The organism is Acidobacteriota bacterium, from assembly GCA_009861545.1.
GTDB lineage: Bacteria > Acidobacteriota > Vicinamibacteria > Vicinamibacterales > UBA8438 > WTFV01.
This window is the reverse complement of record VXME01000022.1, coordinates 1-57,671: the sequence shown is the minus strand read 5'-3', so window position 1 is coordinate 57,671 and position 57,671 is coordinate 1. Positions and strand designations below refer to the sequence as shown.

The 57,671-nt window shown below is 67.2% G+C and carries 46 protein-coding genes and 1 pseudogene (1 of these 47 running past the window's edge); 24 read left to right on the top strand and 23 right to left on the bottom strand.

Features of this window, described 5'->3' with window-relative positions; all coding sequences use genetic code 11:
- Together F4X11_03365 and F4X11_03360 are read left to right on the top strand one after the other, a co-directional pair.
- Positions 1–1,057, top strand: the 3' portion of a protein-coding gene (locus F4X11_03365) for an amidohydrolase family protein (GenBank protein MYN64053.1). Its footprint begins 134 nt before the window's first position; 1,057 of the gene's 1,191 nt are visible here — the last part of the coding sequence; its start codon lies beyond the left edge, outside the window; it ends in the stop codon at positions 1,055–1,057.
- 126 nt (positions 1,058–1,183) lie between these two features.
- A complete protein-coding gene (locus F4X11_03360) occupies positions 1,184–2,482 on the top strand; it encodes an NCS2 family permease (GenBank protein MYN64052.1) in 1,299 nt (432 codons plus the stop codon).
- A gap of 12 nt (positions 2,483–2,494) precedes the next feature.
- On the opposite strand, the gene galE is transcribed toward F4X11_03360, so the two are convergent.
- On the bottom strand, positions 2,495–3,475 hold the full coding sequence (galE, locus tag F4X11_03355) for a UDP-glucose 4-epimerase GalE (protein MYN64051.1): 981 nt from the start codon (positions 3,473–3,475) through the stop codon (positions 2,495–2,497).
- On the opposite strand from galE, the gene F4X11_03350 reads away from it, so the two are divergent.
- Positions 3,365–5,005 (top strand): amidohydrolase family protein, encoded by a 1,641-nt coding sequence (locus F4X11_03350; protein ID MYN64050.1) that lies wholly within the window; start codon positions 3,365–3,367, stop codon positions 5,003–5,005. The two genes, galE and F4X11_03350, sit on opposite strands and share 111 nt — an antisense overlap.
- Before the next feature lie 105 nt (positions 5,006–5,110).
- On the opposite strand, the gene F4X11_03345 is transcribed toward F4X11_03350, so the two are convergent.
- The 7 genes from F4X11_03345 to F4X11_03315 form a co-directional block, all read right to left on the bottom strand.
- Positions 5,111–5,845 (bottom strand): response regulator transcription factor, encoded by a 735-nt coding sequence (locus tag F4X11_03345; GenBank protein ID MYN64049.1) that lies wholly within the window; start codon positions 5,843–5,845, stop codon positions 5,111–5,113.
- A gap of 17 nt (positions 5,846–5,862) precedes the next feature.
- Positions 5,863–6,945 carry a sensor histidine kinase gene (locus tag F4X11_03340; protein ID MYN64048.1) on the bottom strand — a complete coding sequence of 361 codons (1,083 nt, stop codon included), beginning with the start codon at positions 6,943–6,945 and terminating at the stop codon, positions 5,863–5,865.
- A gap of 1 nt (position 6,946) precedes the next feature.
- Complete coding sequence (locus F4X11_03335) at positions 6,947–7,396, bottom strand: hypothetical protein (protein MYN64047.1); 450 nt, start codon at positions 7,394–7,396, stop codon at positions 6,947–6,949.
- Positions 7,397–7,435: 39 nt separating this feature from the next.
- Entirely contained in the window at positions 7,436–8,158 is a 723-nt protein-coding gene (locus tag F4X11_03330; protein MYN64046.1) for a hypothetical protein, read from the bottom strand.
- A gap of 359 nt (positions 8,159–8,517) precedes the next feature.
- Positions 8,518–9,291 carry a hypothetical protein gene (locus tag F4X11_03325; GenBank protein ID MYN64045.1) on the bottom strand — a complete coding sequence of 258 codons (774 nt, stop codon included), beginning with the start codon at positions 9,289–9,291 and terminating at the stop codon, positions 8,518–8,520.
- An 18-nt stretch (positions 9,292–9,309) separates the two neighbouring features.
- Entirely contained in the window at positions 9,310–11,358 is a 2,049-nt protein-coding gene (locus F4X11_03320) for a hypothetical protein (protein ID MYN64044.1), read from the bottom strand.
- Between the two features lie 43 nt (positions 11,359–11,401).
- Entirely contained in the window at positions 11,402–12,556 is a 1,155-nt protein-coding gene (locus F4X11_03315) for an acetamidase (GenBank protein ID MYN64043.1), read from the bottom strand.
- Between F4X11_03315 and F4X11_03310 the strand changes: the two genes are divergently transcribed.
- Together F4X11_03310 and F4X11_03305 are read left to right on the top strand one after the other, a co-directional pair.
- Positions 12,192–13,487, top strand: a complete 1,296-nt coding sequence (locus F4X11_03310) for a c-type cytochrome (protein ID MYN64042.1) — start codon at positions 12,192–12,194, stop codon at positions 13,485–13,487. The two genes, F4X11_03315 and F4X11_03310, sit on opposite strands and share 365 nt — an antisense overlap.
- Entirely contained in the window at positions 13,484–15,142 is a 1,659-nt protein-coding gene (locus F4X11_03305; GenBank protein MYN64041.1) for a PQQ-dependent dehydrogenase, methanol/ethanol family, read from the top strand. The genes F4X11_03310 and F4X11_03305 overlap by 4 nt, the downstream gene beginning before the upstream one ends.
- A gap of 4 nt (positions 15,143–15,146) precedes the next feature.
- Here the strand turns inward: F4X11_03305 and F4X11_03300 are convergent, their stop codons facing one another.
- Both F4X11_03300 and F4X11_03295 read right to left on the bottom strand, forming a co-directional pair.
- Positions 15,147–15,878: a hypothetical protein gene (locus tag F4X11_03300; GenBank protein ID MYN64040.1), complete on the bottom strand. Its 732-nt coding sequence runs from the start codon at positions 15,876–15,878 to the stop codon at positions 15,147–15,149.
- 181 nt (positions 15,879–16,059) lie between these two features.
- Positions 16,060–17,259, bottom strand: coding sequence for an aminotransferase class V-fold PLP-dependent enzyme (locus F4X11_03295; GenBank protein MYN64039.1), 1,200 nt, complete (start codon positions 17,257–17,259; stop codon positions 16,060–16,062).
- 158 nt (positions 17,260–17,417) lie between these two features.
- Between F4X11_03295 and F4X11_03290 the strand changes: the two genes are divergently transcribed.
- The 4 genes from F4X11_03290 (at position 17,418) to F4X11_03275 (ending at position 22,064) form a co-directional block, all read left to right on the top strand.
- On the top strand, positions 17,418–17,648 hold the full coding sequence (locus F4X11_03290) for a DUF4160 domain-containing protein (protein MYN64038.1): 231 nt from the start codon (positions 17,418–17,420) through the stop codon (positions 17,646–17,648).
- Between the two features lie 11 nt (positions 17,649–17,659).
- The gene (locus tag F4X11_03285; protein ID MYN64037.1) at positions 17,660–18,796 is read left to right on the top strand and encodes a DUF429 domain-containing protein; all 1,137 of its coding nucleotides are present in this window, start codon (positions 17,660–17,662) and stop codon (positions 18,794–18,796) included.
- Positions 18,789–21,710, top strand: a complete 2,922-nt coding sequence (locus F4X11_03280; GenBank protein ID MYN64036.1) for an FAD-binding protein — start codon at positions 18,789–18,791, stop codon at positions 21,708–21,710. The genes F4X11_03285 and F4X11_03280 overlap by 8 nt, the downstream gene beginning before the upstream one ends.
- 105 nt (positions 21,711–21,815) lie before the next feature.
- Complete coding sequence (locus F4X11_03275) at positions 21,816–22,064, top strand: zinc ribbon domain-containing protein (GenBank protein MYN64035.1); 249 nt, start codon at positions 21,816–21,818, stop codon at positions 22,062–22,064.
- Positions 22,065–22,186: 122 nt separating this feature from the next.
- Here F4X11_03275 and F4X11_03270 read toward each other — a convergent pair whose 3' ends face one another.
- Both F4X11_03270 and F4X11_03265 read right to left on the bottom strand, forming a co-directional pair.
- Positions 22,187–23,893, bottom strand: coding sequence for a GMC family oxidoreductase (locus tag F4X11_03270; protein ID MYN64034.1), 1,707 nt, complete (start codon positions 23,891–23,893; stop codon positions 22,187–22,189).
- Positions 23,883–24,527 carry a gluconate 2-dehydrogenase subunit 3 family protein gene (locus tag F4X11_03265; GenBank protein MYN64033.1) on the bottom strand — a complete coding sequence of 215 codons (645 nt, stop codon included), beginning with the start codon at positions 24,525–24,527 and terminating at the stop codon, positions 23,883–23,885. Before F4X11_03265 ends, F4X11_03270 begins: the two co-directional genes overlap by 11 nt.
- Here F4X11_03265 and F4X11_03260 point away from each other — a divergent pair.
- The 5 genes from F4X11_03260 (at position 24,355) to F4X11_03240 (ending at position 29,705) form a co-directional block, all read left to right on the top strand.
- A complete protein-coding gene (locus F4X11_03260; GenBank protein MYN64032.1) occupies positions 24,355–25,566 on the top strand; it encodes a hypothetical protein in 1,212 nt (403 codons plus the stop codon). The genes F4X11_03265 and F4X11_03260 overlap by 173 nt on opposite strands.
- A 419-nt stretch (positions 25,567–25,985) precedes the next feature.
- Positions 25,986–27,110 (top strand): 4Fe-4S cluster-binding domain-containing protein, encoded by a 1,125-nt coding sequence (locus tag F4X11_03255; GenBank protein ID MYN64031.1) that lies wholly within the window; start codon positions 25,986–25,988, stop codon positions 27,108–27,110.
- Between the two features lie 236 nt (positions 27,111–27,346).
- Entirely contained in the window at positions 27,347–27,586 is a 240-nt protein-coding gene (locus F4X11_03250) for an aspartyl-tRNA synthetase (protein ID MYN64030.1), read from the top strand.
- Between the two features lie 280 nt (positions 27,587–27,866).
- On the top strand, positions 27,867–29,144 hold the full coding sequence (locus F4X11_03245; GenBank protein MYN64029.1) for a hypothetical protein: 1,278 nt from the start codon (positions 27,867–27,869) through the stop codon (positions 29,142–29,144).
- Positions 29,145–29,156: 12 nt separating this feature from the next.
- Positions 29,157–29,705, top strand: coding sequence for a site-specific DNA-methyltransferase (locus F4X11_03240; GenBank protein ID MYN64028.1), 549 nt, complete (start codon positions 29,157–29,159; stop codon positions 29,703–29,705).
- A 367-nt stretch (positions 29,706–30,072) separates the two neighbouring features.
- On the opposite strand, the gene F4X11_03235 is transcribed toward F4X11_03240, so the two are convergent.
- The 8 genes and pseudogenes from F4X11_03235 to F4X11_03200 form a co-directional block, all read right to left on the bottom strand.
- Complete coding sequence (locus F4X11_03235) at positions 30,073–30,354, bottom strand: type II toxin-antitoxin system Phd/YefM family antitoxin (protein MYN64027.1); 282 nt, start codon at positions 30,352–30,354, stop codon at positions 30,073–30,075.
- A 46-nt stretch (positions 30,355–30,400) separates the two neighbouring features.
- Positions 30,401–31,285: a formate dehydrogenase accessory protein FdhE gene (fdhE, locus tag F4X11_03230; GenBank protein ID MYN64026.1), complete on the bottom strand. Its 885-nt coding sequence runs from the start codon at positions 31,283–31,285 to the stop codon at positions 30,401–30,403.
- Positions 31,282–31,695: a type II toxin-antitoxin system VapC family toxin gene (locus F4X11_03225; protein ID MYN64025.1), complete on the bottom strand. Its 414-nt coding sequence runs from the start codon at positions 31,693–31,695 to the stop codon at positions 31,282–31,284. The genes fdhE and F4X11_03225 overlap by 4 nt, the downstream gene beginning before the upstream one ends.
- Before the next feature lie 107 nt (positions 31,696–31,802).
- Positions 31,803–31,931 (bottom strand): annotated as a pseudogene (locus tag F4X11_03220) (AbrB/MazE/SpoVT family DNA-binding domain-containing protein).
- A 202-nt stretch (positions 31,932–32,133) separates the two neighbouring features.
- Positions 32,134–32,748 carry a formate dehydrogenase subunit gamma gene (locus tag F4X11_03215; GenBank protein ID MYN64024.1) on the bottom strand — a complete coding sequence of 205 codons (615 nt, stop codon included), beginning with the start codon at positions 32,746–32,748 and terminating at the stop codon, positions 32,134–32,136.
- Positions 32,749–32,773: 25 nt separating this feature from the next.
- Positions 32,774–33,676, bottom strand: a complete 903-nt coding sequence (fdxH, locus tag F4X11_03210; GenBank protein MYN64023.1) for a formate dehydrogenase subunit beta — start codon at positions 33,674–33,676, stop codon at positions 32,774–32,776.
- A 56-nt stretch (positions 33,677–33,732) separates the two neighbouring features.
- Positions 33,733–36,717, bottom strand: coding sequence for a formate dehydrogenase-N subunit alpha (gene fdnG, locus F4X11_03205; GenBank protein ID MYN64022.1), 2,985 nt, complete (start codon positions 36,715–36,717; stop codon positions 33,733–33,735).
- Between the two features lie 220 nt (positions 36,718–36,937).
- Positions 36,938–38,650: a DUF262 domain-containing protein gene (locus F4X11_03200; GenBank protein MYN64021.1), complete on the bottom strand. Its 1,713-nt coding sequence runs from the start codon at positions 38,648–38,650 to the stop codon at positions 36,938–36,940.
- Between the two features lie 121 nt (positions 38,651–38,771).
- On the opposite strand from F4X11_03200, the gene F4X11_03195 reads away from it, so the two are divergent.
- The 3 genes from F4X11_03195 to F4X11_03185 all read left to right on the top strand — a co-directional run bounded on the left by F4X11_03195 (position 38,772) and on the right by F4X11_03185 (position 40,669).
- Complete coding sequence (locus tag F4X11_03195; protein ID MYN64020.1) at positions 38,772–39,359, top strand: Uma2 family endonuclease; 588 nt, start codon at positions 38,772–38,774, stop codon at positions 39,357–39,359.
- 183 nt (positions 39,360–39,542) lie between these two features.
- Positions 39,543–40,091, top strand: coding sequence for a Uma2 family endonuclease (locus tag F4X11_03190; GenBank protein MYN64019.1), 549 nt, complete (start codon positions 39,543–39,545; stop codon positions 40,089–40,091).
- Positions 40,092–40,417: 326 nt separating this feature from the next.
- Positions 40,418–40,669, top strand: coding sequence for a type II toxin-antitoxin system HicB family antitoxin (locus tag F4X11_03185; protein ID MYN64018.1), 252 nt, complete (start codon positions 40,418–40,420; stop codon positions 40,667–40,669).
- Between the two features lie 59 nt (positions 40,670–40,728).
- Here the strand turns inward: F4X11_03185 and F4X11_03180 are convergent, their stop codons facing one another.
- Together F4X11_03180 and F4X11_03175 are read right to left on the bottom strand one after the other, a co-directional pair.
- On the bottom strand, positions 40,729–40,953 hold the full coding sequence (locus F4X11_03180) for a type II toxin-antitoxin system HicA family toxin (GenBank protein ID MYN64017.1): 225 nt from the start codon (positions 40,951–40,953) through the stop codon (positions 40,729–40,731).
- 7 nt (positions 40,954–40,960) lie between these two features.
- A complete protein-coding gene (locus F4X11_03175; protein ID MYN64016.1) occupies positions 40,961–44,965 on the bottom strand; it encodes a helix-turn-helix domain-containing protein in 4,005 nt (1,334 codons plus the stop codon).
- A gap of 273 nt (positions 44,966–45,238) precedes the next feature.
- On the opposite strand from F4X11_03175, the gene F4X11_03170 reads away from it, so the two are divergent.
- The 3 genes from F4X11_03170 (at position 45,239) to F4X11_03160 (ending at position 51,911) form a co-directional block, all read left to right on the top strand.
- Entirely contained in the window at positions 45,239–46,267 is a 1,029-nt protein-coding gene (locus F4X11_03170) for an ATP-binding protein (protein MYN64015.1), read from the top strand.
- Positions 46,215–48,824, top strand: coding sequence for a S8 family peptidase (locus F4X11_03165; GenBank protein ID MYN64014.1), 2,610 nt, complete (start codon positions 46,215–46,217; stop codon positions 48,822–48,824). Before F4X11_03170 ends, F4X11_03165 begins: the two co-directional genes overlap by 53 nt.
- 2,034 nt (positions 48,825–50,858) lie before the next feature.
- Positions 50,859–51,911 (top strand): carboxypeptidase regulatory-like domain-containing protein, encoded by a 1,053-nt coding sequence (locus tag F4X11_03160; protein ID MYN64013.1) that lies wholly within the window; start codon positions 50,859–50,861, stop codon positions 51,909–51,911.
- Positions 51,912–51,994: 83 nt separating this feature from the next.
- On the opposite strand, the gene F4X11_03155 is transcribed toward F4X11_03160, so the two are convergent.
- On the bottom strand, positions 51,995–52,414 hold the full coding sequence (locus F4X11_03155; protein ID MYN64012.1) for a hypothetical protein: 420 nt from the start codon (positions 52,412–52,414) through the stop codon (positions 51,995–51,997).
- A 387-nt stretch (positions 52,415–52,801) separates the two neighbouring features.
- Here F4X11_03155 and F4X11_03150 point away from each other — a divergent pair, with 387 nt between their 5' ends.
- The 4 genes from F4X11_03150 to F4X11_03135 all read left to right on the top strand — a co-directional run bounded on the left by F4X11_03150 (position 52,802) and on the right by F4X11_03135 (position 57,020).
- The gene (locus tag F4X11_03150) at positions 52,802–53,179 is read left to right on the top strand and encodes a hypothetical protein (GenBank protein MYN64011.1); all 378 of its coding nucleotides are present in this window, start codon (positions 52,802–52,804) and stop codon (positions 53,177–53,179) included.
- Between the two features lie 206 nt (positions 53,180–53,385).
- Entirely contained in the window at positions 53,386–54,639 is a 1,254-nt protein-coding gene (locus F4X11_03145; GenBank protein ID MYN64010.1) for a hypothetical protein, read from the top strand.
- Positions 54,640–55,246: 607 nt separating this feature from the next.
- On the top strand, positions 55,247–56,125 hold the full coding sequence (locus F4X11_03140) for a phage portal protein (protein MYN64009.1): 879 nt from the start codon (positions 55,247–55,249) through the stop codon (positions 56,123–56,125).
- Positions 56,126–56,708: 583 nt separating this feature from the next.
- Positions 56,709–57,020: a hypothetical protein gene (locus F4X11_03135; GenBank protein ID MYN64008.1), complete on the top strand. Its 312-nt coding sequence runs from the start codon at positions 56,709–56,711 to the stop codon at positions 57,018–57,020.
- The last annotated feature ends 651 nt before the right edge of the window (positions 57,021–57,671 follow it).

Sequence of the window (57,671 nt, the reverse complement as noted above, 5' to 3'; positions counted from 1 at the left end):
TGAACTTGTACAGCCCGGAGCTCCAGCCAATGCGGCCGAGTTGACGCTCGACTCCTTTCGGACTGAGAACCCGCCCTGCTACGACCGGTCCGCACAGCCCCACACCGCGGTTGTCGACACCCACGTCCACTTCCGGCCGTTCGGCGGGCCCGCCGTCCCGTTCGAGGAGATTCTGGGGTACTTCGAGGCTACCGGGGTTCTGTTCGCCAACGTCTACGGCATCGGCCAGATGCTGCCGGCGTCGTCCTCCTGCACCTACTACCTGGACTGCCCCGGCACGCCGGTGACGCCGACGCTGAAGAACGACTTCGTCAACGCCGCCAATGTCGTCACGAAGACGCCGGACAGCCTGCACCTGACGCTCGCCATGACGTTCCCGGACCTGGCGGATCCCGACTCGATTCTTGCCGGGATGGAGCTCTTCGACGCCGAGTACCCGGGCCTCTTCCGCTGGATGGGCGAGGTCAACCTGGTCAAGCAGGCGCTGTACGACAACGGCCACGAGCCGGTCCCCATGGAAGCCATCGCCGGGTGGACCGGCTTCATGGAAGCGCTGCGCGAGCGCGGCATCCCGCTCGCGATCCACTCGGATCTCGGAAGCGACGACGAGCCGACCCGCTACCTTCCGCTGATGGAGGCGGTGCTGCGCCAGTATCCCGACAACGCGATCGTATGGGTCCACATGGGGCTGTCGCGGGAGCTGACCACCATGGACCCGCATCGCCACATCGCCCTGATGACGTCGATGCTGGAGCGCCATCCCAACCTGATGCTGGACATCGCGTGGCGGGTGATCGACGATGCCTACTTCTCGACGCCGGAGGGTCGGGCGGCGTACGTGCCGTTCCTGAACGCGTTCTCGGAGCGGATCCTCCCGGGCACGGACTTCCTGGCGTCGCGCGACAAGGACCTGGACGTCTATCGGGAGGAGCTGGAGGTCACGGGCCGCATCCACCGCCACCTGGACGACGACGCCTTCCGGAACATCGCCCTGGGTGGCAGCTACTTCCGACTGCTGGGTCTGGAGTACCACGCGCCCCCGATCTGCTCCGGGTGAGTCCGGACGCGCGACTCTTCGGCAGAGCAACCGGAACCGGCCGCGCGGCGCGCAGGAGGCCGACGCGGGCGGGTACGGCGGATGCGCGTGGCACCGCGAGAACATCGGAATCCACGAGAGGAACCAATGACTGCAACTCTCGAACGCTTCTTCGGACTGGCGGAGCGCGGCACCGACGTGCGGACGGAGGTGACGGCGGGCGCGACGACGTTCCTGACGATGGCCTACATCGCCTTCGTCAACCCGCAGATCCTCTCGGACGCGGGCATGCCGTTCGACGCGGTGTTCGTCGCCACGTGTCTCGCGGCGGCGTTCAGCACGCTGGTCATGGGGTTGTACGCCAACTATCCGATCGCGCTGGCGCCGGGGATGGGGCTCAACGCGTTCTTTGCCTACGGCGTGGTGCTCGGCATGGGTCACTCTTGGGAGGTGGCGCTCGGCACGGTCTTCGTCGCCGGCGTGCTCTTCCTCGTCCTGAGCGTGCTGCCGGTGCGACGCTGGATCATCGAGGCGATCCCGCAGGGCCTGAAGCTGGCCATCGCGGCCGGAATCGGGCTGTTCCTGGGCATCATCGCGCTGCGCAACGCCGGCATCATCCAGGCCAGCGAGGCGACACTGGTCACCGCCGGCGAGCTGTTGGCGCCGGGGCCGGTGCTGTCCCTGCTCGGCTTCTGCGCCATCGTGGCCCTTGCAGCGCGACGGGTGCCGGGGGCCGCGCTCATCGGCATGCTGGGCGTCGCCGTCGCTGGCCTCGTCCTGGGCGTCTCCGAGTGGCAGGGCATCGCCTCGCTGCCGCCGGACCCGACGCCGACGCTGCTGGCCCTCGACATCGCCGGCGCGCTGCAGGCGGGCATGGTCGCGGTGATTCTCACCTTCCTGATCGTCGATCTGTTCGACACCACGGGCACGCTGATCGGCGTTGCGCACCAGGCCCGGCTTCTGGACAACCGCGGACAGCTTCCGCGCATGCAGCCGGCGCTGATCGCCGACTCCACGGGCACGGTGGGGGGTGCCCTGCTCGGCACGTCGCCGGTGACGAGCTACATCGAGAGCGCCGCCGGGGCCAGCGCGGGTGGGAGAACGGGGCTGACCGCGGTCGTCGTGTCCCTGCTGTTCCTCGCCTGCCTGTTCTTCGCGCCGCTGGCCGGATCGATCCCGCCCTACGCGACGGCGGCGGCGATCCTCTACGTGGCGTGCCTGATGGCGCGCCCGCTCGTGGACATCGACTGGAGCGACGTCACCGAGTCCGCGGCCGCGATCATGACCGTCATCGCCATCCCGTTGACGTTCTCCATCGCCGACGGCATCGGGCTCGGCTTCCTGACCTACGTGCTGATCAAGGTGATGGCGGGCCGCCGGCACGAGTGCTCGCCGACGCTCATCGCGGTGGCGCTGCTCTTCGCCATCAAGTTCGCCTGGCTGTAGACGGCCGGGGCGTCAGCCGGCGTACGGGTGCAACCGATCCTCCCGCCACGCCCAGGCGGTCGCGATCATCTCGTCGAGCGTCCGGTAGCGCGGCGACCAGTCGAGCACCTCGCGCGCCTGGTCGGCGCTCGCCACCAACCGCGCCGGATCTCCGGCCCTCCGTTCGGTTGCGACCGCGGGAATGGGGTGGCCGGTGACGCGGCGCGCCGCCTCCACCACCTCCCGGTTGGAAAAGCCGGCCCCGTTGCCGAGATTGAAAGCTCCCGATTCGATCCGGTCGATGCGGTCGAGGGCCAGCAGGTGCGCGTCCGCGATGTCGCCGACGTGCACGTAGTCGCGGATGCAGGTGCCGTCCGGCGTGTCGTAGTCGCTGCCGAATAGCCGGATCTCGGGGCGCAGGCCGAGCGCGACCTCCAGCAGGATCGCGATCAGGTGGGTCTCCGGCACGTGGTGCTCGCCCCGCTCCACCGTCGCCCCGCAGGCATTGAAGTAACGGAGAGAAACGTGGCGCAGGCCATAGGCCGACGCGTACCACGGCAGCGCCCGCTCGAACGCCAGCTTCGAGGCGCCATAGGCATTCACCGGCCGCAGCGGCGCGTCCTCGCGGATCGGAATCTCTTCTGGCTCGCCGTAGACCGCCGCGGTCGACGAAAAGACGAGACGGCGCACGCCGGCGGCGCGCATCGCGTCCAGCAGGTTGAGTCCTCCGGTGACGTTGACCTCGAAGAACTTCGCCGGCTCGGTCATCGACTCGCCGACCAGCGCCTCCGCCGCCAGGTGCGCCACGGCGTCCGGTCGCACGGCCAACATCACCTGGGCGAGCCGGGCGCGGTCGCGCAGGTCGCCCTCGAAAAACCCGGCCTCCGCGGGCACGACCGCGCGATGCCCCTGCGAGAGGTCGTCGAGCGCTGCCACCGCGTGCCCGTGCTCGAGCAGACGCTCGGCCACCACGCTACCGATGTATCCGGCCGCGCCGGTCACGAGAACCGTCATGGAATCGTCGAGGCCAATCGTTGCAAGCGTCCGCGGACGGAGCAGGCGCGGGAATCGGTATTATCCATGAGCGTGGCGGCACACCGCAACGATCCGCCACCGGGGAGATCGGTCATGCACGAGGCTCAGGTTCGAGGTCGTCGAGCGCCGCGCCACCGAATCGTCGGCCTGACCCTGCTCGCCGCCGTTGCGTGCACGGTTGCCTCGGCCGGTTGCGCGGGTGGGTCTCCGGAACCCTCGGCGGCGAGCTCCGCCGTCGTCTACGACGGCGCACGGCTCGTCGACGGCACGGGAACGCCCGCGATCGATGCGGCGCGGCTCGTGATCGACGACGGCGCCGTCGCCGCCGTCGGACCGCAGGACGAGGTCGAGTCGCCGCCCGGCGCCACGGTGGTCGACCTGACCGGCAGGACCGTGATGCCGGCGCTGGTCAACCTGCACGGCCACGTCGGGTTCCAGCGGGGGCTCACCTACGACGCCGCGAACTACACCCGGGAGAACATCGTCGACCACCTGAATCGGTATGCGTACTACGGCGTCGGAGTGATCGTCTCGCTCGGCACCGACGCCGGCGACGCGTGGAGCGAGATCCGGCGCGATCAGGAGGCAGGGACGCTCGGCGGCGCCCGCCTCTTCACCGCGGGACGCGGGCTGGCGCGGCCCAACGCCGGTCCCGGCGCGGCGGCGCTGCGGCCTTCCGCCTACGGGGTCACGAGCCAGGAAGAAGGCCGGCGCCAAGTACAGAGGCTCGCGGCCCAGGGCGTGGCGTTCGTCAAGATCTGGGTCGACGACCGGGGCGGCTCGGTCGAGAAGCTCGAGCCGGACCTCTACCGGGCGATCATCGACGAGGCGCATGGTCACGGCCTGGACGTGATCGCCCACGTCTTCTACCACGACGACGCCGAGGAGCTGGTGGCGGCCGGCGTCGACGGCTTCGCCCACCTGGTCCGCGACCGGGAGATGGACGACGCACTCGTGGCGGCCATCGTCGAGAACGACGTCTTCGTGATGCCGAACATCGGCATCTCGGAGCGCGGCCGGCATACGGCGCCGCCGCCGTGGCTCGCAACGCCGATCCTCACGGAGACGGTGGCGCCCGCCGTGCTCGCGCGCGCGACCGACACCTTCGCGAGCCGCGCCGCGGACGCGGCGGAGCGGGCCGCACGCTCGTACGAACAGATGGAACGCAGCCTCGCGAAGCTCCACGCCGCCGGCGCGGAGCTCGTCCTCGGCTCGGATTCCGGCGTCCAGGATCACTTCTACGGCTTCTCGGCGCACCGGGAGCTGGAGCTGATGGTGGTGGCCGGGTTGAACCCGATGGACGCCATCGCAACCGCGACCAGCCGCTCGGCGGACCGCCTGGGACTCGACGACTCGGGCCGCCTGACACCCGGCGCCCGCGCCGACTTCATCGTGCTCGACGCGAACCCGCTGGACGACATCACGAACACGCGACGCATCGCGGACGTCTACCTCGGCGGGTCGGCAGTGGACCGCACAGCGCTGCGGGCCGGCTGGACGGCGCCGTAGCATCGCAGCCCACGGAGACTCTCCCGAGAAAAATCGCCTGCGGCGCTTGCCGCCCAACCGGGCTTGGCGGAAGGTCTACGCCGCTTCTACGGCGCAGACTCCTACCTACCGGAGCAGCTCGTTCAGCCTGGCGTTGCCGCTCCGGCTGACAGGCAGTTGCGTGCCGTCCTTCAGCACGGCGACGGTGCTCTGCCGGGTGGCCGCCTCCAGCCGCGCCAGCCGATCGAGGTTGAGGACGCACGAGCGGTGGATACGCACGAAGCGTTCCGGATCCAGTTGACCCGCCAGGTCCGCCAACGTCTGCTGCTTCAGCAGTTCCCGTCCGCCGACGACGACCCCGACGTAGTCGTCCCGGGCCAGGATGTAGTCGATGCGTCCTACCGGAACGACCTCCACCTGCGCGCCCGAGCGGATCAGGATGCGTTCGCGGCGGGCGCCTTCCGGCCGCGCGCCGGCCACCACCCGGGAGACCGGCGCCCGCTCCGCGCGTGCGAGCCTCGCCCGGGCCTCGTCGAGCGCCTCGGCGAAGCGCGCGGCGGCGAACGGCTTCAGCAGGTAGTCGACGGCGTGTACCTCGAAGGCCCGCAGCGCGTAGGTGTCGTAAGCGGTCACGAAGATCACGTCGACGTCCGCGCCGACGAGCTCGAGCACCTCGAACCCGTCCAGCTTCGGCATCTGCACGTCGAGAAAGAGCAGGTCGGGCCCGAGTTCGGTGACCGCCCGGACCGCCTCGAACCCGTTGGCGCATTCACCGACCACTTCCACGTCCGGGTGCTCGGCGAGGTACTCCAGAATCAGGGCGCGCGACAGCGCCTCGTCGTCCACCACCACCGCCCGGATACGCCGCGGCTGGGCCGTCATGCCGTTCGCTCCCGAACCCCGTCCTCCCGCGGAATGCGGATATCCACCAGGAACAAGTCGTTCTCGAGCCGCCAGCGGGTCTCGCTCCCGCCGCCGAAAGCGGCGGCGAGCCGGCGCTTCACGTTGTCGAGTCCGACCCCCGCACCGGCCCGCGGCGCGGCTTCCGTGTCGACCGGATTCCGGACGCGCAGGTATACGAACCGCGCATCGCACCGCGCCGTCACCGCCACGACGCCGCCGTCGACCAGGGAGTGGATGCCGTGGCGCACAGCGTTCTCGACCAGCGGCTGGAGGACCAACGGCGGAATCGCGCAACCCCCGCATCCAGGTTCCAGTACGACGTCGGCGGCCAGACGCGCACCGAAACGCACCTTTTCGATGTCCAGATACGCCCGGACCATGTCCATTTCCTGTTCGAGCAGTATCCGGTCCCGCGCGCCGAGGCGTACGCTGCTCCGGAAGAAATCGGCCAACAGCAGGCACATGCGCCGCGCGCCGGCGGAATCGGTCGAGGTGAGCGCGCTGAGCGACTGGAGGCTGTTGAAGAGGAAGTGCGGATCGATCTGGGCCCGCAGCGCCTTGAGCTCGGCCTCGCGCGCCAGCACCTCGTAGCCCAGCTCGCGCGCTTCCGCCCGCCGCGCCGTTTCGAAGGCGATCAGCAGGTAGTGCAACATGCCGGAGAACCAGAACAGCAGCACGCCCGCGGCCGGCAGGACGACCGACCGGGCACGGTAGGCGTCGAGCACGCCGGCATCGAACGCCGGCGACCCGACCAGCACGCGCAACCAGCCCTCCCAGACGAACATCCACAGTGCCGTCGCCACGACGGCGGCTCCCGCGTGGGTGCCGAGAATCCGACCCGCGGACCGGGCCGCAAGGGGCGTGGCCCGGCAGACGTACCAGGCCGAGAGGCACACGAACCCGTAGAACACGCTCGGCGGCACCACGACCGCGAGCGCCCCCGGAAAGCGAGCCCCCGGGCCTGCCGCGGACCACGCGACCGCGAACAGCAGACCGAGCAGCACCCACGAAGCCAGATAGAGAAGGCGCCGCTGGCCGGAGGCGAGAATCGGGTGCACGTCAATCCCCGACGTACAGCCGGCCCATCAACACCCCCCCGCGAACGACGAGCCGCGGCGCGCCGGCGGCCGCCTCCCGCCGGGAGGTGTGGACGTCGGCCGCACCGAGAACCGCCTCCACCTCGGAGACGACTCTCCAGTCGTCCGGCACGAGGATCTCGACGCGTCCCATGACCACGTCCACCTCGATGACGACCTCCTCGCCCGCCATCGCCGCGCCGCGCAGGTCGACCTCCAGCCGCCCCATCACGGCAGCGGCCTCACCTCCGAGAAACGCCGCCGACAGATTCCGGTGTTCGACCGAGCCCAGGAACGCCCCGCTGTCGAGCCGGGACGCGTCCTCGCCCCCCGTCGAGTCCCGTGTGGCATCCGACTCGGCGATCACGACGCCAAGCACCATGATCGCCACGATTCCGAGCATTCCGCGCCCAACATAGGGACCTCTGGTCATCGTCTTCTTCCTCGTCGTCACCCGGACCCGCCACGACGTTCAGTTCCTGATCTCGACCCCGCCCATCAGGACCGTTCCCCGCAGCACGAGTCGCTTCGTCGCCGCGGCCGGTCCCCGCGTCTTGTCCTCGACCCCACCCATGATCGGCGTGACCCTGAGCTCCGTCGCCCAATCCTCCGGAATGCGAATCTCCACGCCTCCCATCAGCGCGGAAATCTGGAGCACCGCCCGATCCGCGGCCATGTCCGCCCCGGTGAGGTCGAGCTTGACGCCGCCCATGCACGCCGACGCCCAGCCGCCCCGGAAATCCAACGAGCGGTTCCGGCGCTCCACGCTGCCGAGGAACGCGGAACATCTCTCGGTCGACTCGGTCGATTCGTCCGCCGCGTCCGGAACCGACCTGGCGTGCGATAGCATCCGGAACCCGATCGCCACCAGGATGAGCGGCCAGAGGTCCCAGAGGTCGACGTCGATCACGTACAGGTTGTCCAGCAGCAGCAGGCCGCCGGCGGACGCCAGCAGCGTGCCGCTGACGGCGGCGCCGCGGTCGCGCGCCTCCCACAGATACTTCACGCCGGCCGCGATCAGGATCACCGGCCAGAACCGGAGAACCTGCCAGGGCCGGACGAAACCCAGGTTGTCCAGCAGGAACACGACGCCGAGCGTGATGACCAGCAGCCCGGGCGCGAGGGGGCCGAGCCTGCGTGGGGACTGCCGTCGGTGAACCTGGCCTTCGTCGTTGCCCGCGATGGTGTCCGTCAATCCATGCCTCCCTGAATGATCGTGGACATGCAGTCTGACGGCCGGTCGGCGCGGGCGCCAGGACCAATCGGCGAACGGCGGCTCCGCGCCGGTGAACGGCGACGCGCCGTGCTCGAACCGCAGCGAAGACCTGGTCGGGAGACTCGCGGCGCACCGGCGGATCGGCCACGTGGGTGAGCGGCTCCTACGACCCCGAGTTGAACGGGGAACCCGCCGTCAGGCTGGCGTTCGCGTTCCCCGTGCTGACGGCCGCGCGGTCGGGAACGGTCGCGGCGAGCTCCCGGTCCGCCGGAGCAAGGACCGGGGTCCGGCGGCGGGTAGTGTGCTGCGTTCGTCCGGAAGCGGGATCGGGATTCGAGTCACCTGCCGCCGAGCTTTTGCTCGACCGCCGGAGCCAGCGCTACCGCTTCGTCGATGCAGCGCAGCGCTTCGTCGAGCACGCCGTCCGCGGCCGCCGACCAGGCGCGGTTCAACGTCCGTTCCAGGCGGCTGAATGCATCCATCAGCTCCGCGTAGCGCGCCATGCCCAGCTTGCCTACGAGCGTGTCCCGGCCTTCCACCACCTGCAGCGCCAGCACGGACTGAACGTGGCCTACGCGCTCGATGATGGCGCGCGTCCGGTCGGCATCGGCCCCGAGCGCCGACAGATCGCGCTGGAGCCCGCGGGCGGCAGCGACGATTTCCGCCAGCGCCGCCTGCGGGGCGTCCTGCGGCTGCCGCTTCTCATCGACCTGGCGCGACCGCTGCGCCCGCGCCGTATCCCGCCTGACCAGCACGCTGCCCGCGACCAGCCCGGCCACCGCCAGCACGAAGAGCCAGGCGTGCTGCCAGCGTGCGAAGGCGAACTCCCGGACGCGCACGCGCTGCACGCCCGCCGCGCGCAGGCGCGCCTGCACGTCCGGCGTCAGTTCCGTGCCGGTTGGCGCCAGCGGAACGCGCGCGCCGGCGGCCGACAGCACGAACCCGCCCGCCGCGTCGCGCTGCACGCCCGCCGGTGCATTCAGATGCGCGTAGCCGCTCCCTGTGGCGAGCGCGGAATCGTCCGCGGTGAGGGGCGGGACGTACGCCGTGGTCGCCGCGACGGCGCCCAGCACGAGGCTCACGCCGATGACCAGATACCCGAACGTGCGCACTGCAGTCTCCTCAGCTCGTCAGCCGGTCGCCAGGACGATCATGTTGACGGTCATCGCGAGCAGCGACTCGCCCACAATCAGGCCCGCGGCGAACGGGACACCCCAGTCCTCCGCCCACACCCGACCCTTCCAGCGCGCCACCAGCATGTTGACGACGCAGCCGACGCCGTAGGTGGCGATGGCGGCGAACGGCAGGTACATGCTGAGGCCGACCAGCACGCCGAGACCGCTGAACGTGCTCAGGCCGAGCAGCGCCCCCAGCAGCGCGCCGAGGCCGTACAGCGCGTACGGCATCTCGCCGCCCTGCACGCCGGTGATGACCGCCTGCAGCGCCTGCGCCTGCGGCGCCGTCGTGGGGGTCTCCGGGCCGAACGCCACGCCGAAGCTCTGGCGATTCGCTTCGGCGATCAGCAGCACGACCAGCATCGACACGAGCGGCCCGATGCCCACGACCAGCAGTTCCAGCACCTGCTGCCGCCGCGGCTGCGCGCCCACCAGGTGGCCGGTGCGCAGGTCGGCCATCATGTCGGCGGCCAATGTGATGGCGACGCACAACGCGGCCCCGATCAGCACGGCGCCGACCACCGCCCCCGTGCCGCCGAGCAACATGACGAGCACCACGGTCAGCAGCGCCATGCCCGAGATCGGCGACCAGTCGGTCATGCCGGTGCACTGCGCGATGATGATGCCGGCCAGCCAGATCCACGCCACCCCGACGAGCGCGATGGCCGCCGCGCGCAGCAGCGGCGGGAATCCCGCCAGCCAGCCCGGCCGGGCGTTGTTGCTCAGCAGGTAGTCGTCCTTGCGGGCGGTCTCGTAGCCGTCCCAGGTCCGAGCCGCCTGCTCGCTCGAGAAGCGAATGACGTACCCGCCGTGGGAACGCGTGGCGGTGATCAGAGCGTCGACCTCGGCGTTGAGCACGTTTGCCGCCGCCCGGCGTTCGTCTTCCGACAGGTCGCCCGGGATGTCCGCGACGGACACGGCGCCCACCCATTGGCCGGTGACCGGACAGGTGCGGTTGAACGGCTTCTCCCCCACCACGTAGGCCGCCGCGAACAGCAGGATGCCGGCCAGGATGGCAGCCGTCACCAGCACCGGCAGGCCGAGCTCGTCGCCGCCGCCCCGCACCCTCCCGGCCGCCGCCACGCTCCTCAGCGCGGCCCGGACCGCCGGCAACGACATGACCATGCCCATCATCGCCCCGCCCAACAGCAGGCCGATGCCGAGCGGCCGGTTGAAGGCGCCGAAGCCGTAGGCGGGCGCCTCGTGGGCGGCTACGGACGCCGGCATCCAGCCCATGGCGAAGGCGAAAGGCGTCAGCACGTGATAGGCGAGAATGCCGCCCGCCAGCACGAACAGGCCGGGACGACCGGTGATGTACCCGGCGCCGAGGGCGAACGGCGCGATCCCGAAGATCAACTCGACTTGCGGCGGGAAGCTCAGCAGCCGGCCGGCGTCCAGCGCGCCGGCCGTCAGCACGTCGATGCCGAGCGAGCCGTAGCTGGGCAGCCCGAGTTGCTCGGCCGCAACGAACCAGTACACGGCCGCGCCGGCGCCGATGCCGGCAAGCAGCACGACCGCCTTGCGCGGGCCGGCGCCCGGCGACTTGAGGATGGCCGCCACCCCCGTCCCGGACGGGAATCGCAGGCGCTCGATCTCGATCATCTGCTTGCGCAACGGGATGATGAACGCCGTGCCGAGGATCGCCCCGCCGACCGCGGCCAGCGTTATCAGCCAGAAGTCGGCGCCGTCGGCCGCCAGCGGCAGCCCGAGCAGGAACAGGACCGGAACGGTGAAGATGATGCCGGAGTTGGAAACGTTGACGGCCGACGCGCAGGTCTGCGCGGTGTTGGTCTCGAGAATGGAGCCGCGCCGCAGCACGCCGCGCAGGACGCCGAAGCCGAGCACCGCGGCGATGGCGCTGCCGGTGATGGTGAAGCCGATCTTCAGTCCGGCGTACGTGATCGCCGCGTTCATGACCACGCCGATCACGATCGCGAACAGGATCGCGCTGGCCGTGGCCTCGCGGTAGCGGGTCTGGAAGACGTCCCGGAAGAAGGTCCCCATGGAGGCGTCGTGCAAGTCTAGACGATGCCGGTGGCGGTCAACGTCAACGCTCCAGGAAGATCGCCTTCGGGACGAACGCCGTCACGACCTGCGTCAGGTCGACCGCCTCGGCGACGCGAAAGTCCACCGCGATGCTGGCCAGCGAGAACGCCTGGGGGCCGGTCAGGCCCCGCTCCTCGACGAGGAAGTCGACCGTGGCGACGACCGCCTTGCGCAGGGCGCGGTCGAGATCGAGATCGATTCCCATCAGGATGTCGTGCGTCGCGTTCTCCGCGCGGGGCCCGTCGATGGTCCGGCCCTTGTGGAGCACGAAGCGGAAGTCGCCGCTCAGCGATTGCTCGATGGCCGTCCCGCTCACCTCGCCGTCGCCCTGCACCGAATGCCCATCGCCCACGTAGAAGCGCGCGCCCGGGTGGAAGACCGGCAGGTAGAGCGTGCTGCCCGCGGCCAGATCCTTGACGTCGAGGTTCCCGCCGAACGGCCCGGGCGGCCGCGATGCCTGCACGCCGGGCACGGAGACGCCCGGTTGGCCCACGGTCGGGTTCTCGGGGGCCACCGCCATGACCCCCATGAACGGCGCCAGCGGCACCTGGATGCCGTCGGCGAAGAACGCCACCGCGCGCCCGTCGACATCGCCCGTCCGGATGAAGTGCCGCACCGCCGGCATGTCCATCGGCTCGTCCTCCGGTGAGGTGCCGGGATAACCCGAGCCGAAGACGCCGCTCGTGGGGCTCGTGTTGTTGATGCCGAAGGGCGCCCGGGTGCGCAACGACAGGATCTGCACCTCGAGCATGTCTCCCGGCTCCGCCCCCTCGATGTAGACCGGGCCGGTGATGACGTGTCCGCTGCGTCCCTCGCGCGGCCGATCCGCACGCGTCCGCCAGAAGTCGACCACATCCTGCAGTACTTCGTCCGGCGCCGCACCGAACTGGCCCAGATACTCGACCGGTTCCTCCGCCTGCGTCGTGCCGGCGTGGCTGAGCGTGTCGATGCGCACCGTGTCGCCGGACTGGATCGTCAGCACCGGCGCGCGGTCGATGGGGTACCAGCCCCAGACGACATTCTCCGGGGTCGACCGCACGACGTGGTCCGGGTCGGCCTCCTGGGCGTGCAGAGGTCCCGCACCGACACAGACCATGCCGGCGGCCAGCAACGCGGCGAACAGCGAGCGCTTGTGTGCATGCATGGGCTCCAGCATAGCGCGCGCCGGCGGACCGCGGCATCCGATTCGATGCGCGCGGGCCGGGAACGGGCCGGCGCCGGTATCCCGCAACCCGAGCGGCTACAATGTCGGGACGCGACAACGTTCGGACAGCAGTTCAAGGAGGAACGGCGTGCAAAGAGGTGGACATGGTTGGGGTGCCGCGACGCTGCTGGCGGCGGCCGGACTGCTGGCCGCGAACGGCGCTGCGGCCCAGCAGACGCACGCGGGCGAGTACGCGCAGGCCGACATCAACTACGGCATGCAGGTCTACGGCGAGACCTGCGTCGCGTGCCACGGTCCCGACGGCGACGCCGTCGACGGCGTGAGCCTCCGCACGGGCCAGTTCCGTTCGGCCGGCTCCGACCAGGACCTGATGCGCATCATCAGCGACGGCATCCCCGACACGGCGATGCCGCCCGGCGACTACACCGCGTCGGAGCTCACCGGCCTGGTGGCCTATCTGCGCACGATGGGCGACTTCGAACCCAACGACGTGCTGGTGGGCGATGCCGCCGCTGGCGAGACGATCTACCGCGGCATGGGAGACTGCGCGAGCTGCCACCGCATCGGCGGCGACGGTTCGCGCATCGCCCCGGATCTGACCGACATCGGCGCCGTGCGCAGCGCCGGCTCGCTGGCCGAATCGCTCGTCGATCCGACCAGCGCCATGCTGCCCCGCAACCGCAGCATCCGCGCGGTGGGGAACGACGGCACCGTCTACTCCGGGCGGCGGCTCAACGAGGACACCTACACCGTGCAGCTCGTCGACGAGAACGAGCGGCTCGTTTCGCTCATCAAGGACGACCTGAGCGAGTACACCGTGATCACGACCTCGCCGATGCCCTCGTACGCCGAGATACTGACCGATCAGGAGCGCGCCGACGTGCTGGCGTTCCTCCTCACCCTGAAGGGGATGAACCGATGACCCGCCCGACGCTCGCGACCCTCGCGCTCGCCGCCTTCATGTTCGTCGTCCTGCTGCCGCACCCGGCGGCCGCCCAGGTCACGTTCGAACGGCTGCTCAACGCCGCCGACGAGCCGCACAACTGGCTCACCTATTCCGGCAACTACGAGAGCAACCGCCACTCGACCCTCGACCAGGTCACCGTCGACAACGTCGACCGGCTGGAGTTGCAGTGGGTCTTCCAGGCGCAGTCGCTCCAGGTCTTCCAGACGACGCCGCTCGTGGTGGACGGCATCATGTACATCACCGAGGCGCCCAACACCGTGCTGGCCCTCGACGCGGAGCTCGGCCGCGTCTTCTGGCGCTACGAGTACACCCCCTCGCCGGAATCGCGCCCCTGCTGCGGCCGCGTCAACCGCGGGGTGGCGATCCTCGGCGACACGTTGTTCATGGGCACCATCGACGCGCAGCTCATCGCCATCGACGCGGTCAGCGGCCGGCCGATCTGGCAGACCGCCGTCGCCGACCCGGGAGCGGGCTATGCGTTGACCCTCGCCCCGCTCATCGTCAAGGACAAGGTGATCGTCAGCGTCGCCGGCGGCGAGTACGGCATCCGCGGCTTCATCTCCGCCCACGACCCCGAGACCGGCGAGGAAGAGTGGCGGTTCTACACCATCCCCGGCCCGGGCGAGCCAGGCCACGACACGTGGGAGGGAGACGACTGGCGCTACGGCGGCGCCTCGGCCTGGATCACCGGCTCGTACGACCCCGACGTCGACCTCATCTACTGGGGCATCGGCAATCCCGGTCCCGACTGGAACCCGGCGCAGCGGCCCGGCGACAACCTCTACTCGGACTCGGTGGTCGCGCTCGACCCCGACACCGGCGAGCTGGAGTGGTACTTCCAGTTCACGCCCAACGACCCGTACGACTACGACTCGGTGCAGGTGCCGGTGCTCGCCGACTTCCCGGCCCAGGACGGCGGCACGTTGAAGCTGATGCTCTGGGGCAACCGCAACGGCTTCTTCTACGTGCTCGACCGCGAGACCGGACAGTTCATCAACGGCCGGGAATTCGTCGAGCAGACCTGGGCGGAGGGGCTCGACGACAACGGGCGGCCGATCTTCATCCCGCAGGAGCCGGGGGTCACCACCTATCCCGGCGTACAGGGCGGCACCAACTGGTACTCGCCGTCCTACAGCCCGTCGACGCGGCTGTTCTACCTGTCGGCCTGGGAGGGCTACGGCTCGGTCTTCGAGGCGCAGGAAGTCGAGTACGAGGAGGGACGCCTGTTCCTCGGCGGCCGGCCGGCCCCGCCCGTTCCCGGCGGCGCGCTTCCCAGCCTGGCGCGCGGCCCCATCAACACCTGGACGGAATCCGCGGGCACGGGCGCCGTCATCGCCATCGACCCGACCACCGGCGAGCAGGCCTGGAAGTACGAGATGACGGACGTCACGAGCAGCGGCATCCTGACGACCGCCACCGACGTACTCTTCACCGGGAACCGCGAAGGCTACTTCCACGCCTTCGATGCACGGGACGGCGAGTTGCTCTGGCGGAAGACGCTCGGCGGGATGATCGCCAACGGCCCGATCAGCTACGCGGTCGACGGCCGGCAGTACGTGGCGGTGGCCGCCGGCAACGGGCTGTTCGTCTACGCCCTGCGGGAGGAATAGCGGATCACTCGCAGACGACGCCGTCGCCGTCGCCGTCCCGCATGTAGCGGTACGCCGAATGGCCGCGGGGCACCGGCGCAATGCCGTGGCGCCGGGCCTCGGCGCACGTAATGCGGCCGTTACCGTTGTCGTCCCAGCGCGCGAGGGCCGCCGGGAGATCCGAAGCGGCCGGTCGCCGGGAGGGCCCCGCCGACGCTACCTGCCGCTCGGCGCCGGGCGTGGCGCCCCAGAGGCCGCGGCCAGTCTGCCGCGCCTCGCGCTCGAGTTGCCGGAACCGCTCGAGGTGCTCGAACGGGAACCGCGTGTACGCGTGGCCGTAGCCCTGCCTGATGATCTCCGCGTTCAGGAACGTGCCGTCCGGCAGGTAGACGTACGCGAGGGTCCGCCCGTACCGATCGGTGCGCTCCCAGTCGTACGCGAGCCGCACCCGCTTTCCTTCGACCAGCCTCCGCGTGAAGGCGCTGGCTTCCTTGCCGAAAAACTCGACCGGCCGCCGCGGATCCACGGACTCGGGGGTATCCACGCCAATCAGGCGCACGCGCCCCACGCCGCCGACGATGATCGTGTCGCCGTCGACGACCCGCTCGACGCGCTGCGCTGCCGCCAGTCCAGGGACGACGACGAGAAATCCGACCCCCAGCACTGCTGCAACCGTCCCTCGGGAGAAAGCACCGCTTCGGAGCCAAGCCATCGACCGCCACCCTCCGCCAGCGACCCGGATGGCAGGGATTGCCATCCGACGGCCGCCGGATGGTGGCAATTATCGCGTACTCGGGCCGAAACCCTTCCCGTCGTCGAAGCCTGGGAGATGTCCTGTCGTGTTGCCGGCGGGCTGCCCGTCGAGCGTGCTGAGATGACAACCCTCGCGGCCATCAAGAACGCTCTGGGAAGGCGACGGTAACGGAACTGCTTGCCGGCTACGCCGGTGCGGGCTCGGCCGTCGAGGTCCGCGCGCACTCGGTGAGGTGGGCCAGAGCGGCTCCGACGCCTCCGGACTCGTGCGGAATTCCGGCCAGTGTCAGGCCCATCTCGACGCCCGCCAGCGTACCGAGCAGGCTCAGGTCGTTGAAATCGCCGAGATGGCCGATGCGGAACACCTTGCCGGCGAGTATGCCGAGCCCCACGCCGAGGGCCATGTCGAAGCGGTCGAGGATGACGTCGAGCAGCCGCCCGGCGTCGTGGCCCTCGGGCGTCAGGACGGCGGTGAGCGACGAGCTGTACTCCGTGGGATTGACGCAGAGCAGCTCGAGCCCCCACGTCCGCACCGCGCGACGGGTCGCCTCGGCGTGACGGTCGTGCCGGGCGAACACGTTGTCCAGCCCCTCCGCCTGGAGCATGCGGAGCGCCTCGCGCAGTCCGAAGAGCAGGTTCGTCGCCGGCGTGTAGGGGAAGAAGCCCTTCTCGTTGGCGGCCAGAATCGGTCCCCAGTCCCAGTAGCTGCGCGGCAGCCGGGCCGTGGCATGCGCGGCGAGCGCCTTGTCCCCCACCGCGTTGAAGCTGAGGCCGGGGGGCAGCATCAACCCCTTCTGCGAAGCGCCGACGGTGACGTCGACGCCCCACTCGTCGTGCCGGTAGTCGATGGACGCCAGCGACGAGATCGTGTCGACCAGCAGGAGCGCCGGATGCCGCGCGGCGTCGATGGCGCGGCGGACCGCCGAGATGTCGCTCGCCACCCCGGTCGAAGTCTCGTTGTGGACGACGCAGACCGCCTTGACGGCATGGGCGCCGTCTTCCGCGAGACGCGCCCCGACCTGCGCCGCGTCGACGCCGCACCGCCAGTCGCCCGGCAGGAACAGCGGGTCGAGCCCTAGCCGCGTCGCGATGCCCTTCCAGAGCGTCGCGAAGTGCCCGGTCTCGACCATCAGCACGCGGTCGCCCGGAGACAGCGTGTTGGCGAGCGCCGCCTCCCATGCTCCGGTCCCCGAAGCGGGGAACAACACCACCGGGTGGCGGGTCTGCACGACGGCCGCCATGCCGGCAAGCACCTCGCGAGTCAGGTCGCGGAACGCCGGCCCACGGTGGTCGATGGTCGGCGCCGCCATTGCGCGCAGGACGCGATCGGGCACGTTGGTCGGTCCGGGGATCTGCAGGAAGTGTCGTCCGCTCGCTTGTGACATGGCGCTAATCTAGCGTACCCCGCTTGGCTGCTCCGCGAATCGGGTCGATCTGATTTATCCTCCGCCAGAGGAGCGTCGCGCGGCCACGACACCTGGGCCGTCGGGCGGATCGTGGTCGAATGCCGGAGATTTCGAGGTTTTACGGGATCATCATCAGGATGTTCGCCGAGCCGGGCGCACCGCACCATCGGCCGCACTTCCATGCGTACTACCAGGATTCGACCGCCGTCTTCGGAATCGATCCCGTCGAGTCGATCGGCGGTCACCTGCCACGGGCACAGCAGAGGCTCGTCGAAGCCTGGGCCGAGATCCATCGCGAAGAGTTGGCGACCGACTGGCAGCTCCTGCAGGCCGGCCGGGCGCCGCTCAGAATTGCACCGTTGCGATGAGTCAGGACCGGATGGACCACGCCGTCTACCGCGTCGTTTCGCTCACCGTCGCAGGTCCGTTCGTACTGGACATCCGGTTCGATGACGGGACACAACGAACAATCGATTTCCGGCCCGTATTGCGGGGGGAACTGTACGGCCCGCTTCGCGACGTCACGATGTTCAAGCGGGTCACGATCGACCCGGATACACACACCCTCGTCTGGCCGAACGGTGCGGACTTCGACCCCGCGACGCTTCACGACTGGCCCGATGCGCGAACGCGAATGATCGAGTTGGCCCAATGCTGGGAAGAGAAGGATCGAGAAGAACGCAGCCGCAGCCGGCGGAACGACCCGCGCTCCCGTTGCAGGATCATCGGTGTCGACTACTCAACGAATGATCGCGAAACTGGCATGGCCCTCGCGATCAAGGACGACGATGGTCTCAGCCTGCTGGACGCGACAGTCGGCGGGCAGGATCGACCCGTCCCGTTCGTCCTGCGGGAATGGTTGATCGACTCCGCAGACACCGCACTGATGGCCATCGACGCACCCCTTGGTTGGCCGAGACCGTTGTGGACATCGCTCGAATCGCATTCCGCCGGCTCAGCGATAGACACGCCGGCCGACGACATGTTCGGCCGAGCCACCGACCTCTTCATCAAGGACAACATCAAGAAGCCGCTCGACGTCGGCGCCGACAAGATTGCCCGAACGGCTCATGCAGCCCTTCGCCTTCTGGGCAAGTTGCGAGACGATCTTGGCGTGGCAATCCCGCTTGCCTGGAATCCTGACGACGTTACCGACCATGCGGTGATCGAGGTGTATCCGGCCGCCACCCTGATAGCGCACCGAATCCCCCCGAGCGGTCGTAAGCCGTCAGGCTTCGGATTGCCGAGTTACAAGAAGCCGGACACGCCGAACAAGATCCGGCAACGTCGCGAGATCGTGGATGCGCTGCGAGAGTGGATGACGATCCCGCAAGAACAGGTTGAAGCTCTGTGCGGCAACGACGACCTGCTGGACGCGGCCGTGTGCGTACTGGCCGCACAGGACTTTCTCACGGGACGCGCCGTCCCGCCGATTGATCGATGCCTCGCGGAACGCGAAGGCTGGATCTGGACGGCGCTGCCCGGAGGCGCGATTTATACTGCGCCGCATGGGTGACCTCCGGACCGATCTCGAAGCGCGGCTCGCCGGCGAGGTTCGCTTCGACGCGGTGTCCCGCGCGCTGTACTCGACCGACGCCAGCGTCTACCAGATCCAGCCACTCGGGGCGGCGGTCGTCCGCTCGCGCGAGGACGTGCTGGCGGCCCTCGAGTGCGCCCGCGCCCACGGCTGCTCGGTCACCGCCCGCGGGGGCGGCACGTCCCAGGCCGGACAGGCGATCGGCGCCGGCCTGCAGATCGACACCTCGAAGTACTTCAACCGGGTCCTCGAGGTGAACGTCGAGGAGCGCTGGGCGCGCGTAGAGCCGGGCATCGTGCTCGACGAGCTGAACGCGCAGCTCGCGCCGCACCGCCTGCGGTTCGCACCCGACATCTCCACGGCCAGCCGCGCGACCATCGGCGGCATGATCTCGAACAACTCGAGCGGCGCGCGGTCGGTGCGCTACGGCAAGACCATCGACCACGTGCTCGATCTGCACGTCGCGCTGGCCGACGGCTCGGTCGCCCACCTGCGGCCGCTCACGGCCGAGGAGCTGGAAGCGGCCTGCGCGGCGGACACCTTCGAGGGCGCCTGCTACCGCACCGTCCGCGAGACGGCCGCCCGGCACGTGGAAGAGATCGACCGGCGGTACCCGAAAATCCTGCGCCGGGTGGGCGGCTACAACCTCGACGCGTTCGCCCCGGCGGGCAACGGAAATGCCGCTGCGCCCTTCAACCTGGCGAAGCTGATCGTCGGCTCCGAGGGCACGCTCGGCCTCATCCTCGAAGCCCGTCTCAAGCTGGTGCCGCTGCCGAAGGCCAAGGCGGTGCTGACCATCGAGTACGACGACCTGCTCGACGCGCTCGGAGAGACCCCGGCGATCCTGGCCCACGATCCGTCCGCCGTCGAGGTGATGGACCGTTCGATCCTCGACCATGCCCGGGAGAATCCGGCCCTCGACGCGATGCGGCGCGCCGTGCTCGGCACCGATTGCGGCGCGCTGCTGTGCGTGGAGCTGTACGGCGACTCGGCGCAGGAGCTCCGCCCGCGCCTCAACCGGCTCGAGTCGAACATCCGCGCCCGCGGCATCGCGAGGCATACGGCCTGCGCCGTCGCGCCGGCCGATCAAGCCCGCATCTGGAAGCTGCGCGAGTCGTCGCTCGGCCTCTCGATGGCGATGAAGGGAGACGCCAAGAGCATCTCGTTCGTCGAGGACACCGCGGTCGCCCCGGAGAGGCTGCGCGACTTCATCGAGCGGTTCCTCGAGGTGATCCGGCGGCACGGCACGACGGCCGGCGTGTACGCGCACGCCTCGGTCGGCTGCCTGCACGTGCGGCCGGTCGTCAACCTGAAGACGGCGGCCGGCGTCCAGCAGTTCGAGGCGATTGCGAACGAGGTGGCGGACCTGGTGCTGGAGTTCGGCGGCGCCCTCTCCGGCGAGCATGGCGACGGCCTGGTGCGCGGGCCGTTCATGGAGCGCATGTTCGGCCCGGATCTGTACGAAGCCTTTCGTACCATCAAGCGCACGTTCGACCCGGACGGGCTGTTCAACCCGGGCAAGATCGTCGACGCGCCGCCTTTGACCGCCAACCTGCGCTACGGCCCGGAATACCGGACGCCGGACCCCGACGCCGTCTTCGACCACGGAGATCACGGCGGGCTCGGGCGCGCGGTGGAGATGTGCAGCGGCGTCGGCGCCTGCCGCAAGACCCTCAGCGGCACGATGTGCCCGTCCTACATGGCGACGCGCGACGAGGCGCACTCGACGCGGGGGCGGGCCAACACGCTGCGCCTCGCGATGAACGGGGCGCTCGGCAACGGCAGCGGTTCCCACGACGCCGGTCTCGGGGACCGCGAAGTCTACGACGTGCTCGACCTCTGCCTGGAATGCCGGGCGTGCAAGACCGAGTGCCCCGTCGGCGTCGATATGGCGCGCTTCAAGAGCGAGTTCCTGGCCGACTACTGGCGGCGGAACGGCACGCCGTTGCGGGCCCGCGCCCTCGGGCACATCCGCACGCTGTCGGCGCTGGCCAGTCGCGCGGCGCCGCTCGTCAACCCGTGGCTGGAACGGGACTGGGTACGGGCGCTCAACGAGAGGCTCTTCGGCATCGACCGGCGCCGTTCGCTGCCCCGCTGGGCGTCGCGCACGCTGGCCCGGGCCTGGCGGAAACGCGCGGCCGGAAACCGCGCGCGGTCCGGAGCCCCGGACGCGGTCCTGTTCAACGACACGTTCACCAACTACTACGATCCGCAGATCGGACTGGCGGCGGCGGACGTTCTGGAGGCAGCCGGGCTGTCGGTCGGCCTGGCGCCGCACGCCTGCTGCGGCCGGCCCCTCATCTCGCAGGGCCTGCTGGCCGCCGCCCGCGACCGGGCCGCGAACGTCGTGCGCCGCCTGCATCCGCTGGCCGCGGCCGGGACCCCGATCGTGCTGCTGGAGCCGAGCTGCCTTTCCGCTCTCAAGGACGACGTACCGGATCTGCTGCGCGGCGAGGCGCAGCAACGGGCGCGCGAGGTGGCCTCCGCGTGCGTGCTCTTCGAGGACTACCTGAGCCGGCGTCTCACGGATGGAGACGCCACGCTGGCGCTGCGGTCCGGGCCGGACGAGATTCTGCTGCACGGCCATTGCCACCAGAAGTCCCTGGGCCTGGTCGCCCCGGCCCAGGCGCTCCTCGAGCGCATCCCGGGGGCGCGCGTCACGGATCTCGACTCCGGGTGCTGCGGCATGGCCGGCTCGTTCGGCTACGCGCGCGAGCACTTCGACATCTCGCAGCAGATCGGAGAGAGGCGGCTGCTGCCGGCCGCCCGCGCGCTCGAATCACAGCAGGTCCTCGTGGCCGCCGGCACGTCGTGCCGCCATCAGGTCCATGACTTCACCGGCGTTGACGCCCAGCACCCGGCGGTGCTGCTGCAGTCTCTCCTCGAACGCTGACCGCCGGACTGACGACGCGCGTTCTTTCCGGGGTAGCCGGCTGCGGAGACACTGTTGCGGCGCGGCGCGATGCGCGTAGAATGAGGTGCCGGAGGAACGTCATCCATGCCGATCTACGAGTATCGCTGCCGCGCCTGCGACCACGAGTTCGAGGCCGTCGTCATCCCGAAGGGCAATCCGCCGGCGTGCCCCGCCTGCGCCAGCGGCGATCTCGAGCGCTTGATCTCGCAGTTCGCTGTCAGCTCCGACGGCACGCGGGAGATGAACCTCAAGTCGGCACGCAAGCAGGCGGCGAAGATCCGCAAGGACAAGCAGGTCGCCGAGCACGAAGCGATCCACCACCACCATCACTGACGACGCGACGGGCACGGCGGCACCGCGAACCGACCTGTACGGCTCGACGGCGCAGCCGGTTCCCGCCTCCCGGTATGGAGGTTGGCCGGCGGAAGGGATATCCCATCCTCGCAAGGCCGCTTCTATTCCGCAATCGACGACCAGTCTTCGACCAGGTGCGCCGCGGAACGCCACCCCAGCCCCTGGGCCGTCAGCGTCGGGTTGTGCGACCCGCTCGTCCCCATCACCGAGGCGCCGAGAATGCCGAGATTCGGGACCTCGTGGGAGAAACCCCAGCGGTCGACGACGTTGGTCTCCGGGTCGTCCCCCATCCGCGTACCGCCGTAGGCGTGGGTGGACGGGCCCATCGTCCCGAGGCCCTGGCGGATGATCTCGACGGCGCCGGCGGCGCGGAACCACTCCACCATCCGGTCCTGCACGAACGTCGCGATGCGGCGCTCGTTGTCCTTGAAGTCGGCGGTGATGCGGCAGACCGGATCGCCCAGCGGGTCCGTCACCGTCGGATGCAGGTCCAGATAGTTGTCCTCGTAAGGCAGCGTCGACTTCTGGATGTAGCAGTTGGTCCAGCGGTCGGCGTTGTCGGCCACGAAAGCCTTCCACGCCGAGCCCCAGCGCGGAACGCGCCCGAAGGTGGGCATGCGGGCCGCCGCGATCGGCCGGCGGTCCGAGTAGATCCACAGGTTGCCGCCGCCGATGAAGTCGAGGTCCGCGTGGTCGAAGTTGTCGGCCGCCCAGTCGTCGATCGCGACGCCCTGCGCCGGCAGCCCGTACCAGCGGTTGAGCCGGTGCGGGAAGAGCGCCAGCACACCGGCCCCGGTGGCGTGCGTCATGTAGTGGCGGCCGACCTGGCCGCCGTTGTTCGACAGGCCGTCGGGATACGCGGGCGACTTCGAGAGGAGCATCAGGCGGACGTTCTCGTAGGTGTAACCGGCCAGCAGGACGACGTCTGCCGGCTGCACGTACTCCTCGCCGTCCTTGATGTAGCTGACGCCGGTCGCGCGACCCTCGCCGTCCACCGCGACGCGCCGGACGTGCGCCTCGGTCACCACCTGCAGGCGTCCGGTTTCCTGCGCGCGGGGGATCGTCGAGACGGCGGTCGAGTTCTTCGCGTCGAGGTGGCAGCCGCCGCGGTCGCAGAAGCCGTGATAGGCGCACGCCGCGCGGTTCTGGTAACGCACGGAGTTGACCGCCGCCGGTCCGGGAAACGGATGCCAGCCGAGCCCGCGGGCCGCGTCGGCCATCTGCTCGATGAAGCCGGTCCAGCGCAACGGGGGCATCGGATACGGTCGGCGCCGCGGCCCCTCGAAGACGTTGCCCCGCTCGTCGATCTCGCCGCCGACGTTGCCGGCCTGCCCGGAGACGCCGATCGCGTGCTCGACCCGGTCGTAGTACGCCTCGAGCTCGTCGAGTCCGAAGGGCCAGTCCTCGACCGTCGACCCCACCGGCAACCTCGACGCGCCGTAGCGCCGCGAGGTGGCGCTGACGACCTCGAAGTCCCAGGGACTGAGCCGCCAGCTCTGCGCCCAGTAGTGCAGCGACGTGCCGCCGACCGCGTTCATCATCGGGTGCAGCGCGCCGCGCGGCGAATCGGGCGACGACGCGGTGCGGCGATGCACCGGGATCTCGCGGTTCGCCTTCTGTACCGACTCGGGCCAGCCGCGGTAGTTGTTGAACAACTCGTCCGGCGCATGATCGCGCGCGCGCAGCCAGGAGCCGGCCTCCAGACCCACCACGTCCATGCCGGCCTCGGCGAGCGGCAGCACCGCGACGCCGCCCACGGCCCCGAGCCCGACGACCACCACATCCCGTTTCGGAAGTTCAACGGCCACGGGTCCTCCGTTCGCGGGCGGCGCTGAACGCCGGAAAATCGTAGGCGGACACCTGCCGCTCCGGCGGCATCCGGTCGATCCGCTGCAGGTCCGGGGTGACCACCGTGCGGACGCCCGGGTAGCCGAGCATCCGCCAGCCGATGAAGTCGACGTTGCCGCCGTGGGCCGGGTCCGAAAAGGTGCCCTGGCTCGTATGGGTCAGCAGCAGGTTGAAGAAGCCGGCCGCGCCGGGTCCGAACTCGGGTGCGGCGTTGGCCTCCACGTTCCGGAGCAGTGCATCCTGATCGGCCGCGTCGAGCGCCGCGAAGTGCATCCCCCGCAACGACCGCGCGTACCGGTCGAGCGCCGCGAGGCCGCCGCGGTACGCCTCCAGCGATCCGGCGAGCGGCCCGGCCAGGGCCCGATCGATGTAGGTCGCCGCACCCGCTTCGAGCGCGCCGGGCCCGCGCTCGTCGGACGGAATGAGCCGCGCGACCACGGCCCGCAACGTCGCTCCCTCGCCGGCGGCGAGCGTCTCGAACGACTCGGCCGTCGACTGGGCCGCGACGGCCGCCGACCCCGGAGCGGGCAGGGTCGCCGCCGCACCCGCCACCACCACCCGCTTGAGCATCTCACGCCGCGACAGATCAGCCATCGTGCCTCCGCGCCCCACCGGGGCGTCGCTCTCTTATACCCGGCCGCGTCCCCGCGGAACAAGTGCGGATCGGCGGTATCATCCGTATCCGTCGACTTCGCGCACGGCTCACCCGAGCCGTATCCGCCACGTTCGCCCACGGCTCACGCAAGGAGGTCCCATGCGCATCGGAATCATCACACTCGCCGCAGCGCTGACGGCCGGCGTCGCCACCGCCCAGGAGGCCGACTCCCCCGGCGCCGGCGACGTCGCGCCGCCCGAGGGCTTCCGCGCCAACCGGTCCTCCTACAGCGCGATCATGGACGTCATCCGGTCGAAACAGGCCGCGGCGGAGGTCAGCGACGAGGATCTCTCGCGGCTCGGCGAGATGCAGCTCGAGGACATCTGGCGCTCGCTCGGCGACTACCGCACGAACTACGTGCGCGGCTTCCGGGCGACGCAGCCCGGCCACCGCGTCGCGGGTCGCGCGCTGACGATGCGCTTCCTGCCGCCGCGCCCGGACCTGGTGGCTGCCATCGATCAACTCGCGGCCGAGGGCGACTGGGACCGCCGCTACTACGCGCGCGCGGCCGAGGAGGCCCGGCCGGGCGACGTGGTGGTCGCCGAACTGGGCGGGGCGGACGGGCACGTGCTGTTCGGCGGCATGGGGGCGCTCGGCATCAGGTTGCGCGGGGCGGCCGGGGTGGTCATCGACGGCGGTAGCCGGGACCTCGCCGAGCTGGTCGGACCGGCCTTCGCCGACTTCCCGGTTTTCGCCCGCTTCTTCGACGTCACCACAACGAGTTGGCTGGGCGTCGAGTGGAACGCCCCGGTCCGCATCGGGACGGCCACGGTACTGCCGGGGGATGTCGTCGTGGCGGACGAAACCGGCGTGCTGTTCTTCCCACCGGCGCTGGTGCCCGACGTGCTGCGGGCCGCCGAGGAGCAGGCGGCGCTCGAGGAGCACGAACGGGAACTGCTGCGGTCCGGCGAGCACCGTTTCCGCGACGTCTACCCGCTGTCCCCGGCCCTCCGCCGCGAGTACGAACGCGACCGGTAGGGCCCGGCCGCGAGCCGAACGCCACCGATAGCGTCTCGGTGCGCGCCGGGCGCTACCGGTCGGGGCCGGGCCGGGGCTTGCGCCGGACCCGCATCGTGGGCCATACTGCGGATCCCCCAAGGGGCCGTCAGCCCGATGCGGGCGCCCCGGATGCGGCTCGTGGCTCGGCGTCAGCACTGTCGGCCCGGGCGATTCCGTCGGACTCGAACAGTCCGTGGAAACAGGGCTACGTTGCACCGAGGTCGGCGGGGTATCCGCATCGCCCGGCGCGGCGGGGTCGGCGCTTCGATGTGAAGCGCGGCTTCGACCGGCCCCGCGATGACCCCTCGCCGCGCGTTCGTAGCGGAGCCTCAACACGGACGACGATTGGCGTGCGCTCGTGTAGCGCCGCCGGAGGCAGGCACATGAACACGCCCACGATGTCAGCGTCGTCGGAGCGGCGACGAGTGAAGTACATCCGACGACTGGATCAGGTGCCCGAGATCCCCTCGGACGAGATCGCGCGGCTGCAGCCGGTGACCGAGGAGTACGTCTTCCGCGCCAACGACTACTACCTGCACCTGATCGACTGGGACGATCCCGACGACCCGATCAGGCAGTTGATCATTCCGCGCCAGGAGGAGCTGAACGACTGGGGCCGGCTCGACGCCAGCAACGAGAGCGCGGTGACCGTCGCGCGCGGGGTGCAGCACAAGTACGTCGACACCGTGCTGCTGCTGTGCAACGAGGTCTGCGGCGCCTACTGCCGCTACTGCTTCCGCAAGCGGCTGTTCATGGACGACAACGACGAGGTGACCAACGACGTCAGCGCGGGGCTGGCGTACATCGCCGAGCACCCGGAGGTCACCAACGTCCTGCTGACCGGCGGCGACCCGCTGCTGATGAGCACGCGGCGGCTGGTCGAGATCTTCGAGGCGTTGCGCGGCATCGAGCACGTCCGCATCATCCGCATCGGATCGAAGATGCCGGCGTTCGACCCGTGGCGCGTCCGGCGCGACGAAGAGTTGCAGGCGGCGTTCCGGAAGTACTCGACGCCGGAGAAGCGCATCTACCTGATGGCGCACTTCGATCACCCGCGCGAGCTGACCGACGACGCGATCATCGGCATCGACACCTGCCTCCGCAACGGCGTCATCTGCGTGAACCAGTGCCCGTTGATCAGGGGCATCAACGACGACCCGGACGTGCTTGCCGAGATGTACTCGAAGCTCTCCTACATCGGCTGCCCCCCGTACTATCTGTTCCAGGGACGGCCGACGGCGGGCAACGAGCCCTACGAGGTGCCGATCGTGCGCGGCTGGCACATCTTCCAGGAGGCGCTCCGGCGGGGCTCCGGGCTCGCGCGGCGGGCGAAGTACTGCATGTCGCACGAGACCGGCAAGGTAGAGATCGTCGGCGTCGACGAAGAGCGGATCTACCTGCGCTATCACCAGGCCAAGAACCCCGACGACCTGAGCCGCTTCTTCGTGCGCCGGCGCGACGACGACGCGTACTGGCTGGATCAGCTCGAGCCGGTCGAGGCCGAGCTCGCCTGCGCCAACTGAACGCCGGAATGGCGACGGAGACGGAATTCCGCAGCACGTCGAACGGGGCCGAGACCGTCATCCACCGGCGCGACTGCGTTGCCGGCATGCAGGAGCTGCTATCCAGTAGGCCCGGTGCCCGGCGACACCACTCCGGCGCAACGCCTCGGGCAACACCCGGCTGGGGCATGTTCAGGAAGAGTGCCCCGCTACGTGTCAGTACCCGGTTTCAGTTCCTTCCCACAGGAGATACTCCCGTGCCCACGATCACTCTGAACGCTGATGAGCGCGCCGCGCTGAACGACCCTCTCACTGGTCAGGGCGGCTTCCAAACGCTGCTCGAACGCCTCCATGCCGCCGTTCAGCCAAACGGAGAGCTGGAACTAACCGACGCGGATGTCGCCACGATTCGTCAGTACCGCACCGAGTACGGAAGTGGTGGCTGGCAAGAGCGTCTCGACCGCATCTTTGCGCGGACCCTCGGTCCGTTCGCGTAGGCCGACCGTCGCGGCGTCCATGGACCCGGGTCTGCCTGACCCGACCCGCTGTCCCATCTTGCGGGCGTCCCGCGCTGGACTTGTCTTGGATGGAAGAGCGGTTCCCAATTCTCCGTTGCAGCCCTGGGTGCACGACGTTCAAGATCACTGGCTCGCTGGCTGCTCGTTCCGTTGCGACCTCCATCCTGATGAGCGTCGACACGTTGATCGCCTGTCGCGGTACTTGCGCCACGTGGGCGACGACGATGATCGCGAGGTGACCGAGGACTCCTGACAGAGGATGGCCGGCGGAAGCTCTCAATTGAGGGTTGTACCGGCGCTCGTTTTTTGGTACCGTCCCGCCATGAGCAGCCTCACTCTTCCCCGGAACGTTCAGTTCATCTACGAGGAGCACCTCGCTCGCATCGAGGCGCGGTCGCTGGGCTGCGCCGATTGGACCCGCGATGAGGACAATCCGTGGCACGCACGTGTGCATGTCAACGGGACCGGCCCTGACGTCCTCAATCGTGCCGCATACGTGGCCACCCTCGACGGAGCCCCGACGGTCTACGAGCAACTCATTCGTCCCGCGTATCAGGGCGGTCACTTCAACCGCACGCGGTCCGTCAACCAGTACCTGACGCACTGGATCTACCCGTACCGTGGCAAGTTCCACCCTCAGATGGTTCGTGCGTTGCTCAACATCCTCGGCGTTCGCTCGGGCTCTCTCGTCCTCGATCCCTACGTGGGTAGCGGCACGACCGCTCTCGAGGCTTCGTTGCTCGGCATCGACTGCGTTGGCGTTGACGTCTCGCCGCTTTGCGTCCTCCTGACGCGTGTCAAGACCGCTTCGGTCCACGCTGTCGACGCCATCCGTGCCCGCGTTCTCGCTCTTCTCGACGAGGACGCTCTCGACCCTCTTGATCCGTCGATCGCTCGCGCCGATGACCCTGTCGTCGCCGATTTCTTGCAGATCGCGCGTATGGTCACTCTCAGCGACGTCTCGCGCCGCAAACGTGACGGCCGTGCGTCGCTTCGCAAGAACCTGCGGGCGATGCTTGAGTCTGTCGAGGCGCACGCTACCGCGCTCGACCGCTTTCGCATCGCCCCTGGTGCCGTTTCCGCGGTCCTTGGCGACTCCCGTGCCCTCGGCGCCGCTGGCGTCGAGGACGCCTCGGTCGACGCTGTCGTCACGTCTCCGCCGTATTCGATTGCCTTGGACTATGCGAAGAACGACGAGCACGCGCTCGACGCCCTGGGCGTCAGTCTCCAGGCGCTCCGCAGGGAGATGACCGGCGTTCGTGGCCGCGGGCCATCCAAGAAGCTCGCGCTCTACAACGCGGACCTGCAACAGATGTTCCGTGAGGTCGCTCGCGTCTTGAAGCCTGGTGCTGCGGCCGCGTTCGTCATCGGTAACGCGACGGTTGATCGCAGCGAGTGCACGACGACCGAGCACATGGGCGATTGGGCGGTCAGTGCCGGCCTGGAACGCGAGCGCGAGATCCCGAAGATCGTGTTCGGGCTCTACAACGTCATTCAGGACGAGAAGATCCTTCTCTTTCGGAAACCTTCGGCGTGAACGGGCTCGCGCATTGAGTTCGTCTCCCGGCGGCTCTCGGAGCCGTCGTTCGTCCTCTCCGTTCCAGGATGGGCCCGCTACGGCGTCGGACCCATCTGGCCTGCCAGCCGAAACTACACCGCGTCTACTGGCGATTCCGTTCGTTTTTTTGCGAACGGGTTCGTGCCCTACCGGACGATCAAGAGCCGCGACAGGGATCGTCCGCATCCGGCGACCTTCCCCGTCCGCATACCGATGATGTGCGCCCGCCTGCACGGTCTCGAGCGCGTGACAAGGATGATGGATCCCTTCCTCGGGCTCGGACACAGCGCCCTGGCGTGCAAGGTCCTCGGCGTCCGCTTCGTCGGTTTCGAGACGGACGAGGGATACCTCGCGGAGGCGCGGCGGCTGATCGAATCGTTCGAGCCTGAAGCCGTGAACGCGCGTACCGGGGCCAGCCGGCGCTGTTCTGACACGAAGCCCGAGCAGGCTCATCTGCGGCGTCCACCGCTGCCGGGATCCAGGGTGGATCACGCCAGTATCCGGAGCCCCTCCAGATCCGCGACCGACAAGAGCCGCTGATCCCGACAGGCGAACGTGAGCGGTCCGGCTAGCTGTTCCTGGACCAGGAGTGCCGCACCGAGTTGTCCCGCATCGGCGGCGCGTAGCGCGTGCCTCGCCAACAACGCATCCGCTCGAGCCCGGACCGCCAGTACTTCGGTCACTTCGTCCCAGCGACCGGCGAGGACCCTGAGCCGTTCCAGGAGTTCGCGGCGCTGCGAGCGCGAGATCGAGCCTTCGCGGGTCCGTCGCTCGATCGCGCCCGTGATCTCGGTGCGTGTCCAGACCCACGTGACGATGTGGTCGTCCTCGAACAGCCAGCCGCGAACCAGCTCGCTGTCGGCTTCGCCGACAAGCAAAGGAACGAGCGCCGAAGCATCCCAGTACCTCAAATCCGATCCGCCCGGTCCTCGGCCAGCGCTTCCGAGAGGGTGACCGGCAACGCCAGCGGCTCCGACTCCAGTATCGCTGCAGCGCCTCCCGCACCCGGCTTCAACAGGCCGCCGGCGATCAGCCGTTCGCGGATTCCCCGGCCGTCTCCGGCTTCGGGAGGCACGAGTCTCGCGACGGGCGCGCCTCGGTCGAGAATCTCCACCTCTCCACCGCGACGGACTTCTCGAAGATAGCGGGACAGGTGCGACTTCAGTTCGGATACCGATACAGTGCTCATCGTGACCAGTGTGGTCTCTATGCGCAGGTCATGCAAGTCATCCTTGCTACAGCCCGAGCAGGTTCTTCTGCAGCTTGGACAGTCCCTGCCCGCTCGCCCACAGATCGAGATCCACGGACGCCAGCTCGTCGACCACCGGCACCGCGAGCCCGAACTCGCGCAGGTCGACCGCCTTGATATACGTCCCGCATGACCCGCACTCTTCCACGCGAACGTGCGACCAGGACTCCGATACGTGATGCGGGCGCTTGTCCGCCCGGTCCTCGCCACACGCGGGACAGCGCGTCCTCGGGAACGTCCACTCGGCCAGGCACAGCGAACACAGCAGCGTCCGCCGACCCTTGATCTCCGGCTCGTCGCGCAACACCGCGGCGACCGGCAACGCGCCGCAGTACGGACATGAGGCGCTCTCGTCCTTCCCGGCGACTCCGCTGTCCCAATCGCCACTCGGAGGTCCGTTGGAGTCGCGAAACGCCTGCGTCGCGAGCGCTTCGGCGACCGGCTGGACAAAGGCACGGGGGAAGAACTCCAGCGCGGCGGCGTCACAGTCGAGCCGGGCAGCCACAGCATCGATCGAATCCCGCCCGAGCACGGCGGTCAGCAACTCCGACATCGCCGTGGGCTCCAACGCCAGCCGCGACGCCAGCGCCCTGAGCACCTCCGTCGCGGATGCCGGGAGGGCGCGTACGAAACGGGAAAAATCCCGCTCGCGAGGCCGACCCGGCAGACGCTCGAGACGGAGTCGCGGCCCGCGGCCATCATTCGCCTCCACCGCCCCCAACCAGCGGGACTTCACCGCCTTGGCGTAAAGCGGCTCCTGCAAGGCCAGTACATCGTCGTAGAACGCCAGCAGCTCCGCAGCGTGCGGACGCTCGGCGCGCAGGCGCGCGACGCGCTGCCGGCGTCGTGACCAGACTGCGAACGGGGTCATGATTCGGGAGCTTCCCGCCAGTCCTCCAGGTTCAGCCGATCTATCCGGCCGAACTCGCGGACGTTGTTCGTCACGAGCACCAGTCCGAGAGACATGGCATGCGCCGCGATGAGCATGTCGTTGGGACCGATGGGCCGGCCGCGCCGTTCGAGGTCGGTACGCACCTTTCCGTAGGACGCCGCCGCCGCGGAATCGAATGCCCGACAGGAGATCTCTGCGGTCAAGGCATCGAGCATCCGGTGGTTGCGCCGCGGCTGTGCGCTCTTGTCGGCCCCGTAGCGCAGTTCCGCCACGACCACGGACGACAGGCACACCATGGCGGGACCCAGCGTGCGCAATCGGGCGGCGACCGACGGATACCGGCCGGTCAAGTAGTCGACGCAGACATTGGTGTCGAGCAGGTATCTCATTCGTCGAAGTCCGGTCCCGGCTCGACAGGCGGCAGATCGGATGGGTAAGGGAAGTCGCTCGCCGCGCCCGCAAGCTCCAGAAACGCAGCGGTCCAGGCCGGGCGGCACGGCTCGAGGATCACTCGACGGCCCTCCCTGGAGATGACCACCTCTTCCTGTCCCTCGAAGCGGTATCCCTTCGGCAACCTCACGGCCTGGCTTCCGCCGTTCTTGAACAACTTGGCGCGATCAACCATACGCTCCCCCGGATCATCACCACATATGGCTACAAACAGTATATACAAATGGAGGTGCCGCGCGGAGCCGCCGCACCTTTCCCCGCGGCTCCACGGTCGCCGTCGGCCCGGAAGCACGATGCGGGCTCCCGGCGATGACAAGGGGCGCTCGCCCGTTGCGGGATACGCGCGCCGCCGCTACGACGGGAGCTGGTTCACAGCTCTAGGGTCGCGTCTGCTCTTCGTGCCAGCCCGGGTGGTGGTGCCGGGCCCAGCGCTCGGTGACCGTACCGTCGATCATCGCGCGGGCGGTGCCGGGATAGGCGATGGTGCCGAGGTAGACGTGGACGATCAGCAGCAGGCCGCCGCCGAGGGTCGCGAAGTAGTGCGCCAGGCGCATCCACTGCAGGAGGCCGGCGCCGAACGACTCGGGGAACCAGAGCGGCACGCCGCTGACGACGAAGACGACAGCCAGCAGCCCCTGGAACCAGAAGAACATCTTCTGGCCGGCGTTGTACTTGCCAGCCGGGGGCACGTTCGCCGCATCCCGGGTCGCGTAGGCGCGCACCGCGCGCAGCCAGCGCCAGTCGACGTCGCTGAGGAACATGTCGCGGACCCAGATGGCGATCATGAAGACCATCCCGATCCCGAACAGCACGCCGACCCACGGATGCAGCACCCGCGCCGAAGGGCCGCCGCCGAGCAGGGCGGTCAGCCAGAACAGCGCCGGGTAGGCGAACGCGAGGCCGGTCGCCAGCAGGAGGACGAACGTCACGCCCACCACCCAGTGGACGATGCGCTCGGCGAAGTCGAAGCGCTGGAGTATCCGGTCGGCCATGTCAGCAGTGATGCGGCCCGAGGGCTCAGGCGGCCGGTGCGCCGGCGTCCCCGCGCGGTTCGTGATCCTCGTGCTCCTCCAGCCGCTCGGGTCCGTAGCGCAGGAAGTGGCCGACCACCCCGAGCACGCCGAAGCCCATCAGGTACGCGCCGATCCGCTTGAGGAACCCGAGCGCGGTCATCGGCGTCGGGCTCGCGGTCGGATCCGACGGCAGGCTGTAGTCCGCCAGGCGGTCGCCGTGCGGGACGACGTACATCATGTGCGTGCCGCCGACGCCGGCCGGGTTGTAGACCGCCGCGTTCTGGTAACCGCGCGCGTTGAGCGTCTCCACCTTCTTGTCGGCCAGCGCCAGCATGTCGTGCTTGCTGCCCCAGGAGATGGCGTTGGTCGGGCAGGTCTTCACGCAGGCCGGCTCGAGCCCCGCCTCGACGCGGTCGACGCACATGTTGCACTTGGAGACCTTGCGCGTGTGGACGTCGAAGCGCGGGATGTCGAACGGGCAGCCGGTGACGCAGTACTGGCAGCCGATGCAGTTCTCCTGGTTGAAGTCGACGATGCCGTTCGTGTACTGCACGATGGCGCCGGGGGCCGGACAGGCGAACAGGCAGCCCGGCTCCTCGCAGTGCAGGCAGGCGTCCTTCTTGATCAGCCAGTTGAGGTTGCCGTCGACCTCCACCTCGTTGAAGCGCATCAGCAGCCACGTCTTCGGGCTCAGATCCTGGTGGCTCTGGTAGCTCCCGAAGTTGGCGGTCGGCTCGACGCCGAGATCGTTCCACTCCTTGCAAGCGACCTCGCACCCCTTGCAGCCGATGCAGGCCCCGATGTCGACGAGCTTGGCGTAGGTCGGCCCGGCCGAGCGCAGGGCGCTGATCGGGATGTAGGCGTCCGGGGTCGCCGACACGCGACGGATGGAGAGGGTGTCTGCCATGGGCGGTTACTCGACTGCCTCCGGGCGCGGGGCGCGACCCCGGTCTCGGTACTCCATCAGGCGCGCTCGATATTGACCAGGAACGACTTGAACTCCGGGCAGCGCGTGTTCGCGTCCCCGATGAACGGCGTCAGCAGGTTCGCCATCGACCCCTGTGTGATGCCGATGAAACCCCAGTGCACGGGGATGCCGACCGTCCAGACGACCTTGCCGTTGACGCGCAGCGGCTTGATGCGCTTGGTGACGATGGCCGTCCCCTGCACCTCGCCCCGTTTCGACCAGACCCGCACCTGGCTGGCGTTGGGAATCCCCTTCTCGGCGGCCAGTCCCTCGGGCAGCTCGACGAAGAAGTCCGGCATGGTCTCGACCAGCAGCGGCACGTTGCTCGTGACGAAGTGCTCCCGCTCGACGACGCGGTAGACAGTACAGGCGTACGGAAAATCGTCGTCGCCCGTGGCGAGCGTCTCGCGCACGCCGTCGTACCAGCGGATGACGGGGTTGATCGGCACGTTGTCGTGCAGTGCGTTCGGCGACGGGCTCTCGACCGGCTCGTAGTGCTCCGAGAACGGGCCGTCGGCCAGGTGGCTGCTGAAGAGGCGCGCCACCCCCTCCTCGGTCATGATGAAGGCGCCGGCCGCGTCGGGCGGCGTCGTCCGGCCGTAGTCCGGGACGTCGCCGATCCACTCGCGCCCGTTCCAGGCGATGCCGGCGCGGCTCTGATCCCACGGGCGCCCTTCGGCGTCGGCCGACGCGCGGTTGTAGAGCACGCGGCGGTTGGCCGGCCAACTGAACGCCCAGTCATGATGCATGCCGAGGCCGGTCGGGTCGGCGGTGCCCCGCCGCTGCATCTGGTTGCCCGCCTCGGTGTAGCTGCCGGTGTAGATCCAGTTGCCGGAGGTCGTCGACCCGTCGTCGGCCAGCTCGCCGAACGACGACAGCAGCCGGCCGGTGGTCCGGTCGTAGCCGTTGATCTCCTTCGCCAGCTCGACCATCGTCGGCTCGCGCGGGTTCAGGTAGTCCCACGTCAGGTGCTGGATCGCATCGTTCCAGGCCCCGCCCTCGGCCTGGTACAGCTCCTTCACCCGCCAGAAGAGCTCGGACAGGATCCAGGTGTCGGGCTGGACGCCGATCGGCGGATCGACCGCCTTCTCCTTCCACTGCGCCCAACGCCCGCTGTTGGTGAACGAGCCGTCGCGCTCGATCCAGTGGGAGGACGGCAGGTACAGCACCTCGGTGTCGATCTGCGACGGGTCCATCCCCGGCGCCTTCCAGAACTCGGCCGAGTCGAGCATGAAGGGATCGATGACCACCTTCCACTTCAGCTTCGACATCGCGTCGAGCAGCCGCGGCACGTCGGGTCCGGCCAGCAGCGGGTTGAACCCGAGGGTGACGAAGCCCTCCAGCGTCCCCTGGTGCGCCTTGTCCCAGATGGTCAGCCAGGTCGCGTCGCCGTCCTGCTTGGCCAGGTAGTCGTAGGCGAAGTCGTTCGCCGGCGTCGCGTGATCGCCGAACCACGCCTTCATCTGCGAGACGTAGAACTTCGGGTAGTTGCCCCAGTAGTTGACGGTGTCGGGCACCAGCGGCCGCGGCGTCGACTCGTCGAGATGCGCGGCCAGCGACTGCTGCGGCGGCGTCGGCACCTTGAGATACCCGGGCAGAATGCCGGCGACGATGGCGTGGTCGGTCGCCCCCTGCACGTTGGCGTGCCCGCGCAGCGCGTTGATGCCGCCGCCGGGCCGGCCGATGTTGCCGAGCAGCAACTGCAGGATCGCCGCGGTGCGGATGATCTGGCTGCCGACCGTGTGCATCGTCCAGCCGACCGCGTACATGATCGTCCCGACCCGGTCGGCGCGCCCGGTCGAGCAGATGATCTCGGCCATCTGCAGGAACTCGTCGGCCGAGCAGCCGGCGATGTCGGCGACGACCTCCGGCGTGTAACGGTCGTAGTGCTGCTTCAGAAGCTGGAAGACCGAGCGCGGGTGCGACAGCGTCGGGTCGCGGCGGACGTAGCCGTCGGGGCCCCGCTCGTAGTCCCACGCCGTCTTGTCGTAGTTGCTCGCGGCCTCGTCGAAGCCCGCGAACAGCCCGTCCGCGAAGCCGTACTGGTCGCCGACGACGAACGTCGCGTTGGTGTGGGCGCGCACGTAGTCGGCGTGGTGCAGGTCGTTCTCGAGCGCGTAGCGAATCAGGCCGCCCAGCACCGCGATGTCGGAGCCGGGCCGGATCTGCATGTGCCGGTCCGCCACCGCCGACGTGCGGGTGAAGCGCGGATCGATGGTGATGAGCTTGGCGCCCCGGTTGTCACGCGCCTCGACCGCCCACTTGAACCCGCAGGGATGGTTCTCGGCCGGGTTGGCGCCCATCACCAGGATGACATCGGTGTTCTTGATGTCCTTCCAGTGGTTGGTCATCGCCCCGCGACCGAACGTGGCGGCCAGACTGGCCACCGTGGGGCTGTGTCATATGCGGGCCTGGTGGTCGATGTAGACCAAGCCCATCGCGCGCATCGTCTTCGTGATGAGGTAGGCGTCCTCGTTCGAGACGGTGGCGCTGCCGACCCAGGCGACCCCGTCGGCGCGGTTGACGACGCGGCCCTGGTCGTCCCGCTCGCGGAACGAGGCGTCGCGCGAGTCCTTGAACTTGCGCGCGAACCAGTCCATCGCCGTGTCCCAGTCGACCTCTTCCCACTCCGCCGCGCCCGCCCGGCGCAGCAGCGGCTGGTGCCGCAGCCGCGGGCTGATCGCAAGCTCCATCTGCGACGCGCCCTTCGGGCAGAGCGTGCCGCCGTTGATGGGGCTGTCGGGGTCGCCCTCGACATGGATGACGGTGTTCTTCGTGTTCAGGCCGCCGCTGCCGTGGACGTAGGCGATGGTCCCGCAGCCGACCGCGCAGTACGGGCAGACGGTCCGGTACTCGGTGGCGTTGCGGATCTTGAGCTGGCGGACCGCAGCCTGCGCCGGCCGGAGATCGAAGCCGAGGGCGCTGACCGCGAGGCCGCCGGTGACCGAGGCCTTCAGGAACGTGCGGCGGGAGATGTCCATAGGCTGTCCGTACTCTGGTGGTTATACCACAGCGGGCCGGATGCCGTCGTCCGGTCGGCGGCGCCCGCCGTTCCGAACGGCGAACCGCGACGGCCGGTTGGAACGGACACGCGGAGATCGTGGCGACGCTCCCGACGGCGCGGTGCACGCCGACGCAACTGGGGGAAGGCAAGGCCGCAGACGAGAATCCGTTCACGGACCCCTGAACGTCGAGGCGCCGCTATGTGAAATCCGACCGCCACAGGCGCACGGCCCGCGCCGCGAGCCTCCGCTGTCGCTCTTCCAGCAGCGCGGGCGTCCATTCCTCCGGCGCCATGTCGGCGATCTCCCTCGCCAGCACGTACGCACTCGTCTCGTAGGCGGCTCGCTTCGCCGGGTATGCCGCGTTGCCGACGTTTCGGTTCAGCGTTCGCTCAAGCAGGGTCAGGTTCCCGAGCCGGGAAACGGCTGCATCCCAACGGTCTGCCGGGAAGACCTCGGGCCATTCCCCAGCCGGGTTCTCGGGCAGTACGTGTTCCACGGTGGCAGGGTCGGTCTCGGGATCGACTCTGCGATCGCCGGCATGCGTCTCCAGCCTGGCAAGGACGTTTCGGGCGAGCTTCTTGCGCTTTCCTCTCGTACCTACGGTCCACCGTCCGAAGTCGCTCTCGAATCGGTCGTCATCCACGTAGGTTGTCCGGAGCAGTGCGAATACCGCCCCGGGACGGGTCGCGTGCCCGTCGAGAACAGCCTTCGCCGCCAAGTGCGAAACGCGCTCCAGCAGGTTGGGATTCAAGGCGCTGACGATCGAGTAGCGGAAGACCATGACACTTACCAGCTTCAGCAGCCGGACGAAGTCGTCGTCCGAGAACACGCGCCACGCGGCGAAGAAGACCGGCGTCATCTGCCGGGCGCCGAAGAGGTTCAGCTCCTGGACGAACGGCTTGGCCGCGGGCAGATCCATCCAGTAGCCGTGGTTGACGTCGGCCAGTGCCGCGAAGAGCTCCGCGTTGGCCTCCAACGCCTTCACGAACGCGAACGTATCGTCCGGTGTCCGGACGCGGTCACGCACCAGCTTGAACAGCCGCTTGCGACGGATGTGCGGCTCCTCGCGCAGGAGGTGGAAGCGAAGAAAGTGGGGGAAGTCCTCCTGCGTCACGGTCGCGATCAATGATTGCCAGCGCCGCTTCAGCGAGTCGATGTCGCTTGGCGTACGCACTTTCGAGAAGAAGTAGTTCCTCAGCAGATCGGTCGCCGTCAGCTCCAGGCCGCGGGCGTTGAGCGTCTCGAACAAGGTGTAGGCATTGAGTTCGTCGTCGACCGTGATGAGAATGAAAAGCAGGCGGCGAGCGACGGTCTCCGACAGAATCTGTGCGATCTCCTCGCCGTTGTCCCGTGCGTCTCCGAACAACTGATCGATCTGCCTGGAGAAGTACCGATGGCACTTCCACAGGAGCGCACTCGACTGCGGCAGGCCACGGGGATTCAGTGGCGCCTCGAGCTGAACGAGGTAGTCCTGGTAGAAGGAGTCGTCGGTCTCGTTCAGGTGCAGCCGGCTGCTCTCGACCAGCGACGCCGGGTCCTTCTCGCCGATGAAGCGGTTGCGAAGCCCTGCGGCGCGTTCCCGGTTCCGCTCCTGATCCGCGCCATCATCCGCCATGCGCCGCAGCTTCTGAATGACCGCCAGGGCCAGCAGCGAGATGGTCGCCAGCCGCTGCTGGCCGTCGATGACGAGGAACTCGCGGTCACCATGGGTCTGGACGACCAGAGCGCCCATGTAGTGACGACCTTCGGGATCGCCGCGCATTTCGACAACGTCGTTCCAGAGGTCCTCCCACTCCTGCTGCGTCCAGGCGTAGTCCCGCTGGTACGGGGGAACGCGGTACGTCTTGCCGTTGCCGATCAGCTCCAGGTAGCTGGCGGTTCCCGTGTTGAGGATGTTGGCCCGGGTCATCGGTCCGGCCGTCCACGGTACACCATATCGGCGCAGGGCGAGGCAGGCGACCGGCGGGCTCCACGCGTGCCTCGACCGCTCCGGACCGTCGCATACAATGGCGGGAGGAGACGAGGGCGGAATGAGCGCGGCAGCCACGGCGGCACGGCAGCGTAAGTCGAGCCCGCAACCGCGGGCGACCTACCAGGACGTGCTCGACGCCCCGCCCCATCGCGTAGCCGAGATCGTCGACGGCGTGCTCCACACCAACCCGCGGCCGGCCATGCCGCACGCACGAGCCAGTTCATCCCTGGGCGTCAAGATCGGCGGCCCCTTCGATCACGACGCCGGCGGCCCCGGCGGCTGGTGGATCATCGACGAACCGGAGCTGCACCTGGGCGAGGACATCCTCGTCCCCGATCTGGCGGGCTCGCGCCGCGAACGAATGCCGGTCTATCCCGACGCGGCGTACTGCACGCTGGCGCCGGACTGGGTGTGCGAAATACTCTCGCCCTCGACCCGCAAGTTCGACCTGCACGGCAAGCGCCCCGTCTACGCGCGGGAGGGGGTCGGGCATCTCTGGCTGGTCGACCCGACGGATCGCACCCTGGAGGCTTTCGAACTGCGCGAGGGAGAGTGGGTGCTGATCGCGACCGCGCAGGACGACGCCCCGGTCCGCATCCGCCCCTTCGAGGCGTTCACCTTCAGCCTCGGCGATCTGTGGCCCTGAGCGCCCTGAGTTTGGTGCGCGCTTCCGCAACCCTGCACCGACGCCGGCAACCGACGCTCTGGAACTGACGCCCCCACCGCCGGGGCGAACAGAAGGCGTACCGGTGTGGTCGCGTACAATGGCCGGCGGGGGTAACGAGGCGCGATGAGCGCGGCAAGCACCACGGCACGGCGGCGTAGTTCCATGTCGCGACCGCGGGCGACCTACCAGGACGTGCTGGACGCTCCGCCGCATCGCGTCGCCGAAATCGTCGACGGCGTGCTCCACACCAACCCGCGGCCGGCCATGCCGCACGCGCTGGCCACCTCGTCGCTGGGCCACGACCTGTCGGGTCCCTTCCAGTTCGGCCGCGGCGGACCGGGCGGCTGGTGGATCATCGACGAGCCGGAGTTGCACCTGGGCGAGGACATCATCGTCCCCGACCTCGCCGGTTGGCGCCGGGAGCGGATGCCAGACTTTCCCGATGCGGCGTACTGCACGCTGGCGCCGGACTGGGTGTGCGAGGTGCTCTCGCCCTCGACCCGCAAGCTCGACCTGCACGGCAAGCGCCCGGTCTATGCGCGGGAGGGAATCGAGCATCTGTGGCTCGTCGAACCCGCGGATCGCGCCCTGGAAGCGTTCGAACTGCGCGACGGGGAGTGGGTGCTGATCGCAACCGCCCAGGACAATGCTCCGGTCCGAATCCGCCCCTTCGAGGCGGTCACTTTCAGCCTCGGCGATCTGTGGCCCTGAGCGGCCGTCGCGATTCCGGGAGAGGATGCCATGCACGTCGTGTCCATGACTCCCTCGACCGAATAACGACGACATCACGTGCGCACCCCGCCGGAGCCTCGCGACATTCGCGCCGCCCGTAGCGGTTATGCCAGCGGCGCAGTGCGCCGACGCGGAATCGCCCGGTCAGCCCGGGCCGGCATCAGCCCGCCCCGTTCCGGCTACGCCGACTCGGAATCGAGCCGCTGCGAGGCGCATCGCAGTAGAATCGCATAGAGTGGCGGCGCCGTTCCGCCCCACAACTTGGGGGAGCCGTTGCGACGGAAGCTCGCAACCTCCGCGACACGATGACCGAAGCAACGATTCGACTTCACATAGAGCGACTGCCCGGCGCAGGCTTCCTCGCCACGAGCCCCGACGTTCCCGGTCTGGTCGCGGAAGGGCGCAGCGTCGCCGAGGCCACCGAAATCGCCCAGGGACTCGCCCGGAAGATCGCCGAGTCGTGCATCGAGCACGGTGATCCACTCCCCCCCGCGTTGACCCGGCTTCAGGAGCCGGAAACCGGGTTGGATCTGTTGGTGCCCGTCAGCGTCCCGTAGTGCGCCGAGGGACACGCCGGCATGCCATGGGCCGGCGGCGGTCGCCCACGCCCAGGCCATCAGCCGGCCAGGAACTCGCGAACGTCGATGCCCGCCTCACGAAGAATCGCGCGAAGAGTACCCTCCGCCATGTCGCCGTCATGGCGCGGGAGCGTGACCTTCCGGCCAGTCCGCTCGTGACGCCACACTTCGTGGCTTCCCGGCCCGGGCCGATCGAACCGGTAGCCCGCACGTCGCAACCGACGCGCCACGTCCCGGTACCGGAAACCGGCGAGCCGTCCCATGTGGCGGTCAATGCTCCAGGCGCTTCATCACGAGAACCTCGGAGTCCTCACGCACGGCGTCTCGATCGTAGCCTTTGGCGATACGTTCAAGGATGCTGGCGACGTAAGGGTAGTCGAAGACCAACTGTGCCGCCCACCCTCGATACCTAGCCGACAACTCCCGCTCCTGTCTGCCACCCTCGTCTAGGCTGCGCGAGTGGACGCCGCGAGCGTTGTATACGCCCATCTCAAAGCCCGCCGCGATGTCCTGAGAAGCGATGGTCTCCAAGACCTCGCAGACCGCCCGACAAGGCCACGGACCGTCCTTCTCGGACGGCGCCCGCGACAAGAGTTCGCCGATCTGCTGGTCGCCGATCGTGGCTCGGCCATACTCCCCGCATAAGCGTCGCGCCTCGGCGACCCACTGGCTCAACGCATGGGCGTCGACGCGTCCTTCGTCGTCCGCGCCGGGTACGCGCGTGACCTGTTCAAGCAATCGGAATGCGGCGTTCTGCAGGGAAGCGCGACGGCCGGCGTCGTCAACGCGCCACTCCGGCGGGTCCTGACCATCGTCCTTACGCTTGAAAACGAGAGCGACAGCCTGCACGAACATGGCTGGCGACTCGCTGACCTTCCTTTCGAGATTGGGACCGTGACCGAGCATCTGTATGAACTTGAACTCCAGTTGCGCCATCTCATCCACCGTGACGCCCGGACGTCCATCGAGTGCATCGAGTGCTTTCGAAAGGTGCCAGGACCGGATATCGAAATGGCCGGCCGGCTGGATATCGGCTTCAGCCACGGCGATCAGGAGGCGTTTCAAATGGGAAGTCTCCACCTTATCCCAGTCAAGTCGCACAGCAAAGAAAGCCTCTCGTGGACGCTCGGCCTCCAAGAGGCGATCGACGAGCTCGGTCGCCTCGGACTCCGTAAAACGCGCCGGCGTCGGAAAGGCGGTATGCCAGTACCGCCGTCGTACGCGCCAATCCTGCCGGTCGAGGAGACGCCACGTCTGGTCGCGGAACGGGGCGCATTTGAAGAGGCGACCGATCTCATCAACGTCAGTGCTCTCGGCAAGAGCGCAGATGAGCTTCGAACGCGAGTTCTCGTCAACCTCGCGCAGGAACCCACGCATGAAGTCGTCCTGCTTTTCTTGAGTCTGTGTTGTTGTCGTCGACAGACAGGCTCGAAGAACATCGGGGGCCGCCCCGTGCCCGGTTGCGCAAACCGCGGCGTAGTGCCCGACCGTCCAGGCATCGCAGTCCTTCATGAGGGCAAGAACGCCGTCATGTCCACGCGCGGACCAGATTTCTCCCATCGCCTCTCGGCGAAGTCCATCGACTAGCTTCTCCCGCTTCTCGAAGTCGAGATCGTCTTCATCAAGTTCATCGGCAGAATACTCCACCCATGCATCTGCGAAGAGCCACGCATGACGGCGAACCGGGTCGCGTGCCGCGAGTTTCTCACAGGTCTCGCGCGCTCTGTCTCTCTGGCCGGCCTCGATGCCGCGGAGAAGTCCCCGCCGGGTCAGAACCGTACGGCGAATCTGATCACGCAGCCCCGCTTTCGCCTTCTCGTTCTTTTCGGCCTGGGACCAGGAATCGATCAGGTTCCATACCCGAATTCGATCTTCATCGGTCGGTATGCCATAAAGACGCTCAACCAGAGCGCCCAGTGTCTTCTTGTCATGCTTCGGCCTTGAAATCGCGAGATCGAGCGCCTTCCGGACGAACTTACCCCATTCCCCTCGGGTAACCCCGTGACCGGCTCCTGCCGCGTCGTTCCGCCAACGTGGTCGGGCGTTGGGGAAGGCGACCTGCTGACGGCCGTCAAACTGCTGAATACAAATCTCCCAGCCGATGCCGGGAAAGCGCAGGCAAACCGTCTCAAGTGCCTTGATTCTATCGTCGATCGGCGTGGCCGTTTGAGGTATCCATGAGCGGAATATCGCAGAGAGACTGCCGATTGGTTTGTTGGCCCAGTTGTCGTCGATCTTCGTTTGCGAGAGCTCGGCAAGGATGAGCACGACGCGCATGAGAATCTGCGGGTTCCAGGCAAGGCGCTCCAGCGCCCACAGGATCCCCGTGCGCGCAGGATGCTCGAAAAAACCGGGGCCCACCGGCCTCAGAAGCTCCCGCAAGACCGGCTTCGGCCCCTTGAGATCCCCTTCGAGCAAGCTGAGAAATTCTTCCGGAGCGGCCTCCGCGTACCCCGGAAGGTCACGGTCGTGCGATCGCAGCTTGTCGCCCGTGAAGGGCGTGAGGAGGCGCTTGACGAGGTCTGCGACGTACTCACGCACGTCTATACCGAGACGTTTCTGGAACAGGGCGTTCCCATGAACCGACAGCGTCACCAGCGTCTCGCAGACGCCGGTCCGCAACGCGTTCGAGTGTTCGCGCACCTTGCCGTAGATGCCCGCGAACCAACGCTGGTCCTCCGGAAGTTCCAGCGCGGGATCGGACTCGGACAGAACGTACTCGGCGAACTCCACGAAGTTCGTGACGTCCTTGGCCGTCATCCAAGGACTGACGGTATACAAGGCATCGATTTTGGAAACGACGCCGCGATACTGCCCAACAGACCAGACCGGGCAATCGTCGCGTTGGAGCAGGTCGGTGATGTTCTTCTCGATCTCCTCGTAGTCGTGGCCTGCCAGCGCCGCAAGGACCTCGCAATCGGCCTTCGACCCGGTGTGCCATGCGCCGACAAGAACCATCGGGATCAGACTCCTCGCGACTTCCCGGTCTCCGGCCCACGGCGGCGTCCTGACCGCGGGGACCCGCGACAGCCTCCTCCGCAGCACGGTCGGCGAGCGGCCCGATTCGCTCGCCAGCCGGTCGAAGCGATCCCGCTCGATGCCCATGTCGGCGAGCGCCTCCTCGAACGCCGCGTGACCGAGCAGTTCGACGGCAATATCCGGTTCCCGGTCGACTGCATTGCGTGGCCTCACGACGATGCAATGACGATGGCGGTATAGCGTGGCAATCTCGCGCTCGGCTTCCTCGCTGTGCACGATCGGAATGAACGGAGAGGACGACTGCGCCAGCGTTCTCAGCGTGCTCGCCTCCGTGAAGACGACGGCTCGATCCCGATCGTGCTCGGGCACGTCCTCGTGCCACAACAGGCACGCGACGAACGCGACGGCCTCGTCCCTGGAATCGGCAGCGACGGTGAAGGGGCGGTCGGGGCGCGCAGTCTCCAGCCACTTCTTGAAATCCTTTACATGGGCGGCGACGGACGGTCCGAAGATCGCGGGCGTCAGCGGCGGATTGCTGGCCTCGGCCCACAGACGCCAGGAACGGCCGAGCGTCTCGAAACCCTCCGTGGGAATCTCCAACTGTTCGGCGAGCCAGATGCGCGGCGCGATCGTGGTCTCCAGCCACTGTTCGAGGTCGCTCGCATCGAGCGCCCGCACCGCCTTCCAGTCGCCGGCAGCCTCCTTGCCGAGCGCCCAGCGTTCCTTGCCCTCCCAGTTGCGCGGCGTCACGAACACGAAGGTGCACTCCGCCCGTTCCGCCGGGGAGATCGTGTTGAGACGAGCCTGGTAATCGCGATCAGCCTTGGCGCCTGGGCGCTGGTCGACGCCGAACTCCCATCCCGACCTACCTTCCGGGACCCACGGCGTCGCCGCGCCCGCTTCGATCCAACCGTCCCAGCCGTGCCGCTGTGCGTTGTCGTAACCGGGGAAGTCCACGTGGCGCAGTTCGCGGCCGGTCGCATGGATCAGTCGCCGCAACAGCACCGGCAGATGCTCGCGCGCCCGGATGTTCCCCGCCGCCCAGTCGACGATCTCCCGCGCCTTGATCGTGAGGAAGCTCGGCGCGTAGGTACCCACCGCGACGGCCCGGTCTTCGACACTGCGGCGGTCGCGGTCGGACGCGGCCTGAAGCGCCAGCAGTCTCGCTCGGTCGGCACCGAACGTTCCTTCCAACCGCAGGGCCATCTCCTGGGACAGCGCCGCCCTGCCGTTCAGCAGATTCGACAGTGCGGGCCTGCCGACCCCCAATCGGCGGGCAGCTTCAGTCACCGTCATCCCCGCCGGGACGACGTGCTGCCGGATGAAGCGACCGATGCCCGTGGAACGACGCCCAGATCCAGTCACACGTAGATATTGTATTGTGACGCGCTACACACATCAATAGCAGTCACTCAACAAGGACTCCGCCGACAGGGCGCCACGATGACCTGTAGGGACTTGGCACATTCGCTGAGACCGGCGAGAGGATGTCAACAGGCGGTAAACTGACTCGTCTTGCCGCGCGGCGAGGCCTTGCTGCGGGAACGCATCGAACGATCGGGAACGGACATGGCACGGAGCGACCTCCTGGTTTCGCTCGTGAAGGCGGGATCAAGCGGCGACAGGGCGCGGGCGCGTTCCGTGACCGAGGCGATCATCGCCGAGGAACGGGCGAAGCGCCACAACGTGCTGGCGGACCGGCTGACCGACGCCCTGCGGGTCAACGGCAGCAGCGCCGGCGCGCCGACCTTCATCGGTCCTGGTCGACCGCACCGGCAGTTCGTGATCGAGTTGACGCCCCGCAAGGGGCTCGCCGATCTCGTTCTGACCGACCTTGTCCGCCGCACCTGCGAGGAACTGATCGAGGAACAGCATCGGGCGTCCGTGCTGCGCGCGCATGCACTCGAACCGCGGCATCGCATCCTGCTCGTCGGGCCCCCGGGAAACGGAAAAACCTCCCTCGCCGAGGCGATTGCGGAAGCGCTGGCGACGCCGTTCTTCGTCGTGCGGTACGAGGCGCTGATCGGCAGCTTTCTCGGTGAGACCGCCTCGCGGCTCAAGCGCGTCTTCGACTACGCCCGGACCACCCCGTGCGTCCTGTTCTTCGACGAGTTCGACGCCGTCGGCAAGGAGCGCGGCGACGTCCACGAGACCGGCGAGATCAAGCGCGTCGTCTCCTCCCTGCTGATGCAGGTCGACGACCTGCCGAGCTATACGGTCGTCGTCGCCGCGACCAATCACGCCGAGCTTCTCGACCGGGCGGCGTGGCGCCGCTTCCAGGTACGGCTCGCGCTGGATGCACCGACGCGCGCCGATCTGACCGCCTATCTCGCCCGATTCGCCAACTCGCTCGATGAACCACTGGGGCGGACGCCCGCCACGATTGCCAAGAGCCTCGGCGCGGTCAGCTACGCCGAGGCCGAGGAGTTCTGTCGAGACGTGCGCCGGCACCTGGTACTCGCGATGGGAGCAAAGCCGCTCCGGGCGATCGTTGCCGAGCGGCTGAAGCTCTGGAGGGAACGGCTGCGGGCCTCTGCGAACGGAGATGCAACGGATGGCGGAGTTCCCGCTACTACCGATCCCCACCCCGGTTCCTGATCAACGTCCGGCGGGACCAAGAGGCGCAAACGACCTGCGCCTGCCGACGCGAGCGCGCCAAGGCGAGCGGCTCCAACCGGTCTTTCAGCGTCTTCGGGACGTATTTGACGGGGATCGCGATCCGGTAACCCTGCGTGAGGATCCCGCCGGCATCGCGCCGGAGCGCGCGATCGTGCTGGAGGTCGCAGGCGCGATCGCCGACTTTCAGGGAGCCGCGCAACGCATTCCCGGGCTCGAATACCTCGGTGACGAAGAGGCGGAGTTCGAAACGGACACGGACTTCGCCGTACGCGACACCCGGAGGGGCCGGGACGGCCAAGTTCGTGACGACAAGCCGGTCGTCGGCCGGCTCTACCTGGCGATGCCGGACACCAGAGCGCTCCAGGAACTGCTGCGGCTCTGGGATCGGTACCAGGCCGGGGAGCGTGCAGGTCGCGGCTTCGGCCCCTGGTTCGATCTGTTCGACCGCCTGCGTCAGCTTCGTGCGTGGGGACCACTGGACCGCGTTCCCGAAAGCACCATTGAGTGGCTCGCCGACGAACTGGAAGCCCGCACGGATCCCGTCCGTGTCGAAGTCGAGCTCTGGAGCTACCGGAGCACGGACCGCCAGCAACAGTCGTCCGTCCGTTTCGAACAGGCGGTCCGTGCGGTCGGAGGTGAGTATCTCCACCGGGCGTCGATCCCGGAGATTGCGTACGAGGCCGCCCTCGTCAACCTGCCGGCTGCGGAGGTTCTGCGCCTGCGACAACGCGACCAATCGCCGCTCACCGTCTGTGATGACGTCATGCTCGTCCGACCCCAATCGACCGCGCAGTTTCCCACCGCCGTCGACACCCTTGGCGCCGGTGGGACGGTCGAGCCCGCACCCACCGCGGACACACCGCCGATCGCCGCCCTGTTCGACGGCGTGCCCGTACTGGGACATCGCCTCCTGGACGGTCGCGTCACGTTCGACGACCCGGACGATCTCGACGCACTCAGTATCGTCACCGAGCGGCGCCATGGCACCGAAATGGCGTCACTGATCCTTCACGGGGACCGCAATCGCGACGAGCCGCCGTTGCAACGCCCGCTCTACGTGCGGCCCGTCCTCTATGCCCCCGGAGGTGGCCTCACCGAACGGACGCAGGGGAACCGTCTGCTGATCGACACGATCCATCGGGCGGTACTGCGGATGAAGGAGGGAGACTCTGAAGGCCCCGCCACGGCGCCGGAGGTCTTTCTCGTCAACCTCTCGCTCGGGGACGAGAAACGCCCGTTTTCAGGACCGATGAGCCCTTGGGGCCGCCTCCTCGACCACCTCGCGGACCGGTTCGGCATCCTGTTCCTGGTCAGCGCCGGCAACATCCTCGATCCCCTGGAAGTCCCCGCGTTCAACGGGATGCTCGACCTGGAGCAGGCCACGCCTGGCGAGCGTGAGCGGGCCATCTTCGAGGCCCTGGAACAGCAACGATCTCAGCGCACCCTGTTCTCGCCGGCGGAAGCATTGAACGTGATCACCGTCGGTGCCTGGAATGAAGACGCCGTAGCCACCACCAACGGCTCGAATCTCGTGTACGCGCCGTACGAAGGCGCCCCCGGACCGAACATCACGTCCGCCCTGGGGCTTGGACATCGCAAGGTCATAAAGCCCGACATATTCATGCCTGGCGGGCGGGAGTTGTTCAGTATCGTCAGCGCGGGCGCGGGATTGCGCGTTCGATCCGCGGTGCCAGGCCAGTTCTTCGGGCTGAAAACCGCCATCCCGGATGCGGACGGGCAACTCGACCAGGAGGGATTGACCGCCGGGACGAGTGCCGCCACGGCCCTCGCGACGCGCGCTGCCCATCGGCTGTTCGACGCGCTGATGGATGAAGAGAACGGCGCGATCCTGGCTGATGTTCCCTCCGAATACTATGGCGTGGTCGTCAAAGCCCTGCTTGCCCACCGCGCCCAGTGGGGTGCGAAAGGGCCCCTGCTCGAGCAGCTCTACGGGCCCCACGGTCAGGGACAATACGTTCCGCGCAGGGACAACATCGCGCGCGTTCTGGGCTACGGCCGGCCCCGCGTCGAGGAGGCGATGACGTGCGCGGCGAACCGGGCGACTCTGGTTGGCCACGGGACGGTCACCCCTGACGGCTCCGCGACCCTGTATCGGGTACCGCTCCCGGCCAGCCTCGAACGTGTCACCGAGCCTCGCTCGATTACGCTGACGCTCGCGTGGTTCTCTCCCGTCAATGTCCGGCATCGCGCATACCGCCGAGCGAAGCTGGAACTCCAGCCGCTCGACCTCGCGACGAGCGCCGGCGTCAGCCGCCTCCCGGAGCAGCCGTCCGACAAGTCCGTGCCGCGCGGATCACTGTTTCACGCCCGGTACCGCGGCGACAGAGCGGTGGCGTTCGTTGATGACGGGCACATGCAGTGCCGCGTGTTCTGTCGACAGCAGGGCGGCGCACTCGACCAGCCGATCAGGTACGGGTTGGCAGTCACTATCGAAGCCGGCGAGGGCGTGCCTGTCTACCAGGAAATCCGCCAGCGCCTCGGAATACAGCCGCTGGTGACAGCCAACGCCCAGTAGGCCGACCGCTGAGATCGGCAACCCGCACCCGAGCGGATGCGCATGTCAGATCCACGCCCGAGGTTGCTCGTCGAGTAGACGCTCAGCCACCGGACCGAAGTAGCATCGGGGGAGGTCGCGAAGAAGCGAGACAGCCGGCCGTCGGGATCGGCCAGCATCTGCTTGAATGCGTCAAGCCCCACGCTCGACATCGCCGATCCCTTGGGTTCAGTGCCACCGAAGCGTTCGCGTGTCCAGTTCAGCCCGTCTGTCGCGGACACGCCCACATGCACAAAGGACTCCGCCACCCGCATGTCGTCGGTCTCAACAAAGTCCGTTCCGGAACACCGGGAAAGAGATCAGGCGCGGACGGCAGGTCTCGAAGATCGTCCTGATGCTCATCTCCTGTCGCGCCGGGCGCCACACGAAGTCACCGGCTGCCATCCGGAATCGGCGCGAACGGCACCGCCGGCTCCCGCACACCCGGGTGCCCGGCCTGGATCCGCTGCTGCGAGACCAGCGCCGCCGCGTCGAGCGCCTGCTGCTCGTCGGCACGCCCGGCACTGAGCAGGTTGACCATGGCGTGGTTGCCCTCGTGGAAAGCACACAGACCGCAAAATCGCCCGTAAACATTGGTCGCATCGCGTGCCGCAAAAAAAATCTTCCCACACGCTGCCCACGGGCACGTTGCAGGGGGGACCATCGGGATTATCGGGATGCACGTAGGGTGTCGGACCGGTTGCGGACACGACATCGGGTCCGGGTTGACCCCCTGGTGGGGGCGTGCGGAGGGCAACCCAGGGACCCGACAATCCTAGCACGATGTCCCCCCTTTGCGTCCTTTTCCTACGACAGGTGTCTGCCGGCAGCTTTCATCTGACTCTTGGTGTCCTTTATCTCCTGCTCTAGCTTATCCAGTCGGGTATCTACGCTACCCGCCCATCGACCGAGACTGACCCCGTAAGCGACCACTGCAAACAACGTAGTCACAGCGAGAATAGGGACATCCTGACTACTAAGAACATCCCAGACATCCACCACGGTCATTACCGCACCGACTACCACGGTCGCGATTGCTGGCCCACCCTGCACACTGCTCATACTTTACCTCCTTCTCTTCAGGTTTGCGCCCCGCTACCAACTAACTCGGACTGTAGCTCCCGACACCCCGACATTGACTGGCCGTTTCAAACCCTTTGCACTAAACTCTCGCGACCATAGCAACTCAGTCGCGTCCGTCACAAGAAAGGCCCCTGCCCCAACTGTAAAGACGGTCGTCCAAGCTACAAACCGGCAGTCACCGGCTTCGACCTCACAGGTATCAAACTCCCACGACCTGTCCAACGTAATCCCGACCGCAAGAAGTATTGCCCCATACACGAACCTATTATAGCGACTTTGCCCGGACCATTTACTCGCGTTGTCATCCTCTGTTTCTGGTTGACTTGCTGCCGCTTCAATCAACCGTTCAGCCGATTCGCGTATTTGCCCTTCGGCAGTCCCAACCAAGACCACCAACAAAGACGCAACAAACGTAACCAGCATCCTTGTCACTTTGCTCACTTTGCCTTGCCCCCGATCAGTACGTTCCACTACACGGCCGACACCTTGTCCGCGGGTCGCTGCCGTCTGCGGTAATCCGACGAAAGCCGTGCAAAACACTGCACGTTTCGCCAAGTGCGGATACCTGACCCGCATTGACGTAAAGGCATGCTTGCTGACAGAAGGTATCGATCTGCGGGTCGCCGTAAGCACGACCGGTCGTCCAAATCTGTTGCGGGTTGTCACAGTTGTAGGCGGGTCCCGTCGGAGACGGTGAAGTAGGTATCCCGCTATAGTGTTGTCCAGACAAACCACCACCCGCCAGAAAGTCAATCGCATTGCACGCACCGCCCGCGCTAGCTGCAAGCAGACCTGCCAACAACCCTGCCGCCCCAAGTCGTCTACCTCGCATCAAGCACCCCCCTTTTCTGCCACCAAGCATACACCCGACTCTTGATGTGTGGCAAGTGGACGAGTGTTTAGGATACGATCTTCCCCGAACATCCCCGGACAATGGTGTCCCGGACATTTTCAGGAGCAAGACCCAAAATGCGAACAGTCATCGCCTGTTTTGTAGTGGTGGTGCTCGTTGCCTGTGGTGACGGTGCGCCGTCGTCCCCGACCAGCCCGACCAGCCCGACCAGCCCCACCACCCCCGGATATGCCCTGTCCGGCACGGTGCGCGACAGTCGTCCAGATGGCCCCTTGATCGCCGGTGCGACCGTCCGTCTTGACAACGGGCGATCGACCACTGCCGACCCTGACGGCCGTTACAGGTTCCCAAGTGTGTCCGGTGCTGTTGTCGTTACGGGGTCCAGTCTGCACCATGTCCCCGCATCGGTCACGGTCACGATGGACCAAGATCGGACGGTGGACTTCCAGCTAGACCACACGGGCATCCCGCCCTTTGATGGGACCGTGTTTATATCACCCCAACTGATCACTACCTCTGACCCGTCATCCTTGGTGGACGTGACATATACCGGCCGCGGCATGCGCGATGTCTTCGACCGTCGGGTTGACCGGTGGATCACGGTTGATGCCTACCTGTTTGACGCGCGGTATACCTGGGGTAATGTCGAGTTTCAGGTAAACCCCGAGTTCGGTAGCGTAGATGCGGCCCGTAATGAGGTCGATACTTACGCACACCCGCTCGGACGACTACCGGCGTTTATGATGACCAATGCCCGGGAAGTCGAAATCAACGACGGTGTCGAGCTGTTTGGTGGTAACCCTAACGGGTCCTTTCTGGTCCATACCGGACAAGGTCAACGGTATATCGATGACGGGTTTCTGGAGGAGGTGCTGTTTCACGAAGCGGCCCACGTGTCGCTAGACACCAAGCATGCAGATGCTTCGGGTTGGACTGCGGCACAAACTGCCGACGGTGTCTTTATATCGACGTATGCCCGTGACAATCCGGGTCGGGAAGACGTGGCCGAAAGCATCCTACCTTACTACGCACTGCGGATGTCCGGGCGGTTGAGGGATACTGACCAAACTGCCATCCTGGTAGCGATCCCCAACCGGCTCGAATACTTTGACCGGCAGGGCTTTGCACCTTGATAACGTCCGAGGGTCTATTACCCTCGGCAGATCCGGTCCCCGCGCCAGCGGGGACCGGGCAACGGGGTAATGGACGGGGTAAGCTACCAGACATCATCCGAGACATCCGACGCTTGCGGTCTCGGTATGTGCTCCCACCGGCATAGGGGGCAGGTAACGTCACCAAGGACATCGGTTGTGGGTAGTGGCAGGTCAACGTCCTTGGCATGCTCCATCACAAGTCGGGCCATTGCGCACTCGTCCAAGTAGACCGACCTCGTCTCATAGTGGACAAGTCGTTCCATCCCATGTGGTGGCTTGGTCATCGTGGGGTCTATCACGTCGATTAGCTCGACGCCCGGCCAGTACTCGATGGGTATTAGCTTCGTCACTTCGACACACGGTTTTGTCCCGTGTAGCAAGACCGCTCGCCCCTCCGTGCGGTAGATATGACTGTGCTTCTTACGGTACTTAACCCGCGCAGTCCCGAGGGTAGCCAGCACTAGAAAGTCATCACGTGTCATTGGTCCTCCTTCCGATTACCAACCTCTACCAACCTTTACCAACCTTGTACCAACCGAGGGCTGCTTGTAAGTGTTTGCAAAGAGGGGTATTAACCAACCGTGACCGGATTTACCAACCTTCCGCCCTACCGACATCAAATCGAATCGTAACACACATGCTTGTCTGTTCAACAGATAACACTGTCTGTTGTTGTTTCCCGTGCGGGTGCCCGACCTTTTTGGTTGGTAAGGTTGGTATGGTTGGTAAAGTCGTTTTTTCTCAACGACTTACAGTTACCAACCTAGACTGTCTGGGTTGGTAAGGTTGGTACGGCAAGAAACGACCGTTGTGTTACACTTGGACGCTGCGTCAAAGACAACCCTCGCGACACCAGGAGACAAAGTCCGATGACCACAATCACCCCGCGCGATGCTTATCACACCTACATCAACACGCTGCGCAATCGAGGGTCTGTTATCGATGACTTGGTTACCCTCGGTTTGGACCGCGACTTGGCCCACATGGCTTACACGTTATATGTGACGGACCGGCGCAAGATGGACGACCTACCGCTACCGTTTGGGGACGACTTCAAGCGGGCCTTTTGCGACATCATGAACGCAGACCAACAAGACGACGGGTCGTGGAAACCCCGCATCCCTACGTCTATCGGTTGGTATGATGGGCAGTCCGTCCGCTTCTTTGACGTGGACACAGACAGGGAGACCTTGCGCCTACGTGACACGCTCGGTAATGTAACCGACATGGGACCCGCGCGACGGTAAAACACCAGCGGGACCGCGCGTATTTCCGCCTAGCGGCTGAAATTGTCCGGAAAAATACCGCCCTAGATTACCCGATCCGGGCACTGAAAAGGACGTTTGATAGACCATCCGATGCGTGTTAGACTGACCGTCAAACGGGCAAAGGACGGTCTTTTTCCGGACAAGGGCGGCAGCAAGACCGGTCGTCTTAGTCAAGGGGTATCACCATGCGTAAGTCAGTCGAACTCGGACTAAGGCTGTCCGAACTGCGCGAGAAGCAGTCCGAACTGCGCAGCAAGATCAACGCGGCAAAGGACGGGGACGACACGTCTACGCTGCGCACCGATGCCGTCAATCTGGACAAGCAGATCGTCAGTGTCGAGAAGGAGTACCGCGAAGCGGTCAAGTCCGAGGAAGACAAGTCCACCGTCGTAACGGTGGACACGCAGCAACGCGAGTTACGCGACATGCGCCAGCGTTGCAACTTCGGACGCATCATCCAACATATCGGGCAGCGTCAGTCCTTGGACGGGGTCGAGGCGGAACTGCTAGCGGACTGTCGTCCGGGTCACTTCCCCATTGACCTTTTCGATGTCGGTCCCGACCCTCGTGAGACCCGTGCGGTAACCAGTCCCCCCAACTTGGGCGCGACCGACAACCAGCCCATCGACCGGACCGTCTTACCGACCATCCCGGTCGTCTTTGCGGCGTCCGCATTCGGGGCGTTCGGTGGGACCGTCCGGGGGATGGGACCGGGGCAGTTGACGCAACCCAAGCTCGCATCGGGTCCGACCCCCGCGAAGCTGGCAAAGGGTACGGGGGTCACGCAAGCAAACGCGACGTATGGTACGACCATCAGTCGCGCGCCGGAGCGGGGACTTGTCGTCCAAGTCGCAATGGCCGTCGAAGACCTTGCGGTCTATCCCGACTTGGACCGGGACCTTCGGTCCGTGACAATGGCGGCACTGTCGGACGGGCTCGACAACTACGTCTTTGCCAATGCGACAAGCGACTTGTTCACGCAAGCGACCGACGTAACCGCGGAGTCAAATACCCTGACGTGGGCCAGTTACATCACGCTGGTATCGGCCCTGGTGGACGGCGACAAGCACGTACGCGGGTATGGGGACATTCGCATGCTCTTGGGGACCGCGACGTTCGCCAAGTTGGCAGCGACCTTCCCGACTGCGGGTGACAACTCGATGTCCCTGTGGGATTGGGTCCGGGGTCACTTGGCCGCGTCCGTCGTGTCCAGTCGCGTACCGGCTGCGGCGTCCAATGCGCAGAAGGCGTTGATCCATCTGACCGGTCAGGGACTACCACCGTATCTGCCGACGTGGGGCGGTATCGAAACCGTGGTCGATCCTTACACCAACGCCGGCAAGGGTGAGATGTTGATCACTTACACGCTGCTTAGCGCCGACCCGGTCATCCCTTACGGGACCGACCAAGTCAAGGAACTGCATCCCAAGATCGCGTAATGGACAGGCTGCCACGGTCTATCGCGGTCGAAGTTCGGTCGTCCAAGGACGGACCGATGCTGCACGGTGTCATCATGACCGAGGGTCATGTTGCGCGCGGGGGCCGTGCGGAAGTCTTTGCCCCTGGTAGTGTCGTCTGGCCGACCGACGGGGTAGCGATCCGGTTGGAGCACCTTGGCGCGGAAGTAGCACGTGCCGTCCCGACACGGGTAGGGACCGAGATACGGATCGCGGTCCCTGCTACCCCGGACATTTTCTCTGCCGTCAAGTCCGGTAAGGACCATATGTCGGTTGAGTTTGTCGCACTGCGGGAAGTGCGGACCGCGTCCGGGGTCCGGGAAGTCGAATCGGCATACGTCGATGGTGCTGCGTTGACGGACGACCCGGAGTATGTGCAGACACGGGCCGAGGTTCGGGACCGGTCCCCGCGCCGAGTGTGGTTGTAATGATTACCCTCGGTGACTTGCGGGGTCCCCCCGTCCGAGAGCATCGGTCGTCCTACACACAGACTGCTCTCGACCGTCAACTACAAACGGCGTCAGGGCTGCGCAGCGCTGTATCAGGCGCACAGGTAGCGGCGGCCCGGTGGTTGGCAGGGTCGATGTCCGTGGCGCGTCTGACGGGCGATGGTGGGCTGTTGACGCCGCTTGTCGTGTCGGACATCGTGCATGGTTTGATCCGGTTCGGTAACAGTTACCACTTGCTACGGGCCGGGGACGGCGGTCTGTTCTTCGACCGTGCGCAGTGTGTTGGCATCAACGGTAGTCCCCGGTCGTGGCGCTACCAGCTTGACATCGCCGGTCCCGACACGTCCGAGCAGTTGACCGCGACACCGGATGACGTGCTGCACGTCCGCCAGCATGCGCCCCTGCGTCGTCCCTGGGAAGGTCGGTCGTCCTTGGACGAGGCAGCGTCCACAGGGACGCTAGCGCGCGCCCTGGAGCATGGTCTAGGTCATGAAGCGGCAGTAGGTGTCGGACGCATCTTGACGCACCCGACCGGGATGGACGACAAGACCTTCGACCGCATCGCCGGTCAGATTGCGGCGACGTTAGACGCACCCCGCCGCATCGGACTTGTTGAAACGACCCGACAAGGTCACGGCGTCGGCGCAAGCTCGGCCCCGGCCAAGGACCTAGTCCCCGAACGACTTGGACCCGAACCCATGCCCGCTACCGTGTCCCTGTTTGCCCAAGTGTATCGGGCGGTCATGATGTTGCACGGCATCCCCCCGGCAATCGCACACTTGGACGGGACACAGACGGGACAAGCGTTACGCGAAGGGGTCCGCATCCTAAAGACGCATACCCTGATGGCGCTGGCGCGTCTTATCGAGCAGGAAGCGTCCCGGTTGCTTCGTCGTCGGGTCGTCATCGACCTTGACCTTCTCGACACGCCGGACGTGTCGCACCGGGCCATGGCCCTTTCTCGCTTGGTGGTATCGGGGATGTCCATAGCGGACGCACGGGAGGCGGTCGGACTATGAAACTGGTATCGACCGTCGTGACACCGGGGGTCGTCCCGACTGATATGGTCGAGCGGTCCAAGTCGGCATCGTTGATTAGTGCAACCCCGACCCGGACGTTAGATCAGTCATGGGTCGAGACCGCGTTCCACGAAATCGAAGCATGGTCGCGTACGTTGTGGTTGCGGGGGACCTCCGACTATCGACAGTCCACCGTCGAAATCGAGCTTGACCCCCGCGAGCACTGTCCGCTTTTCCCGACGCATAGCAACTGCGTAGGTGCAACCCTCGTAAGCATCGACCGATGGTCCGACACTGACGAGGCATACGCCGCATATACCGACAAGCACTTGGTCCCTGGTGGACGTGTGATGGTCGAAGACCACGGCACCTATCGCATCGTGGCCCGGTATACCCCCGACGAGGACTTGCCGGGACCCATCGTCCAAGCAGTCACCCGGGTTGCCGCGTGGTTGGATGCCTATGGCCCGGCAAGGGTCAAAGGTGACGCGCTGAACCCCAACCCCATCCCGACATCTGTTGCCGGATGCGTGCATCGTAGTGGTGCCGCGTCCATACTTGCATCCTATCGCTAGGAGGACCAATGGCACGGGCACACTTCATGAAGCTGCAAGGGTACGACAAGGACGGCGACCCGGAGGGGGCAACCGTCTATCTGCGCGCCGAGGACGTGCGACGTGTCGAACCCATCGCGCCGTTACAAGACGGCAAGATCCACCGGTGCCACGTCACCTTCGACCACCGGTATGCGCACGTAACGATGGTGCTGCACGAGAAGGCAACGTCGTTTGTCACCAGGGTCGAGAAGCAAATTGCGGCACTGGCCGAACAGCATCACCCGGAGAACGACGACACGACGACGGCGCCGCCGTCCAACGAACCGCCGACCGACTAGGGTTGCTTATCCCCCTGGTGGTTTCGGCGTGGTGGGGGGTCCGGGTTTTGGCGGACTCCCGGACCCCCGCACCTGTCCTATCCTTTTGCCGTGTTCCCCACACTACATATCGAGCACGAGCGTCTACGCTCGATTGTCCATACTTACCGCTGCCTACCGGCGTTTGTTCCCGGTCTTACCGACGTTACGCACAACGGGGGATTTACCATTGAATCACCCGCGCATCGTCAAGCACGGGAGAAAGCAGACTACGATAACCGTCGGGCACACAAGGAATGTGTGCAGTGTGGTAAGGCAGTCCCTAGTGGTGCCGCCCTATGTGATGGATGCGCGTCCATCAACAACGCTCGACAGGCAAGACTGCATACTGACCGCAAGGCACAGGGGCTATGTCCAAAGTGCGGTAAGCATCCCCCGATGGATGGTCGTCCGCTGTGCGTCAACTGCCGGGCGCGGCAAATCCGACACGAGCTTGCCCGCAAGCAACGCGACACCAAACCCCCGCGTAAGTGCCCTTGTGGTGCGCTGGCCCTGGTGGGTCGTCCCGGTCCCCCCCGGTGCGGACCCTGTGCGATTGCAGCGCTGGAGAAGCGGACCGGTGTTCGGCGTCAACTACTTTTGCCGGTGAACGACAACTATTTCTGCCGGTTG

What these genes read in the sequence shown, in the direction of transcription:
- F4X11_03360 (MYN64052.1), top strand. Translation starts at nt 1,184, where the DNA reads ATGACTGCAACTCTCGAACGCTTCTTCGGACTGGCGGAGCGCGGCACC.
- F4X11_03350 (MYN64050.1), top strand. Translation starts at nt 3,365, where the DNA reads ATGCCCCTGCGAGAGGTCGTCGAGCGCTGCCACCGCGTGCCCGTGCTC.
- galE (MYN64051.1), bottom strand. Translation starts at nt 3,475, where the DNA reads ATGACGGTTCTCGTGACCGGCGCGGCCGGATACATCGGTAGCGTGGTG.
- F4X11_03335 (MYN64047.1), bottom strand. Translation starts at nt 7,396, where the DNA reads ATGACCAGAGGTCCCTATGTTGGGCGCGGAATGCTCGGAATCGTGGCG.
- F4X11_03320 (MYN64044.1), bottom strand. Translation starts at nt 11,358, where the DNA reads ATGGGGACCTTCTTCCGGGACGTCTTCCAGACCCGCTACCGCGAGGCC.
- F4X11_03310 (MYN64042.1), top strand. Translation starts at nt 12,192, where the DNA reads ATGACGTGTCCGCTGCGTCCCTCGCGCGGCCGATCCGCACGCGTCCGC.
- F4X11_03315 (MYN64043.1), bottom strand. Translation starts at nt 12,556, where the DNA reads ATGCTGGAGCCCATGCATGCACACAAGCGCTCGCTGTTCGCCGCGTTG.
- F4X11_03305 (MYN64041.1), top strand. Translation starts at nt 13,484, where the DNA reads ATGACCCGCCCGACGCTCGCGACCCTCGCGCTCGCCGCCTTCATGTTC.
- F4X11_03300 (MYN64040.1), bottom strand. Translation starts at nt 15,878, where the DNA reads ATGGCAATCCCTGCCATCCGGGTCGCTGGCGGAGGGTGGCGGTCGATG.
- F4X11_03295 (MYN64039.1), bottom strand. Translation starts at nt 17,259, where the DNA reads ATGTCACAAGCGAGCGGACGACACTTCCTGCAGATCCCCGGACCGACC.
- F4X11_03290 (MYN64038.1), top strand. Translation starts at nt 17,418, where the DNA reads ATGTTCGCCGAGCCGGGCGCACCGCACCATCGGCCGCACTTCCATGCG.
- F4X11_03285 (MYN64037.1), top strand. Translation starts at nt 17,660, where the DNA reads ATGGACCACGCCGTCTACCGCGTCGTTTCGCTCACCGTCGCAGGTCCG.
- F4X11_03280 (MYN64036.1), top strand. Translation starts at nt 18,789, where the DNA reads ATGGGTGACCTCCGGACCGATCTCGAAGCGCGGCTCGCCGGCGAGGTT.
- F4X11_03275 (MYN64035.1), top strand. Translation starts at nt 21,816, where the DNA reads ATGCCGATCTACGAGTATCGCTGCCGCGCCTGCGACCACGAGTTCGAG.
- F4X11_03260 (MYN64032.1), top strand. Translation starts at nt 24,355, where the DNA reads ATGAGCCGCGCGACCACGGCCCGCAACGTCGCTCCCTCGCCGGCGGCG.
- F4X11_03265 (MYN64033.1), bottom strand. Translation starts at nt 24,527, where the DNA reads ATGGCTGATCTGTCGCGGCGTGAGATGCTCAAGCGGGTGGTGGTGGCG.
- F4X11_03255 (MYN64031.1), top strand. Translation starts at nt 25,986, where the DNA reads ATGTCAGCGTCGTCGGAGCGGCGACGAGTGAAGTACATCCGACGACTG.
- F4X11_03245 (MYN64029.1), top strand. Translation starts at nt 27,867, where the DNA reads ATGGCCGGCGGAAGCTCTCAATTGAGGGTTGTACCGGCGCTCGTTTTT.
- F4X11_03235 (MYN64027.1), bottom strand. Translation starts at nt 30,354, where the DNA reads ATGAGCACTGTATCGGTATCCGAACTGAAGTCGCACCTGTCCCGCTAT.
- fdhE (MYN64026.1), bottom strand. Translation starts at nt 31,285, where the DNA reads ATGACCCCGTTCGCAGTCTGGTCACGACGCCGGCAGCGCGTCGCGCGC.
- F4X11_03225 (MYN64025.1), bottom strand. Translation starts at nt 31,695, where the DNA reads ATGAGATACCTGCTCGACACCAATGTCTGCGTCGACTACTTGACCGGC.
- F4X11_03215 (MYN64024.1), bottom strand. Translation starts at nt 32,748, where the DNA reads ATGGCCGACCGGATACTCCAGCGCTTCGACTTCGCCGAGCGCATCGTC.
- fdxH (MYN64023.1), bottom strand. Translation starts at nt 33,676, where the DNA reads ATGGCAGACACCCTCTCCATCCGTCGCGTGTCGGCGACCCCGGACGCC.
- F4X11_03200 (MYN64021.1), bottom strand. Translation starts at nt 38,650, where the DNA reads ATGACCCGGGCCAACATCCTCAACACGGGAACCGCCAGCTACCTGGAG.
- F4X11_03195 (MYN64020.1), top strand. Translation starts at nt 38,772, where the DNA reads ATGAGCGCGGCAGCCACGGCGGCACGGCAGCGTAAGTCGAGCCCGCAA.
- F4X11_03190 (MYN64019.1), top strand. Translation starts at nt 39,543, where the DNA reads ATGTCGCGACCGCGGGCGACCTACCAGGACGTGCTGGACGCTCCGCCG.
- F4X11_03185 (MYN64018.1), top strand. Translation starts at nt 40,418, where the DNA reads ATGACCGAAGCAACGATTCGACTTCACATAGAGCGACTGCCCGGCGCA.
- F4X11_03180 (MYN64017.1), bottom strand. Translation starts at nt 40,953, where the DNA reads ATGGGACGGCTCGCCGGTTTCCGGTACCGGGACGTGGCGCGTCGGTTG.
- F4X11_03175 (MYN64016.1), bottom strand. Translation starts at nt 44,965, where the DNA reads ATGACGGTGACTGAAGCTGCCCGCCGATTGGGGGTCGGCAGGCCCGCA.
- F4X11_03170 (MYN64015.1), top strand. Translation starts at nt 45,239, where the DNA reads ATGGCACGGAGCGACCTCCTGGTTTCGCTCGTGAAGGCGGGATCAAGC.
- F4X11_03165 (MYN64014.1), top strand. Translation starts at nt 46,215, where the DNA reads ATGCAACGGATGGCGGAGTTCCCGCTACTACCGATCCCCACCCCGGTT.
- F4X11_03160 (MYN64013.1), top strand. Translation starts at nt 50,859, where the DNA reads ATGGTGTCCCGGACATTTTCAGGAGCAAGACCCAAAATGCGAACAGTC.
- F4X11_03155 (MYN64012.1), bottom strand. Translation starts at nt 52,414, where the DNA reads ATGACACGTGATGACTTTCTAGTGCTGGCTACCCTCGGGACTGCGCGG.
- F4X11_03150 (MYN64011.1), top strand. Translation starts at nt 52,802, where the DNA reads ATGACCACAATCACCCCGCGCGATGCTTATCACACCTACATCAACACG.
- F4X11_03145 (MYN64010.1), top strand. Translation starts at nt 53,386, where the DNA reads ATGCGTAAGTCAGTCGAACTCGGACTAAGGCTGTCCGAACTGCGCGAG.
- F4X11_03135 (MYN64008.1), top strand. Translation starts at nt 56,709, where the DNA reads ATGGCACGGGCACACTTCATGAAGCTGCAAGGGTACGACAAGGACGGC.